We start from the raw sequence: 55,598 nt of genomic DNA, 5'->3' as shown, positions 1-55,598 counted from the left end.
GCCATCGCCGGGGACGGCATCGGCAAGGAGGTGATGCCGGAGGGGCTGCGCATCCTCGAGGCGGCCTCGAAGAAATACGGCTTCGAGCTGCGGCTGGACGAGTTCGATTTCTCCTCCTGCGACTACTACGCCAAGCATGGCAAGATGCTGCCCGACGACTGGAAGGACCAGATCGGCGGGCATGACGCGATCTTCTTCGGCGCTGTCGGCATGCCCGCCCAGGTGCCCGACCACATCTCGCTCTGGGGCTCGCTGCTGCTGTTCCGGCGCGAATTCGACCAGTACGTCAATCTGCGTCCTGTCAGGCTGATGCCGGGTGTGCCCGGCCCGCTCGTCGGCCGCAAGCCCGGCGACATCGACTTCTTCGTCGTCCGCGAGAACACCGAGGGCGAATACTCCTCCGTCGGCGGCCGCATGTATGCCGGCACCGAGCGCGAGATCGTCATGCAGGAGACGGTGATGAGCCGTGTCGGCGTCGACCGCGTGCTGAAATACGCCTTCGAACTCGCCATGCGCCGCCCGCGCCGGAAGCTGACCTCGGCGACCAAGTCGAACGGCATCGCCATCACCATGCCCTACTGGGACGAGCGGGTGAAGGAGATGGCGAAGAACTACCCCGACGTCGCCGTCGACCAGTACCATATCGACATCCTGACCGCGCATTTCGTGCTGAACCCGGACCGGTTCGACGTTGTCGTCGCCTCCAACCTGTTCGGCGACATCCTGTCCGACCTCGGCCCGGCCTGCACCGGCACGATCGGCATCGCGCCCTCGGGCAACATCAACCCGACCGGCGACTATCCCTCCCTGTTCGAGCCGGTGCATGGCTCGGCGCCCGACATCGCCGGCCAGGGCATCGCCAACCCGATCGGCCAGATCTGGTCGGCGGCGATGATGCTCGACCATCTCGGCGAGACCGAAGCCGCCAAGGGCATCGAGGCCGCCATCGAGCGGGCACTCGGCGATGCGCGCACCCGCACGCGCGATCTCGGCGGCGCGCTCGGTACGGAAGCCGCCGGCAAGGCGGTCGAGCAGGCGCTCGGCTGACGTACCGGAACCTGCGAGCCGCCGCGCCGTTACGCGCAGGGGGCTCGCAGATGATGCTTGTTTTCAGCGCTTGCCCCTTGCGTTGATCGGCTCTTTTGGGTCACAGGGGGCGCAACGCCCGAAGGCATGAGGAACTGACCGACCGATGGATTTTTCATCCTCCACATTCTGGGTCTCGCTGCTCCAGATCATCTGGATCGACCTGCTGTTGTCGGGCGACAACGCGGTCGTGATCGCGCTGGCCTGCCGCTCGCTGCCCGAGAAGCAGCGCAAGGTCGGCATCTGGCTCGGCGCCTCGGCGGCGATCGGTCTGCGCATCATCTTCGCGCTGGTCGTGACCTATCTGCTGCTGGTGCCGTATCTGAAGGTGATCGGCGGCCTGCTGCTGTTCTGGATCGCGGTCAAGCTCGCCATGGGCGAGGATGAATCCCATGCCGAGATCGATGGCGGCACCACGCTCTGGCAGGCGGTGCGCACCATCGCCATCGCCGATGCGGTGATGAGCCTCGACAACGTCATCGCGATCGCCGCCGCCTCGCGCGGACACCCTGAACTGTTCATCTTCGGCCTGCTGCTCTCGATTCCGCTGATCATCATGGGCGCGCAGTTCCTCACCACGATCATCACGCGCTATCCGATCCTGATCTGGATCGGCGCGGCCCTGCTCGGCTGGATCGCGGCAGAAATGATCCTGGGCGATATCGCCGTGCTGCAATGGCTGCAGGTCAACATGCCGACCTGGGTGAAGCCCGTGCCGCCGGAAGTCAGCGCCATCGGCATCGCGCCCGCCAACATGCCGCACTATGTCACCTCGGTGATCGGTGCCGCCCTGGTCTGCGCCGTGGCCTATGTCCTGAAGCAGAGGCACGCCGCCAGGGCGGGCTGACCGACGGGGTCTCAGTCGAGAACGATCATCGCGGCGGCCAGGATCTCCTGGCCGCCGTTTTCAATGGTGCGGCTGAAACCGCTCGCGGTCGCGGCCCCGTCACGCACCGTGAACGCGCCGTCCTGCGAGATCGCGACGGCGAAACTCTCCGGCGCCTGCGCGAAGCCCGTCCCCAGCGCCTTCACATAGGCTTCCTTCGCGCTCCAGAGGCGCGCGAAGGCCACCGCTCGGCTCTCCGGCGGCTGGGCGAGAAGCCAGGCCCGTTCGTCCGGATGTAGGACGTTCATGGGCGGGGAAGCAGTTTCGTCCACGGCCTCGACGTCGACGCCGACGGGCCGGTGGGCGAGCGCCACGGCGACAAGCCCGGCCCGGGTCGCGAGCGAGAGATGCAGCCCGCTCCCGCGCGGCTGCTCGACCAGGGGCCGTCCGCGCGCGTCATGGCTGATCGTGACCGCTTCACGCGGCAGGCCGAGCTGCCGCGCCAAGATGCGCGCTCCGATGCCCCGTCGCAGCGCGGATCGCTCGGGCAGCGTCGCGGGCCGCTCCGGCGTCGCCACGAGCCAGACGGCAGGGAGGCGGGCGGCGATGGCGTCGGGAGAAGAAAGCCAGTTCATCGCGGCAGGATAGGCCACTGCCGGGGCGCTCGCCATCGCCCTGGCGCCGCCCTGTGCCAGGCTCATGTGGCCAACCCGCCCGGCGGCGTTGACCTGCGGCCCACTTCGGCCTTGGAAGGGTCATCCGTCGCCCGCTCTCGGCGAGGCGGCGCAAGTACGGGCCGCGACAGGCCCGCGCACAGGGAGAGAACGGGTTCATGGAGGAAGCCCCGGCACAGACGAGCGCGGCCGGCATGCGCCTGGGCATGCGCAAGGTCTTGGTGCTGGTACCCGGCGTCGTGGTCTTCGCGGTCGCCTTCGGCGCGGCAGCCGCCGCCAAGGGCCTGAGCCTGGTCGAGACGCTGCTGATGAGCGCGCTGGTCTATGGCGGCATCTCCCAGCTCGTCGCGATGGAGCTCTGGCGGCCGGAGTGGAGCTGGGGCGCCATCATGGGCCTCGCCGTGGTCACGGCCACCGTCAATTCGCGGATGATCCTCCAGGGCGCGTCGCTGCAGCCCTGGTTTGCGGCTTATCCCAGGGCGCTGAACGCCTTCCATCTGTTCTTCTTCACCGACGCCAACTGGGTCATCGGCACGCGCTACCGGGCCGAGGGCGGGCGCGATCTCGGCGTGCTGATCGGCGCGGGGCTCCTGCTCTGGGTGGTCTGGATCCTGTTCACCGGGCTGGGCTATGGGCTGGGCGCGCTGGTCTCGGACCCGCGCGCCTTCGGCATCGATCTGGTCATGCCGATCTTCTTCGCCGCGATGATCGTGCCGTTGTGGCGCGGCCGGCGGGCGGCCGTGCCCTGGGTCGTCGCCGGGCTCGTGGCGCTGGTCACGGCCAAGCTGGTCGATGGCTATGCCTTCATCATCGTCGGGTCGCTGTCGGGCGCGATCGTGGGGGCCTTCAGCAATGACGCTGCCTGATCCCGGCGCCTGGGGGGCCCTTATCGCCATCCTCGCTATGGCGGTGGCGACCTATCTCTGCCGCATCGCCGGCGTGGTGCTGATGGGCTTCATCCCGCTGACGCCCCATGTCCGCCGCGGGCTGGCCGCCCTACCGGGCTCGATCATCGCCGCCACCGTCCTGCCCCTGATCGAGCGGCTCGGGCTGGCGGCCGGCATCGCGCTGCTGGCCGCGATGGGCAGCATGATCCTGCGTCGCAACGAACTGCTCGCGCTGGTCGTCGGCATGAGCGTCATCGCCGCCCTGCGCGCGTTGGGGTTTTGATCCATCACCCACACCGATCGCTTCCATCACATCCCGTCATCGGGTTGTGCGGGGCTGCATGTTGACGAAGGAAGGCCCGGGGCAGACGGTGCGCGCCACGTCGATTGTACAGCAGGAGCGCCTGATGGCCTGGTATTCGCAGACTTGGACATGGTTCGAGGGAGAGTGGCACGAGGGCAACCCGCCGATCATGGGGCCGCGCAGCCACGCGACCTGGCAGGGCTCCTCGGTCTTCGACGGCGCCCGCTATTTCGACGGCGTCGCGCCTGATCTCGCTTTGCACGCTGCCCGCGTAAACCGCTCCGCCACCGCGCTCGGCCTGAAGCCGACGGAAACCGCCGAGACGATCATCGCCAAGGCGCATGAGGGCATCAGGAAGTTCGGCGGCGGGACGGCCCTCTACATCAAGCCGATGTACTGGGCCGAGGCCGACGGCGTCTCGACCATCATCCCGGACGAGGATTCGACGCGCTTCTGCCTGTGCCTGTTCGAGGCGCCAATGGGCCTGCCCGCGAACGGTCTTTCGGTGACGCAAGGCGTTTTCCGCCGCCCGACGGTCGAGACGGCCCCGACGGACGCCAAGGCCGGCTGCCTCTACCCGAACAACGCCCGCACGCTGCGCGCCGCCAAGGCCGCCGGCTTCGACAACGCGCTGGTGCTCGACATGCTCGGCAACGTCGCGGAGACCGCGACCTCCAACATCTTCCTCGCCAAGGACGGCGTGGTGAAGACGCCCATCCCCAATGGCACTTTCCTGAACGGCATCACCCGCCAGCGCGTCATCGGTCTGCTGCGCCAGGATGGCGTCACGGTCGAGGAAGCCAGCCTGCGCTACAGCGATTTCGAACAGGCCGACGAGATCTTCTCCTCGGGCAACTACTCGAAGGTCGTGCCGGTGGGCCGCATCGACAGCCGCCAGCTCCAGCCCGGCCCGCTCTACACCAGGGCCCGCGAGCTCTACATGGACTTCGCCAAGAGCGCGAAGGTCTGAGGACCATGGCGCGCCTCGTCACCAGGTTGACGCGGCAACTGGGCATCGAGCACCCCGTCCTGTCGGCGCCGATGGCGCTGGCGGCGGGCGGGGCGCTCGCGGCGGCCGTGACGCGGGCCGGGGGGCTGGGCCTGATCGGCGGCGGCTATGGCGATGGGGCCTGGCTCGAACAGGAGTTCGGGCAGGCCGGCAACACCCGCATCGGCTGCGGCTTCATCACCTGGTCGCTGGCGAAACAGCCGGATCTGCTGACGGCGGCGCTCGCGCATCGTCCTGCGGCGCTGATGCTCTCCTTCGGCGATCCCGCCCCCTTCGCCGCCGAGATCGCGGCGGCTGACATCCCGCTGATCTGCCAGTGCCAGTCGCTCGACCATGTCCGCCAGGCGCTTGATGCGGGTGCCGCGATCATCGTCGCGCAGGGCGGCGAGGCGGGCGGCCATGGCCACCGCCGTGCGACGCTGCCCTTCGTGCCGGAGGTCGCCGATCTGCTGGCGCGCCAGAGCCCCGAGACGCTGCTGCTCGCGGCGGGCGGCATCGCCGATGGCCGCGGGCTCGCGGCCTCGCTGATGCTGGGCGCCGACGGCGTGCTGGTCGGCACCCGCTTCTGGGCGAGCCGCGAGGCGCTGGTCCATGCCAGGCAGCAGGAGGCGGCCCTGGCGGCCACCGGCGACGGCACGGTTCGGACCTCGCTGCCCGACATCGCCCGCCGGCTCGACTGGCCAAAACCCTTCGACATCCGTGTGGCCGCCAATGCCTTCACCGCACGCTGGGCCGGCCGCGACGAGGCGCTGAAGGCGGCGATCGAGCAGGAGGCACCGGCCTATCGCGACGCCTTCGCGGCCGGCGATCCCGACAACGCCGCCGTCATCGTCGGCGAGGCGGTGGGTCTGGTCGCCGACGTGCCGGGGGCCGGCGAGATCGTCGCGCGCATGGTCGACGAGGCGGCGGTGCTGCTGGGCAAGCGGGCGCGGGGCCTGCTGGGTTGATGATAACTTCACTCGGAAACACAGCCGTCATCCTGGGCGACCGCAGGTCGACCCGGGATCCATCACAGGGCTCGTCGGTGCCCTATGATGGATCTCGGAGCTGCGCCGCTTCGCGGCTTGTCCAGGATGACGCCGTGTTTTCGAGCGACATCATCGTGATCTGAGCCCTACCGCAACAGCCGCAGCGTCCCTGTGGCCTTGAGCCCAGCGGCCAGAACGACGCCGTAAAGCGTCGCAGCCCCCAGGCCGACCAGCCCGAGCGCGACCAGCCGCGGCTGGAACGCCAGACCGGAAAGCGCTGCCAGGAGCGCTGGGGCGGCATAACGGGCCGCAAACCCCGCAAGGATCGCGGCCAGCACCGCGACGGCGATCAGCGTGCCCAGTCGCGGATCCGGCCGCGCCCAGCCGCGCCGGATGCCGAGCACGAACAGCGTCGCGACATTGATCCAGGCGCCGGCTGCGGTCGCCAACGCCAGGCCCGGCGCGCCGAAATCGCGCCACAACAAGAGCTTGAGCGCGACATTGGCCCCGATGGCGGCCAGCGACACCAGCATCGGCGTGGTGGTATCGCCACGCGCCTGGAAGGTCGAGAGCTGCGTGCGGATGAGCACAATCGCCGGCAGGCCCACCGCATAGGCCAGCAGCACAGCGCCCGCCGCCTGGCTCGCGGCTGCATCGAAGCGCCCGCGCTCGAACAGGGCCGAGACGATCAGCTCGGGGATGGCGAGGAAGGCCGCCGCGAAGGGCGCTGCCGCCACCACCGTCAGCGCGATGGCCCGGTTCTGCGCGCGGTCGGAGGCCGCCTCGTCGCCGGACGCGATCAGGCGGCTCATCGTCGGCAGCAGCACGGTGCCGACGCCGATCGCGATCACGCCGATCGGGAGCTGGTACAGCCGCTCGGCATAATACAGCGCCGCATAGGCGCCCGCCGGCAGCAGCGAGGCGATGATGGTGTCGGCGAAGAGCGCGATCTGCACGCCAGCCGAGCCGATGACGGCGGGCCCGAACGCCTTGAAGAAGCTCTTCACATCGGCGTCCAGCCGCGGTCGTGTCAGGGCGGCCGCAACGCCGGCGCGTCGTGCGGCGAAAGCCAGCAGCAGCCATTCCAGCACGCCGGCCGCCGCCATACCCCAGGCGGCGGCATAGGCGGCGTTCGGAAACAGGAAGGCAACGGCGAGCGCCGCGACGAGGCAGAGATTCATCAGGATCGGCGCCGCGGCTGCCGCCGCATAGCGATCGACCGCGTTGAGATTGGCCGAGAGCAGCGTCACCAGCGTGATGAAGAGCAGATAGGGAAAGGTGATCCGCGTCAGCGAAACCGCGAGATCGAAACGCAGCGGATCATTCGCGAAGCCCGGCGCCAGCAGGCGCACGATCTCCGGCATGAAGGGCAGAGCGATCGCCACCAGCCCGAGCTGCACGATCAGGTTCAGGCTGAAGACGCGGTTGGAGAACAGCGCCGCCGCTGCCTCGCCGCCCTGTTCGCGGATGCGCGCATAGGCGGGGATATAGGCCTGGTTGACCGCGCCCTCGCCGAAGATCGCCCTGAAATGGTTGGGCAGCCGCAGCGCGACCGAAAACGCGTCCATCATCGCGCCCGCGCCGAGAACGGCGGCCAGCACGATGTCGCGCACGAAGCCCGAAAGCCGCGAGAGCAGGGTGAAGCCGCCGACGGAGAGGATTTTGCGAAGCATCAGGGCGTGACGACTTTTCTCACAACCACCGCGCGGCCATCCCGGGCGGAGCGAAGCGGAGACCCGGGATCCATTCCGGAACCTTTGCGATCAGCGTTCCGGAATTGATCCCGGATCAGCGCGGCTTTGCCGCTTGTCCGGGATGACGGTGGGTGTCGGCAGGGACCGGCAATCAACGATGCCGCCTACATCCCAGATCGGAGCGCCAGCGTCTACCGGATCAGCGGCGGCAGCGCGTCGCCGCGCGGGTGGTCGACGGTGCGGGCGTCGAAACCGACGCGCTCGCCGATGAGATAGAGCGGCCGGCGCTTCACCTCCGCGAAGATGCGCCCGACATACTCGCCGATCATCCCCAGCGAGACGAGCTGGATGCCCGAGAAGAACATGATCGAGACGATCAGCGAGGGGAAGCCCGGCAGGTCGGTGCCGAAGAAAAGCGTGCGCAGCACGAAGAACAGCGCCGTCAGCGCCGCCATCAGCGCGATCATGACGCCGGCCCATGTCGCGATCTTGAGCGGCACGGTCGAGAAGGACGACAGCCCGTCGAAGGCGAAGGAGAACAGCGTGCGGTAGCGGAATTTCGAGACGCCGTGTTCGCGCTCGGCGACGTCGAAGGAGACCCCGGTCGAGCGGAAGCCGACCCAGGCATACAAGCCCTTCGAGAAGCGCGCCCGCTCCGGCAACGCCCGCAGCGCATCGACGACCTTGCGGTCGAGCAGGCGGAAATCGCCGGCCCCCTCCGGCAGCTCGGTCTCGCCGAAGCGGGCGAAGAGCCGGTAGAAGACCTTGGCGAAATTGCGCTTCAGCCGGGTTTCGCCGTCGCGGTCCGAGCGCTGGCCATAGATGTTGAGGTAGCCCTCGCGCCATTTCTCCAGGAAGAGCAGGATTGTCTCCGGCGGATGCTGCAGGTCGGCATCCATGATCACCACCGCGTCGCCCGAAGCGTGGTCGAGCCCCGCGGCGATGGCGATCTCCTTGCCGAAATTGCGACTGAACGAGACGGCGCTGACGCGCCGGTCCTGCGCCGCCAGCAGCCTCAGCACGGCCAGGGAGCCGTCGCGGCTGCCGTCGTCGACGCAGACCAGCTCCCAGGAGGTCACCGCGCCGTCGAGGACCTGCTTCAGGCGCTCGACCAGCAACGGCAGATTGTCCGCCTCGTTGTGGACGGGCACCACGATCGACAGTTCGGGCCGGCTGGCGGGCGCGCGCGGCGCGGCGGGGGCTGGCGTCTCGGACACGGACACATCGACCTCTCGGCAGCGCCGCGTGCGACATCCGTCCGGAGACCGGGACGGCGCCGGGATGACGCGGCCTGCATAGAACCGTAAAGCTGTCGCGCTTTTAGCGCATGACGCCTGAACAGAGGACAACAAACCGGGATGGCGAGCGGATTTGTTTTATGCGCCGACGACTTCGCCCTGACCGCGGGCGTCAGCCGCTCGATCCTGGCGCTGCTGGAGGCCGGCAAGCTCTCGGCGGCCGGCGCGATGACCAACCGGCCGCATTGGCCGGCCTTTGCGAGGGATTTCGGAGCGCTCGCCGACAAGGCCGATCTCGGCCTGCATCTCAACCTGACCTGCGCTGCGCCGCTGGGCGGGATGCCGCGGCTTGCGCCGGGCGGGGAACTGCCCGCATTGCGCGATCTGGCGCGGGCGGGCGCGACCTCGCCGACGGCACGGCGCGAGATCGCCGACGAGATCGCCCGCCAGCTCGACGCCTTCGAGGACAGGTTGGGGCGGGCGCCCGATTTCATCGACGGCCACCAGCACGTCCATGTCCTGCCAGGCGTCCGCCGCAGCCTGCTCGATGCGGTGACGCGCCGCTACGCCGCCGGCCGCGTCTATCTGCGCGACCCCGCCGATTCGGCGGCCGCGATCCGGGCGCGCGGCATCGCAATCGGCAAGGCTTTAACGATCGCGGCGCTGGCCCTGGGCTTCCGGCAGGCGGCCCTGCGCCGGGGCATCCCGGTCAATCGCGGCTTTGCGGGCGTCGCGCCGTTCGATCCGGCTCGGGATTTCGGGGCCGATCTGCAGCGCTTCCTGCTGCGTCCGGGCAGGGCCCATCTCGTGATGTGCCATCCCGGTTTCGTCGATGACGAGCTCGCCGGGCTCGATCCCGTGATTGCGACGCGGCCGGTCGAGCATGCCGCGCTGATGGCCTTCGCGCCGGTCGGATTGCCGATGGTTCGGTTCTCGCAGCTGCGCTGAGCGGCGCGCCGCGCAATCGATTCTTTACCAAACTCTGGCAGCTTGCCCGTGGACTTTGTTCGCGGCGGCGCTTCCGCCGAGACGGTTTCGGGGATATCGCGTGCCATGAGCTGGATGAAGCGAGCGGACAGGACAGATTCCGCTGCGCAGGCACTCCCGAGGTCCCGGACATGGGGCCGCTCGCTCGGCAGCAAGATCGCCGCTGCGGCTGTCGCGACCGTCGCGCTCGCCATCATGCTCGTGGTGTTTGCGGCCGCGCGCTACAACGACGCCAAGACGCGCGACGACCTCCAGCAGAAGATGAACTCGCTCGTGCTGATGGTCGTCAATGCGGCGCCGTCCCTGATCCTGGCGCGCGACACCAACACGCTGGGCTACATTCTGGCCTCGCTGCAGCGCGACCCCGATTTCGAGGCCGGTTTCGTCGCCGACGACCTGTCGGCGCTGGCGAGTTCCGGTCGCACCGAGGACGCGCGGCTGGCCATGACGCCGCGCACCGTCACCGCCCTGTTCGGCCGCGAGCCCTGGGAGATCTTGAAGGACGTCGCCTCTGCCCAGGTCGAGGACGCCACCTACATCACCAAGCTGCATGTCGTCCGCGTGGGGGGGCACCAGAAGCAGATCGGTTATGTCGCGCTGCGCTTCGACAAGTCCCGGCTGCTGGCGCGCGCCGGCTTCGAGCAGGCCGCCACCATCGCCTTCGGTGTGCTGATCCTGATGATTCTGGGGCCGCTGCTCTGGTTCTCTCTGTCGCGGACGATGAAGCCGCTCAAGAGCATGACCCGGGCCATCGTCAGCATCTCCGACGGCCAGCTCGACACGCCGATCGACGCGCTGACCCGCCATGACGAGATTGGCGCGATCGCCCATGCGCTCGGCATCCTCAAGCTGCGCCTGGCCGAGCGCGCCGCGCTGCAGGAAAAACAACATGTCACCGAGGCTGAACGCAGCCTGCACCAGCAGCGCGTCGACGAGGCGATCGGCCTGTTTCGCGGCGAGGTCGGCGTCGCGCTCGAAGCCTTCAAGAGCAATGCCGATCGCATGAGCGAGGCCTCCGACGGTCTCGCCCGCGTCGCGGCCGAATCCTCCGGCCGCGCCGCGCGGGCTGCCCACAATGCCCACGGCGCCTCCGGCAATGTCGAGAGCGCAGCGCAGGCCGCCGAAGAGATGGGCGCCGCGATCCGCGAGGTCGAATTCCAGATCCGCCGCGTCCGCACCGAAATCGTCGAGGCGGCTTCGATCTCGCGCGAGACTGCGACCTCCGTGCGCGCGCTCGACGAGACGGCTCGCGCGATCGGCGAGGTCGTCAACCTGATCCGCGACATCGCCGCCCAGACCAACCTGCTGGCGCTCAACGCTACCATCGAGGCGGCCCGCGCCGGGGATGCCGGTCGCGGCTTCGCGGTCGTCGCCTCGGAGGTCAAGAGCCTGGCCTCGCAGACGGCCGATGCGACGGACCGGATCGTCGCGCAGGTCGGCGCGATCCAGAGTGCGACCGGGCAGGTCGTCGGCTCGATCCAGAACATCGCGGAGCGCATGAGCGCGATCGAGAACTTCGCCAATTCGGTCGCGGTCTCGATCGAGCAGCAGGCGATCGCCACCGGCGAGATCGCGTCGGGCGTGGCGATGGCGTCGTCCTCGGCGCTGTCGGTGTCGAGCGATCTCAGCGTGCTCGCCGATTCGGTCGAGGAGACCGGCCGCTCGGCGGCGGAGGTCCGCGGAGCGGCCGGCGAAGTCGCGGCCCAGGCGCTGCGGCTGCGCTCGACAGTCGACCAGTTCCTCCACAGCGTCGCGGCTTGAAGCCTCGCGCAGCGTCGCGAAAGACGGCCATCGCACCATAAGAAAACGGGGCCGCGAGGCCCCGTTCATGTGTCAGGCGTCGACTGCGAAGGCTCAGGCCTTGGCGGCGGCGTCGTACATCTCGGCCACATACTCCCAGTTCACCAGGCTCTCGAGGAAGGCCTTGAGATAGTCGGGGCGGCGGTTGCGGTAATCGATGTAGTAGGAGTGCTCCCAGACGTCGCAGCCGAGGATGGGGGAGGCGCCGTTGACCAGCGGGCTCTCGCCATTGGGGGTCTTGGAGACGGCGATCTTGCCGCCCTTGACCTCAAGCCAGGCCCAGCCCGAGCCGAACTGGCCGACGCCGGCGGCGACGAAATCTTCCTTCATCTTCTCGACCGAACCGAAGGAGTCGACGATCGCCTTTTCCAGCGCGCCCGGAATGGCGCCGCCGCCATTGGGCTTCATCCACTTCCAGAAGTGAAGGTGGTTGTAGTGCTGGCCCGCATTGTTGAACACGGGGGCGTTCTTGCCGTGCGAGGTCTTGACGATCTCCTCGAGCGACTTGCCCTCGAATTCCGTGCCCTTGATCGCGTTGTTGCCGTTGGTGACGTAGGCGAGATGGTGCTTGTCGTGGTGGAACTCCAGCGTTTCCTTCGACATGAAGGGCTGCAGCGCATCATGGGCGTAGGGCAGGTCGGGAAGGGTGAAGGTCATCGGGGCCTCTCCTTGGGCTGGCAAAATCGCATGAATCGAGAATGGCTTGCCGCCGGGCGGCCTGGGCCGGGTGGGCCCGCAGGGAGCGCCCGCCATTCGCCTCGTTAGTTAAGCCTCCACCGGCCCCCCGGCAACCGCCGCGCCGGCGGAAGACGCATGTTGCAGCAAAGAATGCGCCTCACTGCCGCCCAAATCCTCGCCTCTAGCGGAACCGAATTCGAAACTCTCTCTTATTCAATACGTTAGATGATGGCAGAAGGGGTCGGCCGCTTCAGGTCGGTCGGCGGATTGCCTGAAGGGCCTTCGAGCCGGTTGCCAAGGACACGTCATTGATCATCATTTTCATCGTGCTCGGGCTGGGCTTCCTCGGCGGCGGCGTTGCGGCCATCGTCGATGGCGCGCCCTATATGGTGCTCGAGCGGGGCTTCACGCAGGTCATCATCGGCACGGTGGTGGCGGTGGCGGGCGTGGTCATGCTGGCGCTCTCGCGGGTGCTGCTCGAGATCAGGCGGCTGAAGGCCACGCTGTCGGGCGCCGCCGTGGCGATCTCCATGGCCTCCATGGCGGGCGGCCCTGTGGCGGAGACGGCTGCGCCACGAAGCGAGACGGGCCCCGACGGCAGCGACGCAAGGCCGCCGGCCGGCCTGCCTGCCGCTGCGTCCCTCGCCGGTGTGGGGGCGGCGCTGGCTGCGTCGCAGGCTTCGGCGGCTCCGACGCCTGAAGCCCGCGCCGAGGGAGCACCCGAAGCCCCGTCTCTCGACATCAAGGCCGAGGCGCCCGATCTCTTCGACGCCTATCTCGAACGGTCCTTCGCCCCTGCCGCCGAGCCCGAGGTTGTCGCGCAACCGGATGCGCGCGCGGCCGCAGTCGATGCGCCCGAGGCGGCCGAGCCGGACCGGCCGGTGGATCCCCCGCAACTGTCCGATTCCGCGCTGATCGCCGATGTCGACAGGGCGTTTGACTGGCCGCCCCTGCGCATCGTCGAAGCCGAGATCGCGACGCCCCTCGAGGCCTCGCCGCAGCCGGAGCCCGTCGATGAGCCGTCGGCGGACGCGGCGACCGAGCTGCCGCCGGCGCTGCCGGGCCCCGCCGACATCGACGATCCCTTGTCGTTCGACCGCCCACCCCCGTCCCCGAGCGAGGACGACGAGTTCGGCCGGCTGCGCGAAAGCCTGGCCGGTCTGGGCCTCGGCCCCGCTGTGATCGAGGGGCGAGCCGAGCCGTCTCTTGCAACGCCCGAGACCCTGGACAGGGCCGTTGAGCCGTCCGCGGCCGAGCAGGCCGACGATCTGGCTGCGGCGGCGAGCTGGATGCAGACGCCTGAGACGCGCAAGGCCCCCTGGTTCGACGAATCGTCGGGCCGCCCGGACATGGCGCCGATGCCCCTTTCCCCGGAGCCGGAGCGGCCGTCCTCTCCGGCCTCTCCGTCCTGGCCGGTGCTCGACGCCGCCGATCGCAGCGTGCCGTCCTGGCTTTCCCAGCCGCGAGATCTGCGGGGGGGCGCCCCGGATTTGGGCGCGGTTCGGCCGGTGCCGGAGGTGGAGGCCCCCAGGCCGGACGAGCCGATATCCGAGCCGGCGGCGCCTGAGACGTTCGCGTTCGAGGCTCCCGCGCCCGAATCTGTCGCGCCCGACTCTCCCGCCATCGAGGCTCCCGCCATCGACGACGCCCCGGCCGCTTCCGACGAGGGCATCGTCGGCGCCTATCAGGTCGGTGAAGCGCATTTCACCATCTTCGCCGATGGCTCGATCCAGGCCCGCACGCCCGATGGCGATTACAGCTTCGGCTCTATGGACGAGCTCAAGATCTACCTCGCCAGCGAGAAGAGCCGGCTCGGCACCTGACCGCTCGGTTAGTCCTTGCCGGCCTCCGGCCAGCCTTCGCCGACCGCCTGGATGGCGAAGGCATAGGCGAGCGCCGTCTCCTTCAGCGAGTCGAAGCGGCCGGCCGCGCCGCCATGGCCGGCCCCCATATTGGTGTGCAGCAGCACCGGCCCGCCGCCGGTCATCGTGGCGCGCAGGCGCGCCACCCATTTCGCCGGTTCCCAATAGGTCACGCGCGGATCGGTCAGCCCGGCCATGGCCAGGATCGGCGGATAGGCCTGAGCCTTGATGTTGTCATAGGGCGAATAGCTGCGGATCGTCTCGAAGGCGTCGATGTCGCGGATCGGGTCGCCCCATTCCGGCCATTCCGGCGGCGTCAGCGGCAGGGTGTCGTCGAGGATCGTGTTGAGCACGTCGACGAAGGGCACCTCCGCGACGATGCCGGCGAAGAGGTGGGGGGCCATGTTGGCCACCGCCCCCATCAGCATGCCGCCGGCGCTGCCGCCCTCCGCGACGATGCGGCCGCGCGCGGTGAAGCCGGCCTCGGCCAGCGTCTCGGCCGCCGCGATGAAATCGGTGAAGGTGTTGGTCTTCTTGTCGCGCTTGCCGTCGAGATACCAGCGCCGGCCCTTGTCGGTGCCGCCGCGGACATGGGCGATGGCGTAGACGAAGCCGCGATCGACCAGGCTGAGCGGGCGCGTCCGGAACGAGGCCGACATCGCCGAGCCATAGGAGCCATAGCCATAGAGCAGGCAGGGCGCCGAGCCGTCGAGGGGCGTGTCGGCGCGGTGTAGGATCGAGATCGGAACCTGCTCGCCATCCCCAGCGGTGGCGAAGATGCGGCGGACCCGGTAGGAGTCCGGATCATGGCCCGAGGGCACCTCCTGCCGCTTCAGCAGCACGCGCTCGCCCGTCGCCATATTGTAATCATAGGTTTCGGCCGGGCGTGCCATCGAGGCGTAGATAAAGCGCAAGGTGTCGGTGTCGAACTCGTAGCCCGCATCCATCCCCAGCCCATAGGCTTCCTCGGCGAAGGCGATGCGGCTTTCTGCGCCCGTCGCCAGATCGCGGATGACGATGCGCGGCAGGCCGTCCTCGCGCTCCAGCCGGATCAGGCGTCCCTTCAGGCAGAGATGGCTCAGGATCAGCCGGCCGGGTTGATGCGCGATCAGGTCGCGCCAGTTGGCGGGCGACGGGTCGGCCACCGGCGCGGCGGCGATCTTGAAGTCCTCGGCGCCGTCGGCATTGGTCAGGATCAGCAGATCGTCGCCATGATGCTCGACCTCGTATTCGAGACCCACCGCGCGCGCCGCCACGATGACGGGGCGCGAATCAGGCGCTTCCAGATCGACGAGCCGGATCTCCGAGGTTTCATGGTCGTTGATCGAGATCAGCAGGAAGCGGCCCGACTGGGTCTCGTCGATATCGACGAACATGCCGGCGTCCGCCTCCTCGTGCAGCAGCGTGTCCTCGTCGGGGCGCTCGCCGAGACGATGGCGCAGCACCTTGGACGGCCGGTGGTCGGCGTCGACGCCGACATAAAAGAACGACTGGCTGTCGGCCGCCCAGACGATGTCGCCGGTCGTGTCGGGGATGGCGTCGGGCCCATCCGCGCCGGTCGCCAGATCGCGCACGCGGATCGTGTAGAGCTCGGAGCCGGCCTCGTCGGCGCTCCAGGCGAGAAGGCGATGGTCGGGGCTGTGGGCGGTGTCGCCGAGGTCGAAGAACTCCTTGCCGTCGGAGAGCGCGTCGGCGTCGAGCATCACCGTCTCGCGGGCCTTGCCCTTGCTCGTGTCCGCGCCCGGCGCCGTCGTCCCCGGTCGCGGCTTGCGGCAGATCAGCGGGTGTTCGCCGCCCCTGCGGTAGCGCGCATAATACAGGAACGGCCCGTCCGGCTGCGGCACGCTCGCATCGTCTTCCTTGATGCGGCCGCGCATCTCCTTGACGAGATCGCGCTGCAGGGCGCGCGTCGGGACCAGCAGCGCCTTCGCATAGGCGTTCTCGGCATCGAGATGGCGGCGGATGTCGGCGGGCAGCGCCGCAGGTTCGCGCAGCACCTCTTTCCAGTTCGCGGCCCGCAGCCAGTCATAATCGTCTTGCAGGGTGACGTTGTGAACATGGGTCGTCTTGGTGCGAATCTCGGCGCGCGGCGCGGTGGCCTTGCGCGGTGGCCGCGTCCTGGCGCCGGAAACGGAGTTTGAGCGCATCGACGACATCCCCACCAAGCTTGGACCCAGACAGGTAGAGAGCAGCCCTGCAACTGGCAAGACCGCGGCGCCCGGGCCGGAGGCAGCCAAGCGACGCAGCCTGTTGCCATGAACATCTGGAACAGACGGAAACAATCGCAGAGGATAATCGTATTCGCAGCATCTCCATCACTTGCAGCGATGTAGGCCTTCGATTACATCGTCTGCAATGGTTCGCAGTTGATGCGTCCGAGTCGGTAGTGTTCGGATGCCGTTGATCAGGGCCGCGTCAGGCATCTATGCAGATAGTGCCGGCTGTAATCGTCGATTCTCACGGACTATCTCAGGGAGTGATGCCAACATGGCTGACAATGACGAATCGGATTTCATCGAGCTGACGGCGGATATCGTGTCCGCTTATGTTTCGAACAACTCGGTTCCCGCGTCCGATTTGCCTGCGCTGATCAGTGATGTTCACGCCGCGCTGGGCCGTGTCGTCAGCGGCGCCGCTCCGGTGATGCCGGCCGAGGCGCCCAAGCCGGCGATTCCGGTCAAGAAGTCGATCACGGCCGACTATCTGATCTGCCTCGAGGACGGCAAGAAGTTCAAATCGCTGAAGCGCCATCTGCGCACGCAGTACAACATGTCGCCCGAGCAGTACCGCGAGAAGTGGGGTCTGCCGCCGGATTATCCGATGGTGGCGCCCAATTACGCCGAGGCGCGCTCGCAGCTCGCCAAGAAGATGGGCCTGGGCCAGCAGCGCCGCAAGCGCCGCTGAGATCCTTGCGATCACTCTGGATTTCACAAAGGCCGCCGGCATTCCGGCGGCCTTTTTCCATGGGCTGCCCGGTGCCGCGGCGGGGATAGATGCGGCGCCAGACGCTCGCACTTGATATAGGAATATTTTCATGATCACATAGCGCCACGACGCCGCGACCGGCGTAGCGCTGAAGGAACAAGACATGAACATACGTCATCTCGACGGCGCCGATCCGCTGGACTGTGCCGCCTTGGCGAGGCTCGCCGAAATCGCTGTAGCTGCGACCTCGCATGTGTCCATTGGCGCCTTGCGGGCACGCCACCGCGGCGGCGCACCGGCGGCCCGGGCGCGTCAGACGGCGATGTATCTCGCTCATGTCGCCTTCGGGCTGACCTTCACCCGCGTCGGCATCTGCTTCGGGCGCGACCGCACGACCGTCCGCCATGCCTGCGCGCTGATCGAGGATCGCCGCGATGATCCCCGGCAGGAATTTGCGCTGACGGCGCTGGAGGCCAGCCTGCTCGCGCTGACGGGTTCGCTCGCAGCCGTCACGCATGGGGAGTGCCGCTCATGAGCCGGGCAGGGGAGAAAGCCGCTCGCACGGACGCCGCAACGGCGTCGCTGCGGCGCCATCTGGCCCAGCCCGGGGCCTTCGGCTGCCTGTCGCCGCTGGGCTGCGGACGGCTTGCGCTCTACCGCAGCAAGGGCGGAACGAGCCTCGGTGCGGGCTATGCGCCGATCGAGGCGGCAGAGGCGCTCGTCGCATCCGGCGGGGCGCAGTGGACCGGCGAGGGCCGCACCCGGCGTCTGCTCCCGCGCGATCCCGTCGGCAGGGTCACACGGTCCGTGGTCGAGGCCACGGTCATGGTCGATGGACGCGCGCAGAGCGTGATGCTGGACGAGCGGGAGAGCCCACTGCTCTGGTTGCACCGGCGGCCCGGCAAGGACGGCCAGCCGCAGATCTCGGCGCAGGAATTCGCAGCCGGCGAGCGGTTCCGCGCCGATCTCACCTTGGCCCGGATGATGCCGCGCATGACGATGAACTGGGATGCGTCGCTGGCGCCCGACGGGCGCGGCGCCGGCAGCCGCGGCTCGGCCTCGGCCTCGGACGCAGCCCTTGCGGCGCGCCAGCGCGTCCGGTTGGCCTGCGACCGGCTCGGGCCCGATCTGTCGGGCCTGGCGATCGATGTCTGCGGCTTCCTGAAGGGGCTCGATTCCGTCGAGCGCGAGCGCGGCTGGCCGGCGCGGTCCGCCAAGGTGGTGCTGCGGCTCGCGCTCAAGAGCCTCGCGACCCATTATGGCCTCGTGACGCCCCCCGCGAGCCGACGCCGCGACCAGGTCTGGCTGGCGGACGACGCCCGGGCGACGATCATGGCTGCGTCGGCGGGCTGAGACGCGCTGTCAGCCGGCAGCGGCCTGGCGCGCGTCGGCCTTGATCCGCTCGATCATCGAGCGCACGCCATTGGAGCGCTGCGGCGTCAGATGCGCCGCGAGCCCGAGCTTTTCGTAGATCGCGAAGGCGTCGGTTTCCAGGATCTCGGACGCGGTGCGGCCGGAATAGGTCGCCAGCGCCAGCGCCACCAGCCCGCGCACGATATGGGCGTCGCTGTCGCCGCGGAAATGCAGGAGCGTCTGGGGCCCCGGCCCGGCCTCGCGGCGCGCGTCGAGCCAGACCTGGCTGGCGCAGCCGCGCACCTTGTTGGTCTCGTTATGGGCCTCTTCCGGCAAGGGCTCGAGGCTCTTGCCGAGTTCGATCAGATAACGATAGCGGTCGTCCCACTCGTCGAGCAGGTCGAAATTCGCGATGATCTCGTCGAGTTTGGCGCTCATGTTCCGTCCGTGCGGCCCGCCGCGGGGCATGCTGCAGGCCAGCGTCGCAAACCGGCAGCGACAGCGTCTTCGGCGCGCCGGGCGTCGGCGTCAAGCGCGGGGCCGCCTGGCGCCCTGTGGCGTGTCAGCGCGTCGGGGGGCCGGCCGCAGCTACGAGCCCCTCGCCACGACCAGCGGCGGTCGCGGCCGTCATCGCCATCAGGCGCTGTCGCGTTTCGGGGTCGAGGCCGGCGAGGATCTGCGCCGCCTCGCGCGCCGCAGTCAGGCCCGACATCGCGCCATGGGCGTCGATCGTCGCCGCGGCCCGGCCCAGATTGCGCGCCGTCGCGACCGGGCCATGCTCCTCGGCCCGCTCGCCATGCACGGGCGAGTACGCCGCGATCACGCCGATCACCGCCAGGCTCCGCAGGATATAGGCCATCGGGGTCCCCACATCGAAAGAGGCTCTCACAGCCCCGTCCCGAAGCGATACTAGCCCGGGATCCGACAAAATCGCGTCATTCGCGATCCTCAAAGGCAATGGCCGATCTTCAGCTTCCGTTCACCCTGCTTCCAACATCGGCGCGCGGCGGTCCCGGGCCGGTGTCGATTCCCAAGTCTCTGTCATGAAACGATAAAAGGGCGCCGGCGAAGCCGTTCTGGGCGGACCGCCGGGGGCAGCCTTAAGCCCCGCTTAAACCGCCATGGCGACAGTGGCATGAAGCGGGCGAACCGTCCGCAAAGGTTAGGCGTTGCGTTGCTCATGAAGATGCAGGCGGTCAGGACACAGGTGGCGGCGATGGTGCACGCATCCGTGCTGCCCAGTTCGCTGGAACGCATGCGCCATGAGCGCTTCATCCTGACGCGTCTGCTGGTCGGCGCGGTCGCGCTCGGCCTCGCCCCGGCCTACATCGCCTGGCGCGGCACGCTCGGGGCGCTCGAAGCGGCGGTGATCGTGGCGGCTGCCCTCCCGCTGCTGGCGGTGGTGACGCTGTCGCGCAGCGGCCGGCTCGACATCGCGCATGGCATCTCGGCCGCCGCGCTCGCTCTCTTCATCGGCGCGCTGGCCGGCCTGACCGGCGGCGCGGCCTCGCCGCTCCTGCTCTGGCTCGCCGCGATCCCCGCCGAAGCGATGTTCTTCGGGGCGCGGCCCTATGTCGTGCGGGCGGGCATCATCGCCGCGGTCGCGCTGTTGGCCGTCGTCGCGCTCGACCATGCCGGCCTCTTCGCCGGGCAGGTCGCCTGGTCCGGGGAGATGATGCCGACCCTGGTCATGGTCGCCGTCCTGCAGGTGATGCTGGTCGCCGTCGGCTTCCTGCATCGCCGTCGTGAGGAGTTGCGGGAGCACCGCGCCTCCGACCAGCGCGCCCAGCTCCTGCTCGACCATGTCGGCGACCTCGTCACCTGGCATGATGCCAGCGGCGCCGTCGTCTTCGCCAACGAGGCTGCGCGCTCGCTGGCGGGTGCCGAGCCGCGCGACCTGCTCGGCCGTGGCCTGTTCGAGCGCGTGCATGTCGCCGACCGCCCGCTGTTCCTGAAGGCCCTGAGCGATGCCGCGCATGGCGCGGGAGCCGCGACTGCCTGTTTCCGCACGCTCTTTCTGGCCAGCGGCGAGCGCGACCAGCCGCAGCCGGTCTCGCTCTGGCTGGAAATGCAGGCCCACCGCATCGAGACCGCCGTCCCCGGCGACAGCGCGGCGGTCGTCTGCGTCATGCGCGACATCACCGCCAGGCGCGCCGTCGAGGCCGAACAGGCGCGCGACCATGCCGAGGCGGTCAAGGCGAGCGACATCAAGGGCCGCTTCCTGGCGACCGTCAGCCATGAGCTGCGCACGCCGTTGAACGCCATCATCGGCTTCTCCGAACTGCTGACGAGCGAGGCCCAGCCCTGGCTCGATGCGGACAAGCGGCTCGAATACGCGCAGATCATCCACGCCTCGGGGCATCACCTGCTCGAGGTCGTCAACACGCTGCTCGACATCTCCAAGATCGAGAGCGGCACGATGACGATCGACCAGGAGCCGCTCGACGTCTCAGAGCTGACGCGCGACTGCGCGGCGCTGATGGCACTGCGGGCGCAGGCGGGCGACATCGATCTGGAGCGCGTCGTCGGACCCGACCTGCCCACCGTGCTGGGCGACCGCCGGGCGCTGAAGCAGGTCATCATCAACCTGCTCTCCAACGCCATCAAGTTCACGCCGCCGGGCGGACGCGTCGTCCTCGCCATCGTCCGCGACGGCGACATGATCGACCTCTCGGTTTCCGACACCGGCATCGGCATCGCCGCCCCGGACCTGCCGCGGCTCGGCGACCCGTTCTTCCAGGCCAAGGGCTCCTATGACCGCGCCTATGAGGGCACGGGCCTGGGACTTTCGGTGGTGCGCGGCCTCGTGGGCCTGCATGGCGGACGCCTCACCATCGAGAGCGCGCCGGGCGTGGGAACGCGCGTCGCCGTGCGCCTGCCGGTCGCCGGCGCGGCGGAGACGTCCCAGCCCGCCCGGATCGCGACCTTCGCCCGCGCCCCGCGCCGCGGCTTCGAAACCAAGATACCCTTTCGTCTGACCGCCTGAACACGAGCCCTTCGCATGTCAACGATCGCCGCCCGCTCCCATTCCAGCGTCTCGCTGTCTGCGCCGCTCAAGCGCGCCCAGCCCCATCCGCGTCGCGGCGCGAGCTGGCTCGGCCGCATGACGAAACTCGCCCTGCGCCGCCCCGGCCGGGCCTTCGTGCTGCTCGTCTTCGCGGGCATTTCGGCCGCCATCCTCGCCAATGCCCTGTTCCTGCAGAAGGCGCGCCACCCCGCGCCGATGGTCTCGGCGCCCTCGCAGACGCCGCCGGCTCGCCAGCCGGAACGCCAGGCCGAGCGCCGTGTCGAGCCGCCGGCTGCGGTGGCTCCCGCCGCCGCGATGACGAGCACGGCCGCGGCGCCGTTGCCGCCCTCGCGCCCCGTCGATCTGTCGCAGCAGGCGCGCGAGACCGTGGCCCGGCCGCCGGCTGCGGTCACGAATGTACCGCGCACCGCGGCTGCGCCGGCTCCGACGCCGGCTCCGGCCGCGCGCGCCGCCGCGCCGCGCGATCCGATCGCCGATCTGATCAACGGTGCCGATATGCGTCCGCCCGCCGACATCCGCGGCGTCGCCCAGGCGAAGCCGGCCGCGCCGCGCCGCAGCGCGGAAAACTGAGACGGCGAAGGAAGCGGCGCCGATGGCGCGTCTGACCAGCGATTTCTGGGTTTCGGCCTATCTGCGCCAGGCGGCGCATGACGGGCTCGTGGCCGTGCTGCGGCGCCGGGGCGCCGCCGAGGCCGGTGCGATCTTCGTCAAGCTCGATCGGCTCGACCGCACGGCGGCGCTGTATGGCCCGGCGCCCCAGTCGATGGCGCAGGATGACGGCGTACGCCGCTTCCAGCTCGTCCTCGACAGCGATCCCGGCAGCGTCGAGGAGCGCGTCGCGCGCGAACTGCGCTTCGATTCCGACCTCTGGCTGGTCGAGATCGAGAACCGCCAGGGCGACCCCAAACTCGACCTCTTCGCCGAATAGGCGCGTCGCTTCGTCCTGGACGATCAGCCCTGGTCGCGCTTCAGGCCGAGCTTGCGCAGGATGTCGCCGGCCGTGCCGACCGTCTCGCCGCGGGCGGTGCCGGTGCGGGCGGGCGTGCCGCTCGGGTCCATCGCCGGCTGATGCTGTCCCCTGCGCGCGGCTGCGGGCATCGGCGTGCCGCTGACCTGCATGACCAGCCGCAGCGCCACGCTCGGCCGGACGCTGCGCATCAGCGCAACGACGGCGAAGATCCGCTCGACCGAATGGGCCGCCTCGTCGCCGAGCCTGATCAGGAAGCGCGTCGCATCCTCGACGCTGGCGCCGGCCGCCGCCAGGCTGAGCGCGGCGAGATCGCGCGCATGGTCGGTGGCGATGGCCGCAGCCAGGGTGGGCCCGCCGCCGAGATGGGTCGCGAGCGCCAGGAACGCGCTGTCGCGATCCTGGGCCGCCAGGGCGAGCCAATCGGCAAACGCCTCGCGCGATACGGGCGGGCGGCGCTCGGCCGGGCCCAGCGAGTCCAGCGCCGCCAGCGAATCGAGCATCGCCATGCGCCGATCGGCCCCGGCGAACAGGAACAGGGGGGCGAGATCGCTGCTGGCGAGGTCGCGGCGCGCCAGCAGCGGCGGCGCATAGCCGGCATCGGCACGGGCGCGGGAGAGCAGCAGATCGAGCGAGGCCCGGGGCAGGGTGGCGGCCATGTTGGCCATCACCGCGAAGTCGATCGCGCGGTCGGCGCGTTCGATCAGAATGAGGATGGCGGTGGCGCTGAGGTCGGGCCGGCTGGCCAGCGCGGCCGCCAGCGCGATGTCCGAGTGTCCGGCGAAATCCTCCATCTCGGCGGGCGTCAGCGGCAGGCCGTGATGAATCAGGGCGGCGAGCGCCGCCCCGCCACGGGCCCGCAGCGCCATCAGGGCCTGCGCCGGCGCATGCCGCCAGCCGGCGATCTTGCGGGCGAGGATCACGGCCGTGGCCTCGTCGATGCTGGGCACCAGCGTCGCGGCCATCTCCCCGAAGGCGGCGAGATCGTCCGGCGCCGGGTGCGGCGTCGACATCAGCAGGTCGGCCTTCACCCGCAGCGAGACCTGGCTGAGATCGAGCCCGCCATCGCGTGCAAGGCGGGCCAGATGGGCGAGTTCGGCTGAAATCCGCGACGGCATGAGACACTCGGCTGTGATTCTAAGGCGCAGGCCAGCGTAATCCCCGAGGCTTTAAGAGGGCGTTAACCATGTGTGGGCCTGATGCGGGACGGAGAGCGATCTCCCGCGACCGAAACGCAGGCGCCAAGACATGGAGGCGCATTATGGCCGTCGTCATCCCGCTTGCGCCCCGCCGCAGGGCGCAACCCGCCGAAGCCTCCGCCCTTCCCAGGACGGAGCCGGCGACGATTCTGTTCTTCACCGGGGTTCGCTACGAGCGGCAGGGGGACCCGGGCGTCGTCGCCGAGGCCCCGTCGCCGCGCCGGCCGCGTGTGCAGCCCCCATCTGCGACGAGCCGCCCGAAACGCCCCAGGAAGGCGACGCACGCCAGGCAGCCGGCGTGATGTCGCGCCTGGCGGGTCTGGACCGCGCCGGGTTGCGGCGGGCGGCCGCAATGGTCGTCGCCCTCGCCGCGGGGGCCTGCACGGGCGATCTCGGCCGGCCGCGCCAGGATATCTTCAGCCAGGTCATCGCGCCGCAGGCCGGCTTCTGGTCGGCCACCTTCCGCGGCGAGGCCGCCTCGCATTTCCGCTTCACCGACGACGAGGAGCAACTGCGCGACCGCGCCTGGCGCTTCATCATGCCCAGCCATGAGCGCAGCGTCTTCCAGGCCCGCATCTCCGACCTCGCGCATGCCAGGGTCCTGCCGGCGCAGATGCAGCCAGGCTCGGTCTCCGACTATTTCAGCGCGCTGACGGCGGGCTCCTACGCTTCGCAGGCCTCGCGCTATGCGCGCCTGGCGGAGGACGCCAATGCCGACCGGCTGCTGATCGGCCCCTTCCGCGCCAATGCGATGCGCGTGGTCTCGGCCGACCGGGTGCGGATGCGGACGGCCGAAGGTTCGCCACAGGTCGCGCCGAGCCAGATCGAGCCGGCCTTCGCCCGCGTCGTCGAAAACGAGGGGCTCATCCTCTGGGTCTGCGAGCGCGTCGGTTTCCGGATCGAGAGCTATCGCTATGCGCTCGCCAATCTCGTCGTCCAGATGCCCTCGCGCGAGGCGATCCGCGCCGAACGCGCCATCATGGCGCTCGAGGCGGAAGCCGGGCCTCTGTGCAAGATGTCGCTGATCGGCGCCTTCGGCGGCGGCGCGCAGACGCCCGCTGACGGCGGGTCTCCCCAGCCACCGGCTGTCTACAAGGGCTGAAGTTCAGTCAAGGAGAGCTCAGTCGGCCAGGCCGCAGGCGACGCCGCCGGCCAGCGCCTCGGCATCGGCCCGGTCGGACGGGAGGCGCATCAGGACACGCACCACGATCAGCCCCTGGACGCTGTCGGAGACGATACGCAATTCGCGGGCGGCCTCGCCCTCTTCGTCGCCGGCGATGCGCTCGTCGCGCTGCTCGGCGGTCATCACCACAAATTCGATGACCCCGCGGACCGCGGCGCGATCGGTGATCGCATAGACCACGCCGCCGCCGCTCCGGTGAAGGGTCAGGCCCAGCGGCAGGCTCCCCGCCCGCGCGATGACCCGCATCGGCCCGGCCGTGAGATCATAGCTGCAAACGGCCGTCACCACCGCCGGGTCCGCCTCGCGGGGCAGGGGGAGGCCACGCTCGTCGGCCGCCGCGATCAATTCGGCGCGGCCGTCCTGGCCGAGCGCGCGATAGGCGTGGGCGGCGTCGCCGACGGACAGGGTCGGGATCAGCAGGATCGTCACGATATGGACGATGCCCGCGAGCACGAGCCCGGCCGCCGTCGCCAGCAGCAGGCGGCTCACCGCCGCGCCGAAGCGTGCGCCGCGCGGCAGCGCCCGTCTCGCCGTCGCGCTCGACGCGATGGTCCGCGCCCCGGAGGCGAGGTCCTGATCGGCGGCGCTCATGGGCAGTCCAGCCGCTCGATCCGCGGCAGGCTTTCCGGCCTGGTTTCGCCGGCCTGGGTGGCGATGGGCGTGTCGTAGAGCCGCAGGCGCAGCTGGAAGCGCCCGCTCGTCGGCAGCGGCAGCCAGTCGCCGGCCTGCGGCCAGGATGCGGCGGCGATGCGCAGTGTGCCGCTCTCGTCACGCAGGACCTCGGCATCGGTGAAGCCGCTGCGGTCGAGCGGCAGCCGGAAGGCGCGGCCATCGCCGTCGGTGACGCTGAGCGTCCAGCCACGGGTCGTCGGAACCAGCCCGCTCAGGAGATAGCGGCAGCGCCCGTCGAGGGCACGGCCCTGGTCGTCATGCTCGGCGATCAGTTCCAGGCCTTCGCCCGCGCCCAGCGGCAGATGCACGCCTCTGGCGAGATAGGCGCGCAGATAGGGGTCGATCTCGCGCCCGCCGCTGCGTGGCCAGGTCTTCCAGGCGCCGATCTCGACCATGCCGAGCAGGGGCCGTCCGGCGACGGCGTAATGCGCCGAGGTCAGCCCCAGCCCCGCACCGAGCGCGATCAGATAGGCGAGATGGAAAACGCGCACGATCCTGCTTTCGAAAGCGGCCCGTATCAGGCGGGCGGCGGCGCGAGTTGACCCAGCCCGCGGCAGCGCGTCAACCGAGCCCGGCCGATGGGCTTACCGGATGGCCCGCTCGGAGCCCGCGGCCGAGATGTCCTGAATGCCGACCTGGAGCCGCCGCCCGGCGGGGCGGGGCGCCTCGATCGTCTTGAACATCGCCCCCACGGCCGACAGCACCTCGAAGGACTGGCGCGGCATGTGGCCGGCCCCTGGCCCAGTGGCAGACGCCGCATTCGGGGTGGCCGGCGCCTGGGCCCGCGCGATCGTCGCCGCCTTCGGATCGGGGGGCGCGACGCCGGGAATCGGCTTGAGTTCGAGGCCCTGATGGGCGAACTGCATGATCTCCTTCCAGGTCATGGCCGGCAGCGAACCGCCGGTCATGTTGGCGGTCTCCGAGGAATCATCGTTGCCGTACCAGACCGCGCCGACCAGGTTGCCGGAATAGCCGACATACCAGGCGTCCTTGTAGCCGTTGGTGGTGCCGGTCTTGCCCGCCGTGACGACGCCCTCGAGCGCGGCGCGGCGGCCGGTGCCCTCGGTGGGAACCTTGGACAGCATGAAGTTGATGTCCTGCGCCACCTGCGTGCTCAGCACCTGCAATGGCGCGGGCTCGTCGCGGTCGTGGCGATAGATCGGCTCGCCATGGGAGTTGTGGATCTCGATCGCGGCATAGGGCCTGGCGCGCCTGCCGCCATTGGCGAACACGGCATAGCCGGCGGCCATGTCGATCACGGTCACCTCCGCCGCGCCGATCGGCAGCGAGACCGTGTCGGTCAGCGGCGAGTTCAGGCCCATCGCGCGGCTGGTCTCGATGATCTTCAGCCGGCCGATGCGGGCGGCGCGGGCGACATGGGTTTCGCCGGTGGCCTGGCCGAGCGCGATCGACATCTGCACCGGGATTGTATTGATCGACTTGGCCAGCGCCACCGTCAGCGGCATCGAACCGGCGAAGGACCGCCCGTAATTGTTGGGGCACCAGTTGCCGATGCAGACCGGCCGGTCGGTGACGATCGTCGCGGGCTTGTACAGCCCCGCCTGCATCGCGGCGGCATAGACGAAGGGTTTGAAGGAGGAGCCGGGCTGCCGCAGGCTTGCCGTCGCACGGTTGAACTGGCTGGCGCCATAGTCGCGCCCGCCGACCAGGGCGCGCACGGCACCGTCGGTCTCCATGATCGCGGTGGCAGCCTGCTTGGCGCGATAGCCGGGCCCGTGCTGACGCAGGATCGATTCGATCGCCGTGTCGGCCCGGTCCTGGATCGCGGGGTCATGCGGCGTCTTCACCGTCAGCACCCGGTCGGGGCCGATCTTGCCGTCATCGGCCAGGCGCCGGATCTCGTCGAAGGCCCAGTCGAGATAGTAGTCCGGGCTGGAATCGCGGCGTCGGTCGATCGGCGTCGCCGGGTTGCGCTTGGCGCTGTCGACCTGGCCCGCCGTCATGAAGCCGGCATCGACCATGGCGTTGAGCACGTCATTGGCGCGCGAGCGGGCGGCCGGCAGGTTGACATGGGGCGCGAATTTGGTCGGCGCCTTGAACAGGCCCGCCAGCATCGCGGCCTCGGCCAGCGAGACATCCCGCACCGATTTGCCGAAGTAGTAATCCGCCGCCGCCGCCACGCCGAAGGTGCCGCCGCCCATATAGGCCCGGTCGAGATAGAGCTTGAGAATCTCGTTCTTGGTCAGCCGCTGTTCCAGCCAGATCGCCAGGAAGGCTTCCTTGATCTTGCGGTCGAGCGAGCGCTCATTGGTCAGGAACAGGTTCTTGGCGAGTTGCTGCGTCAGCGACGAGCCGCCCTGCACCACGCCCGAAGCCCGCGCATTCACGCTCAAGGCGCGCATCGTGCCGATGATGTCGATGCCGAAATGGTCGTAGAAGCGTCGGTCCTCGGTGGCGAGAACGGCCTTCAGCAGATGGTCGGGCATTTCCTCGAGCGTCAGCGAATCGTCGTGGCGCGCGCCGCGATGGCCGAGCTCGGCACCATAGCGGTCGAGGAAGGTCACGGCGAAGACCTGGTGCTTGAGCGCCTCCTCGCGCCCCTCCTGGAAAGAGGGGATGGCCAGCGCCAGCAGGAGAAAAGAGCCTGCGATGCCGACATTCAGACCCTCGCTGGCGAATTCGGCGGCGAGCCTCTGTCCGCCGGTGACTGTGAGCCGGTCGGTGAAGCTGCGGATGCGTTCATAGGTGTCGCCAGCGCGCCGCGCCGCGCCCCACAGCCCGGCATCGACCCATGAATCGACGGCAAGCGCGAAGCGCTTCAGTCGGGTCGTCCAGCCTGTCTTCTTGAACTCCATCGCCGTCCTGGCATCCCGATTGAGAGCCGCCGCCCCGAAACATCGGCAACATCGTCCCGCCGCGCTCCGGTCGCGCGAGCACCATAATCGCGCCGGTGCGCGATTACATATCCCCTCTTCGTCCCAGCGTAAGAGGCGCCGGGATAATTTGATCGGCACAGCAGTTTCCGGGCCACGCCCCGCTGTCCCGTTTCGGCACGCCCCCTGCCTACGCAGGCGCGGGAGAAGCGGATGCGGCGGCCGTCTCGCTTCCATCGCCGCGCCGGGCGGCGCATAAGGCGCCATGGCCGATGAACGAACACCGCGCGATCCCTTCTGGCTGTCGACCTCGCTGGAGGCGATGAACCCGCAACAATGGGAATCGCTCTGCGACGGCTGCGGCCGTTGCTGCCTCGTCAAGCTACAGGACGAGGACACCGACGCCATCCTGGCGACCGATATCGGCTGCCGCCTGTTCGATGCGCAGACCTGCCGCTGCAAGGACTACGTCAACCGCTCGACCATCGTGCCCGACTGCGTGACGCTGACGCCCCATGACGTGCGCACGCTGCCCTGGCTGCCGCCGACCTGCGCCTATCGGCTGGTGGCCGAGGGGCGCGATCTGCCCTGGTGGCATCCGCTGGTCTCGGGTGACCCTGAGACGGTGGTCGAGGCGGGCGTCGCGGTCCGCGGCCGGGTTTTCGCCAGCGAGGATGATGTCCCCGACGAGGACGTGCCCGACCGGATCGTCAACTGGCCCCTGCGCTGGCCGAAGAAGGCGAGGCCGCGTTAGGCGGCAGGGGACGGCACGAACGCAGCGAGGCTTGGCATCAGGCGCCATCGTTCTTACATCGAAACGTAAGAAACGGAGTGAAGCCATGCGCATCACGTCGAAAGGCCAGGTCACCATCCCCGCCGAGATCCGCGAGCAGGCGGGCCTGCTCCCGCACACCGAAGTCGAGTTTGCTTTCGATGGCAAAGTCGTTCGGATCACGCCCGCGACATCGGGCAAGAAGGCCACCCGAGGCGCCAGGCTCGTCGCGCATCTGCGCGGCCGCGGCGATGTCGCGATGAGCACCGACGAGATCATGGCGTTGACACGGGAGGGCTGAGTGACGGCCCTCATGATCGACAGCAACGTGCTGCTGGACGTGATGACGGAAGACCCTCGCTGGTTCGCCTGGTCGGCACACGCGCTGGAGCAGGCGGCCGACCGTTTCCGGCTCGTCATCAACCCCGTTGTCTATGCCGAAGTCTCCGTCCGCTACACCCGCATTGAAGATGTCGACGCAGCGTTGCCGAGGGCTATGATCGACCGTGAGCCGATCCCGTTCGAGGCCGCGTTCCTGGCGGGCAAATGCTTCCTCACCTATCGGCGGCGGGGCGGCACCAAGCTATCGCCATTGTCGGATTTCTTCATCGGTGCCCATGCGGCTGTCGCGGGATATCAGTTGATGACGCGGGACGCGGCCCGCTATCGCACTTATTTTCCAAATCTGTCCTTGCTGGCGCCCGAAGAGCCGTGGCCCGGCGGCTGATGGGACGGCACGAGGGTTCGTTCGGCTCATTGATTGTTCATGCGCTTTTCGGCATGACCACGCGGTCTTTGGCCCGCGTTGCCCCTGCGCGATGGGCGGCGCTGCGCCGAAACATTTTGAACGCCGGGGCGTTGTTGGCCTGGGCTCAATCAAGAGGCGAAATCTGATGGCTGGCGGGAAATGGGTCTACACCTTCGGCGACGGCAAGGCCGAGGGTGAGGCGGGCATGAAGAACCTGCTCGGCGGCAAGGGTGCAAACCTCGCCGAAATGAGCAATCTGGGCCTGCCCGTGCCGCCCGGCTTCACCATCACCACCGAGGTCTGCACCTGGTATTACGACAACGGCAAGCAGTTCCCGCCGGAGCTGGAGGCGCAGGCGCAGGCGGCGCTCGCCGAGATGGGCCGCTTGACCGGCAAGACCTTCGGCGACCCTGCCAATCCGCTGCTCGTCTCCGTGCGCTCCGGCGCCCGGGCCTCGATGCCGGGCATGATGGACACCGTCCTCAATCTCGGTCTGAACGACGTCACCGTCGAGGCCGTCGCCCAGGCCTCGGGCGATGCCCGCTTCGCCTGGGACAGCTATCGCCGCTTCATCACGATGTATTCCAACGTCGTGCTCGACGTCGACCACGGCCATTTCGAGGAGGCGCTCGAGGACTACAAGGAGCGCAAGGGCCTCCATCTCGATACCGATCTCGGCGCCGATGACTGGAAGATCCTCGTCGGCAAGTACAAGGACATCGTCAGGAAGGCGCTCGGCAGCGAGTTCCCGCAGGAGCCCCACGCCCAGCTCTGGGGCGCGGTCGGCGCGGTCTTCTCATCATGGATGAATGCCCGCGCGATCAAGTATCGCGAGCTCAACAGCATCCCCGCCGCCTGGGGCACGGCCGTCAATGTCCAGTCGATGGTGTTCGGCAATATGGGCGACACCTCGGCCACCGGCGTCGCCTTCACCCGCAATCCCTCGACCGGCGAGAACGCGCTTTATGGCGAGTTCCTGGTCAATGCGCAGGGCGAGGACGTCGTCGCCGGCATCCGCACGCCGCAGGACATCACGGAGGTCGCGCGCAAGGAAGCCGGCTCCGACAAGCCCTCGATGGAGCGGGTGATGCCGGAGGCCTATGCCGAGCTGTGCCGTATCTACGGCATTCTCGAAAAGCACTACCGCGATATGCAGGACATGGAGTTCACCATCCAGGAGGGCAAGCTCTGGATGCTGCAGACCCGGTCGGGCAAGCGTACCGCCAAGGCGGCGCTGCGCATCGCGGTCGAACTCGCGCAGGAAGGGCTGATCTCGCAGGAGGAGGCGGTCGGCCGCGTCGAGCCGGGCGCACTCGATCAGCTTCTGCATCCGATGATCGACCCGAAGGCGCAGCGCTCGGTCCTGACCACCGGCCTGCCCGCCTCGCCCGGCGCGGCCGCCGGCGAGATCGTCTTCAACTCCAACGATGCCGAAGCGGCGAAGAAGGCCGGCCGAAAGGTCATCCTGGTGCGCGTCGAGACGAGCCCGGAGGACATCCACGGCATGCACGCCGCCGAGGGCATCCTGACCACGCGCGGCGGCATGACCTCGCATGCGGCCGTCGTCGCGCGCGGCATGGGCAAGCCCTGCGTCTCGGGCGCCGGCCAGATCCGCGTCGATTATGCCAAGGGCACGATGACCGTGGGCGCCACCACGCTCAAGGCCGGCGATATCCTGACCATCGACGGCGGTACCGGCCAGGTGCTGCTCGGCGAGGTCAAGATGCAGAAGCCGGAACTCTCCGGCGAATTCGCCACGCTGATGGGCTGGGCCGACAAGGTCCGCCGCCTCAAGGTGCGCGCCAATGCCGAGACGCCCGACGACGCCCGCACCGCGCGCGAATTTGGCGCCGAGGGCATCGGACTCTGCCGCACCGAGCACATGTTCTTCGAGGCGGACCGCATCCAGTCGGTGCGCGAGATGATCCTCGCCGCCGACGACAAGGGCCGCCGTGCGGCGCTCGCCAAGCTGCTGCCGATGCAGCGCCAGGATTTCGTCCAGCTCTTCACCATCATGAGCGGGCTGCCGGTCACCATCCGCCTGCTCGATCCGCCGCTGCACGAATTCCTGCCGCATGGCGAGGCCGAGATCGCCGCCGTCGCGACCGCGCTCGGCGTCACGCCCGAGGCGCTGAAGCATCGCGCCGCCGAACTCCACGAGTTCAACCCGATGCTCGGCTTCCGTGGCGTGCGGCTCGCCATCGCCTATCCCGAGATCGCCGAGATGCAGGCCCGCGCCATCTTCGAGGCGGCCGTCATCGCCGCCCGCGAGACCGGCAAGGCGGTGATCCCCGAGGTCATGGTCCCGCTCGTCATGGGGGTCGCCGAACTCGACCTCGTCAAGGCGCGCATCGACACCATGGCGAGGGAGGTCATCGCCGAGAGCAAGGTCGAGCTGACCTATCAGGTCGGCACCATGATCGAGCTGCCGCGCGCGGCGCTGATGGCGCAGGAGATCGCGGGAAGCGCCGAGTTCTTCTCCTTCGGCACCAACGACCTGACCCAGACGACGCTCGGCATCTCGCGCGACGATGCCGCCTCCTTCCTGGGAGCCTACACCGCCAAGGGCATCCTCGCGGCCGACCCCTTCGTCACCATCGACCAGGAGGGCGTCGGCGAACTGGTCAAGCTCGCGGCGGAACGCGGCCGCAAGGCCCGCCCCGACATCAAGCTCGGCATCTGCGGCGAGCATGGCGGCGACCCGGCCTCGATCGGCTTCTGCGAGAGCATCGGGCTGGACTATGTCTCCTGCTCGCCCTTCCGCGTGCCGATCGCGCGTCTGGCGGCGGCGCAGGCGGCGCTCGGCGCGGTGCGGGCGAAGGAAGGCTGAGGCGAGGCGGATATTCAGGCGGCGGTCAGCACCGGAATATGAGACACATCGATGTCGCGTTCCGCATGCCAGGCATCATAAGCCGCCTGCATGCGCAGCCAAGATGCCGTGCTGCCGCCGAAGGCCTTGGCAATCCGCGCCGCCATGGCCGGTGACAAGGGCTTTTTGCCGTCCAGCACCGCGTAAAGGTACTGGCGGGAGATGCCCAGCAGGCTGGCGATCTCGGTCTTGCTCTTTCCCACATCGGGAATGATATCGCCGAGAACGGCTCCGGGATGGAGCGGTGCGCGGAGCATCTCGGGACGATGATCATTGCTGTCAGTCATGTGTCAGCCTCCTGATCACTAGTGGTACTGCTCGAGATCAACACGGTAGGCGTCGGCGTCCAGGAATTCGAATGTCACGCACCACGGCCCGTTGATATGAACCGTGTAACGGGTGGGATCGAAACCGCGCAGCGCGTGGAAGTCGTAGCCGACCAGATTCATGTCTTCCGGTCTTGCCGCCGCATCCAGGCTCGTCAGCCGAGCCAGGATGCGCCTGTGCATCTTGACGTCGATCTTCGCCGTCGCGCCCGTTTCCCAAAGGGTCTTCAGAGCCTTGTTGCCGAAGCTCTTGATCATGCCCCATGATAATCCGCCCGGGCAAAACGTCAACCGATCGGATGACTACCGCTTCGTAACCGCCTGCGCCGCGAGCACCGCGATCTGGCGCAGCCTGGCTTCATAGGTTTCCAGCGAAGGCTGCGGCCCCATCTTCGCGCCAATCGCAGCATGTGCGATCGTTTCGACGATCTGTTTGGCCTTGAGCGCTCCCAGCGAGACCTCTCCTGAGGCGGCCGCTTGCGTCAGGAGCGCCGTCGCATGGCTGCAGAAGATGTGCTCGAAGGCCTGCGCTTCCCGCGTCGCGATGCTCGCCATCACCGTCTTGAGCTCGAGCAGATGTTCGCCATCGCCGAAAGCGGCATAGCCTGCGCCGAAATGCGCGAGCATCAGCGCTGAAAGCTTGTCGGGAAGGGGCAGGGGCTGCGCCATCACGGCTTCGCAGCGTGCGGCGACCTGCGCCAGAAACCGCGCCATCATCGCCCGGAAGACGTCGTCCTTGCCCTTGAAGTGCAGATAGATCGTCGCCTTGGCGAGGCCGGCCTCGCGCGCGATGTCGTCCATCGAACTGCGCTTGAATCCATAGCGCGCAAACCGGCGAAGCGCCGCGTCGGCAATCTGTTCGATCCGGGTCACCGCCTCGTCGTGCGGCGCCGGGGCACATTCTCGTGAGCCGTCCATTCTCACTCTTGACGGATTCCAGTCTTTGCGCGATCTACTGAATGGACTGAATTGATACAAACAGTCCAATTCGGCTGATCGCTACCGCGGTCGCCGTCGGACGCTATGCCGGATCGGGTTCTGACATAACCCCCCGCGACAGACCGACGTTCCGCTTCTTCACATCGTAGTTCATCCACGAGGCAGCCATGGCCCATACACTCACCGTCAATGGACGCACCCACAGCGTCGATGTCGACGACGACACGCCCCTGCTCTGGGCGATCCGGGACAATCTCGGCCTGACCGGCACCAAATTCGGCTGCGGCATCGCCCAATGCGGCGCCTGCACGGTCTGGATCGACGGACAGCCCGTGCGCTCCTGCGTCACGCCGGTTTCGGCGGTCGACGGCAAGGTGACGACGATCGAGGCGCTCGACAGCAAGGAGGCGAGGGCGGTCCAGACCGCCTGGGACAAAATCGACGTGCCCCAATGCGGCTATTGCCAGTCCGGCCAGGTGATGAGCGCGGTCGCGTTGCTGAAGGACAACCCCAAGCCCAGCGACAGCGACATCGACGCCGCCATGAACGGCAACATCTGCCGCTGCGCCACTTATGCCCGCATCCGGACGGCCATCCACGCCGCCGCCCGCACCTTGGAGGGTTGAGCATGACCGCCCACGATCTCACACTCTCGCGCCGCTCTCTGCTGGCCGGCGCCGGCGGCCTCGTCATCGCCCTCCAGCTGCCCAAGGCGGCGCGCGCCCAGCAGGCGCCCGGCGCCGCGACCTTCGCGCCCAACGCCTTCATCCGCGTTGCGGCTGACAGCAGCGTCACCGTCCTCGTCAAGCATATCGAGTTCGGGCAGGGGCCCTTCACCGGGCTCGCCACGCTCGTCGCCGAGGAGATGGACGCCGACTGGAGCCAGATGCGCGCCGAGCACGCGCCCGCCGACGTCAAGCTCTACGCCAACCTCGCCTTCGGCGTGCAGGGCACCGGCGGCTCCACCGCGATGGCCAACTCCTTCGACCAGATCCGCAAGGCCGCCGCGACCGCCCGAATCATGCTGGTGCAGGCCGCCGCCCAGGCCTGGAAGGTCCCGGCCGGGGAGATCACTATCGAGGCGGGCGTGCTCAAGCACGCATCGGGCAAGCAGGGCCGCTTCGGCGAGTTCGCCGAGGCCGCTGCGAAGCTGCCGGCTCCGACTGATGCGCCCTTGAAGTCACCCGCTCAGTACCGGCTGATTGGCAAGGAGGGGGCGGTCAAGCGCATCGACGGTGCCGACAAGGCCCGTGGCAAGGCACAGTTCACCATCGACATCAGCGCGCCCGGCATGCTGACTGTCGTCGTCGCCCGGCCGCCGCGCTTCGGCGGGAAGGTCGCCAGCTTCGATGCGACGGAGGCCCTCAAGATCAAGGGCGTCGTCGACGTCAAGCAGATCGGCTCTGGCGTCGCCGTCTACGGACAGGGCATGTGGCCGGCCATCAAGGGCCGCGAGGCGCTGAAGGTCGCCTGGGACGAGAGCGGAGCCGAGACACGCGGCAGCGCCGAACTCATCGCCGAGTACCGCGCTCTGGCCCGCACGCCGGGCACCGTCGCCGGAAACCATGGCGATGCGCAGGCCGTGCTCGCCAAGGCCGAGCGCGTGATCGAGGCGGAATACGTCTTTCCCTATCTGGCCCATGCGCCGATGGAGCCCCTCGACGGCTATCTCGAATGGAACGCGCAGGGCGCGCTCGCCCGCTTCGGCAGCCAGTTCCAGACCACCGAGCACATGACGATCGCGACCGTGCTGGGCTTGCCGCCCGAGACGGTCAGGCTCGAGACCATGCTGGCCGGCGGTTCCTTCGGGCGGCGCGCCCAGGTCAGCCAGCATCTGGCGGCGGAACTGGCCATGTGCGCCAAGGCGATCGGGCCCAACCGGCCGGTCAAGCTGGTCTGGACCCGTGAGGATGACCTGACCGGCGGCCATTACCGCCCGCTCTTCGTCCACCGCCTGCGCGGCGCGGTGAAGGACGGCAAGATCACCGCCTGGACCAACAGCATCGTCGGCCAGTCCTTCTTCCTGGGCACGCCCTTCGAGGCGATGACCGTGAAGAACGGCATCGACGCGACGATGGTCGAGGGCGCCAATGAGCTGCCCTACGAGGTCGCGGATTTCCGCTGCGAGGTCCACACGGCAAAGGTCGGAGTGCCCACCCTGTGGTGGCGCTCGGTCGGGCACACCCACACCGCCTATGCGGTCGAGTGCTTCATCGACGAACTGCTCCAGGCGGCGGGGCAGGACCCTGTGGCCGGGCGCCTCGCTCTGATGGGCAAGGAGCCGCGTCTCGCTGCCGTGCTGAAAGCGGTGGCCGAACTGGCGAAATGGACCGGCCCGGACGCCGGCAACGGCCGGGCGCGCGGCGTTGCCGTGGCGGAGAGCTTCGGCTCCTTCGTCGCCCAGATCGCCGAGGTCTCGATCGGAGCGGACGGCGAGCCCAAGGTCCACAAGGTCTGGTGCGCGATCGATTGCGGAATCGCGGTCAACCCCGACGTCATCCGCGCCCAGATGGAAGGCGGCATCGGCTTCGGCCTCGGCCATGCCCTCTATGGCGAGATCACGCTCGACAAGGGCAAGCCGGTGCAGACCAATTTCGACAGCTACCGCTCCCTGCGCTTCCAGGAGATGCCGGAGGTCGCGGTGGTCATCGTCGCCTCGACCGAGAAGCCGACCGGCGTCGGCGAACCCGGCGTCCCGCCGATCGGCCCGGCGGTCGCCAATGCGCTCGCCCGGCTCGGCAAGGGGCGCCCGCGCCAGCTTCCGATGGTCGGCGGGATGGTCTGACGTCTAAGCCGGCAACGGCTGTGATCAGGCGATAGAGAAGGTGGCGGGCCCCGGCGGGTCTGCCGCCTTCTCTGTTACTGCGCTTCGCTGGACCCGCGTTGCAATTTGTGCTAGCTCCACCCATGTAAGACGAGATGCGGCCGGGTTCTGGCCATCCTCCGCGCGGGTTGTCCCGGTCGGCGGGCACGATTCAGATCCACCACACATCGACTACAAGACCATGGCAGGCGTCCGCGCGCCGCGCCGTGTCTTCCCCACATACGCGGATCTGAAACGTAAGGACTACCTTCCATGGATAAGGGCACCGTCAAGTGGTTCAACGCCACCAAGGGCTACGGCTTCATCACCCCTGAGAACGGCGGGCAGGACATCTTCGTCCACATCTCCGCTGTCGAGCGGGCCGGCCTGCGCGAACTGGTCGAAGGCCAGGTCGTGTCCTACGAGCTGATCGCCGATCGCAAGACCGGCAAGTCTTCGGCCGGCAACCTCGCCATCGCCTGAGACGACGACGACCGGGCAGGCGCCACGCGCGCCCGCCCGGCATTCCACCAAGACCATAAGAAAGACACCTCCCGGCGCTGTGGCTTAGCGGTTCGCCGGCAGGACAGATCCAATATTCAAGGCCGGACGCAATCCGGCGGCACAGCCGATACCCACATGTGCCCCTTGCGTCACGGCGTCCGGAAAGACCTGTTTTGACTCAATTCACCGACCTCGGCCTGGCCGAGCAGCTTCTCAAGGCGCTCGCCTCCGAAGGTTACACCACGCCCACGCCGATCCAGGCCCAGGCGATCCCCCATATCCTCCAGGGCCGCGACCTTCTCGGCGCCGCCCAGACCGGCACCGGCAAGACCGCCGCCTTCTCCCTGCCGCTGATCCACCGGCTGCTCAGCCAGCCGCGCCGCATGGAAACCCGCCAGGTGCGCGCGCTGATCCTCTCGCCGACGCGTGAGCTTGCCGCCCAGATCGAGACCTCGATCCGCGCCTATGCCCAGTTCACCACGGTCAAGTCGGCCGTCGTCTTCGGCGGCGTGCCCGTCGGCAAGCAGATCCGCGCGCTCGGCCAGCATGTCGACATCCTCGTCGCCACCCCCGGCCGCCTGCTCGACCTCGTCGACCAGCGCGCCGTCTCGCTGCGCGAGATCGAATACCTCGTCCTCGACGAGGCCGACCAGATGCTCGATCTCGGCTTCGTCCATGCGCTGCGCCGGATCGCGACGCTGATCCCCAAGAAGCGCCAGACACTGCTGTTCTCGGCGACGATGCCCAAGCCGATCCGCGAGATCGCCGGCGCCTATCTGACCGATCCCGTCGAGGTTTCGGTCGCGCCCGTCGCGACCACCGCCGAGAAGATCGACCAGCGCGTAATCTTCACGCAGCCCGGCGAGAAGCCGGCGCTGCTGGCCAAGACCCTGAGCACGCCCGACATGGAGCGCGCCATCGTCTTCACCCGCACCAAGCATGGCGCCGACAAGGTCGTCCGCCAGCTCGAGATCTCCGGCATCAAGTCGGCTGCGATCCACGGCAACAAGAGCCAGGGCCAGCGCGAGCGGGCGCTCGGCGCCTTTCGTGACGGCGAACTGCGCATCCTCGTCGCTACCGACATCGCCGCCCGCGGCATCGATGTCGATGGCATCAGCCATGTCGTGCAGTTCGACCTGCCCAACGTCGCCGAGACCTATGTCCACCGCATCGGCCGCACCGCGCGCGCCGGCGCCTCGGGCATGGCGATCGCCTTCTGCACGCCCGAAGAGCGCGGCGATCTCGCCGCGATCGAGAAGCTGACCCGCATCGCCATCACGCCCATGGGCGAGGTGCCGTATTGGGACGGTCGCACCCCCAAGAAGCCCCCGCAGAACCAGGGCCGCGGCGGACGCGGCCAGCAGGGCGGCGGCGGTCGTGACCAGGGTCGCCCCCAGGGCGAGCGTTCCGGCCGGTCTGCCTCCTCAGCCAAGCCCGCCGGTGGCGGCGGTTCGCGCTCTGATGCGCCCCGCAACGACAGGCCGCAGCGCAGCGAAGCGCCGGCCCCGCGAAAAGACGCCGCTCCCGCCAAGGAAGGGCTTGGCGGCGTCGCGTTCTTGCAGCAAAGAACACAGCAACCACGCACCAACGGCGCCCGGCGGCGCGCGAACTGACGCGCAGGCCAGCCAGAACCGGAGCGAGACGGCCGCCAGGCCGTCTCCTCTTGCGCCAACGGGCACACGAAGGACGACAGAATGGCTAAAGAAGAACTGCTTGAATTCGACGGAACGGTGGTCGAAGTGCTGCCGGACGGCAATTACCGGGTCAAGCTCGACAATGACCATGTGATTCTGGCCTATGCGGCCGGCAAGATGAAGAAGAACCGCATCCGCACCATCGCCGGCGACCGGGTTGTCGTCGAGATGTCGCCCTACGATCTCGATCGCGGCCGCATCAACTTCCGCCAGAAGACCGCCGGCCCCGCTCCGGGTGGTCCGCCGCGCAACCAGAACTTCCGTCGGCGCTGACGCCGGCATGCGGTTTTCCCGCGTCGAGCTGGTGTTCGTCGCGTTCGGCGCCAGCCTCGGCGCGCTCGTCGCCGCCGTGACCGGGGCGGGCTGGATCGCGCCCTCGGCCAGCTTTCCGCCTTTCCTCCTCGTGCTGCTGGGGCTGGGCCTTTCCGAAATCCTCGCCGGCTTCGCGCTGGGCCGCCCGCCGGGCGCGCTGGTGCGCATGCCGGCCCGCATGCTCGCCTTCGGGGCCGGCATCGGCGTGCTGGCGCTGCTGATGGGCGGGCTGGGGTAGGACGCCGCAAAGCCAAGCTCGCATTGCTGCGTCGGGCTCTCCGTCGACACATATCAAGACCGTCATCCTCGACCAGCGGCGAAGCCGCGCAGGCCGGGATCCATCATCGGGCGCCATCCCTTGCCGGACGGAGCGCCCGATGATGGATCCCGGTCTTTTCGCTGCGCGAAGCCCAGGATGACGCGGTGTGTCGAGCTCTCGGGGCCGACTCATGAAAAAAACCCCGGCGCGAGCCGGGGTTTGAGTGGTCTTTTCCGTAGTTCAGGGTCTCAAGTCAAAAACTCAGTAGCCGGCCTTCTGCCAGTGCTGCGAGCCATGGCTCACCAGCACCTTGCGATGGCGGGTTTCGTAGACGGCCGGCACGGTCTCGTGCAGGACCTGCGTCGGCTGCACCATCACCTTGCGCTGGCGCTGCGTGTAGACGGCGGGGATCGTCTCGTATTCGGTGCGGGCCGGCGAGACCTCGACGGTGCGCTGGCGGAATCCGTATTGCGGCTTGTCGTAGACCCAGCAGCCGGTGGTGCGGCCATGTGCGTCGGTGGTGACCTCCCAGCGCTTGCCGCCGGGCGAGATCAAAACCTTCTCCTGGATCGACGAATACTGCGCCGGGACATGATGCGGGATCTGCCGCGCCGGCTGGATCATCACCTTCTCGGTGACGTAGTCATACTGCGCCGGCACGATGCGGCGATGCGTCTGCGCCTTCCGCACCAGCTGCGTCTCGGCGATGGTGCCATAGACCGGCGGTGTCTGGACGAGGTTGTAGCAGGCCGAGCCGCGGCAGGGTGCCGGGCGGCAGGAGGAGCCGTAGCAACCGCCGGCCTGGGCCGCCGTCGAGCCCAGCAGCAGGACAGCCGAAAAGGCCGAGGCCGTGAAAGCCGAAATGCCGAGAACCTTGTGCGTCATGTCAGGCAACCTGTCCCGCCCATCTCCGCGACGCCTTGCGCCGCTCGTTGGCCGGAGAAAGCCGGGAAACAGTGATGAACGCAAGGTAAACGCCGAAACAAGGTAAAATTAACCACGTCGGACAGGCGGCATGCGTTCACGCAGTTTGCGGTTGCGTGAACCCAAAGCGCTACATTTGAGCAGGTTTTCGCCGGCAATCGCCGGCAGCCGGGGCACTCAGGCGCCTCACCCCCGCGCGAAGGCGATGATCAGATAGAGCCCGGTCCAGACCGTGGCATAGGCGCCCAGCCACAGCCCGCGCTCGCGGCCGGCCCGGCGCAGGTCGCCGGCGCCCTCGGCGCGCAGGACCGCGGAGGCGATCAGGAGTGCCAGCAGGGGCCAGAAGCCGAACAGCAGCATCACCGCGTTGAGCGAGAAATCCAGCAGCGACATCCCGCCGCCCCAGAGCGAAAACAGCGGCATCGCCGAGAGGAACGGCCAGGCGCCGAGCACGGGCAGGAACAGCGCCCAGGCCAGGATGCGGCTGATGTCGGTCTTGAGCGGCGAAGTCGCATCTGTCATTGGCCAGGGTCCATCCGTTTCTGCTGACGCAGCGTAGGTGGGGCGGCGGGCAAACACCACGCGGTGGACCGCGACATTTTGGCGGGTGGGGGAGGGCTGCTGTAGCGTCGATGGATCACCACCGACGGCCAGCACGCTTCGATAACACCCGCCTCGTCCTGCTCCCGGAGGCCGTCCACGAGCGCCTTTCCGGCGCCTGGATCGACTGCCTGGGCTGGCAGGCGTTCATCCAGCGCTGGGACCGGCCGAAACGCTGTTCTACCTCGACCCGCCCTATTGGGGCACCGAGCACTACTATGGCCGGGGATTATTCGAGCGATCAGAGTTCGAACGCCTCAGCGCCGCTTTACAGCGCCTTCAAGGCCGCTGCATCCTGTCCTTGAACGACGTGCCCGAGGTGCGCGAGCTGTTCGCCTGGGCCTCGATCGAGACGGTCGAGCTGAGCTAGCAGGCCGGCGGCGCGGATCACACCAAGAGGGCGCGGTAGGTGGTGATCAGTGGCTAACCGAAAAGATTGAAGCTCTCGCTAGGGTTGGCTACAAAGTATCAAGGTGGACGGTCGCGCTGACCTGCTAGACGCCTTGATAGAACGCTCCCGCGCTGGGCCAGCAGTTCTCCCCAAAACATCAGCCCAGTCGGTTACCGACTATCGGGCCCGTCGAGGAGAAAACTGCTATGCGCGAACTAGTTCGCATTCCCGTTGTCCCGGTGCTCAAGCGGGCAGAGTTCGTGGGCCTCTTCAAGGCGAACGAACATAAAAGTTGGGCAGCCTGGGAGGAGACGTTCAAGGCTTGGGCAGAGGACCGAGGGGAGCAGGGGTACGTCGCTGAACGGCGCGAACTCGATCTGCAGGAATTTCAGCGGTATGTTCGGGTGCGCACAGGCGGCCCCATGTACCCCACGCTGCGGCTCTTATTGGATTTTCTGCATCAGATCCCCTGATACGATGATGCCGCCGTTCGAGCGAATCCGCCGCGGACGGCGGCATGCACCAGAACTCCGCAGTTTGAAATGCGATCTGTTGCCATTTGATCCTTCGCTCGTTGCCATTTGAAATTTCGCGCTACACCCGCTCACGTCTGCCCAGGCCGCAGCTTGTAGAAAACGTGCTGGCCGATCGTGTCCATCTTCTTGAGCTTCTTCGCCCAGTACGGCCGCACATACTGTGCGTGGTAATGCGTGGAGGCGCCGACTTCGGGCAGGTAGGTCGTGCCCTCATAGACCTCGCGGGCGATGCGGACCGCGTCGCGCCAGGGGGCGGGCTCGGTGATGCGCAGCGATTTGCCCTCGCAGGTGAAGGTGAACTGGCAGGCGAGGTAGCGGTGGCTGTTCTGGTAGACCACGCCGCAGACGCTGTCGGGATAGAGCGTGCTCTTGACCCGGTTGAGCACGACCTGCGCCACGGCGGCGCGGCCCTCGTCGGATTCCGAGCGCGCCTCGAAATACACAGCTTCAGCCAGGCAGCGCTGCTGGCGCGCCATGTCGGCGCTGGCGATGAGCCCGGTATAGATCTCGCGGGCGCCGGGCGCCGCGCTGGCGGCGGGGCGCCGGGGCGAGGTCGGCGCGCGCGCGGTCAGGCCTGGCATGTCGGGCGCGGCGGGCGTGACGAGGGCGGGCACCAGCGTGGTGACACTGTAGGACACTGACGGCGTCGCGGAGGCCTGCGCGTTCGCGGCGGCGACGCCGGGCGTCGCGCCGTCGATCGTGCGCGGCACATTGCCGAAGGGGTTGGCGCGGTGGCCGCCCGGCGTCAGCGCGTCCGGCGAGGCATCCGACAGCGCCGGGTCGGTCAGGCCCTGCTCGTCGGAATGCGGCTCAAAGCCGACCGGCGGGCCGATGATGCCCTCCGCCTCGCGCATCGCCTCCAGCGAGAAGCCGCCCGAGATCAGCCCGGGCTGGGTATCGCCGAACACGACGCGCTCCAGCTCGCGCGGCGCGCTCGCCGAAAGCCCCGGCCTCAAGCGCGGCAGCGGGTCGCCCTTGGCGGTGCGGTCGACCTCCGGGAAGCCGCTGGCGCTGCGCTTCATCTCCTCGCGCGGCTGGCGCGGATCGATCGCGACGCGGCGCTCGGGGTCCTCGAAGGAGAGATGCGCCTGGCGGATCGCCGAGGACAGCGACAGGCCCGGCAGCCGGAAGGCGCTGGCGGCGATCAGCAGCGAGGGGCCTTCGGCAAGCTCCGAGGCCGGGCCGGGCTGCGTACGCAGGAGCGCGGTGGTAGGCAGGCCGTCGAGGCTGAAATCCTGCCCCGCCGAGGCGGTGAAGGAGACCAGGAGCCCCGCCGACAATGCCCAGGGCGCGACCGTCGCCACGGCCCATTTGAGCCCGACCGAACCGATCCGCCTTGTCCGCCGACGCAAACGCAAATGACTCAAGGCAACACACCCACCCGAACACACGAGGGCCGCGACGGCGCGCCACCGGCACGCTTTCGCATGCTGTCGTTATCACCCCGGTAGGGTTGAGCGCGGGTTAACGCGGGCGGGGGCTGAGCGTCGTTAGCAAGGAGCTGCAGCAAGGAGCTGCGTCATCCCGGGCGAAGCGAAGCGCAGACCCGGGATCCATGCCTGAACCGTTCCGGAATGGATCCTGGGTTTCCCTTCGGTCGCCCGGGATGACCCGCCATGAGGAGCAGGCCGTGACAGCCCCCTCCCATGCGCGCCCGTGATGCGCCCTGCCACGAAATCGCGTTATCGGACGGTGCGAGGCGGCGCTATCGTGCGGCGAAAGCCAAGCCAGATTCCCGGAGTGTCGAAGCCCATGAGCGTCGTGTCCAAGGCCGCCCCGGGGCGCAGCCATGCGCCGGAGATCATCGTCGCGGCGGGCTGCCTGATCGCGCTGATCACCTTCGGGCCGCGCGCCAGCGCCGGCCTGTTCCAGATCCCGATGACCGTGGAGTTCGGCTGGGGGCGCGACACCTTCGGGCTGGCGCTCGCGATCCAGAACCTGCTCTGGGGGCTGGGCGCGCCGTTTGCCGGCGCTATTGCCGACCGCTTCGGCATCGTCAAGGTGTTCTGCGCCGGCGCGCTGCTCTATGCTGCGGGCCTCGTCGTGATGGCGCTGGCCACCACGCCGCTGCAGCTGCATTTCGGCGCCGGCGTGCTGATCGGCTTCGGCCTCTCGGCCTGTTCCTTCAACCTCGTGCTCGCCGCCTTCGGCAAGCTCCTGCCCGAATCCTGGCGGCCGATGGCGTTCGGCGCCGGCACGGCGGCGGGCTCCTTCGGTCAGTTCCTCTATCCGCCGATCGGCAACATCCTGATCGAGCAGATCGGCTGGAACCAGGCGCTGATGGTCTTCGCGCTGACGCTGCTGCCGATCCTGCCGATCTCGATCTTCCTGTCGACGCGCAAGCTCGGCGGCGCGGTCCAGGCGTCGGCCGCCAACCTGCCCAACCAGTCGATCGCCCAGGCGCTGGCGGAGGCCTTCAAGCACCGCAGCTATGTCCTGCTCGTGCTCGGCTTCTTCACCTGCGGCTTCCAGCTCGCCTTCATCACCGTCCACATGCCGGCCTATCTCAAGGATATGGGCCTGGCGGCCTGGGTCGGCGGCTGGACGCTGGCGGTGATCGGGCTCGCGAACGCCGTCGGCTCGCTCTCCTCGGGCTGGCTCTCGACGCGGATGCCCAAGCGCCATCTGCTGGCCTGGATCTATCTCGGTCGTTCGCTGGCGATCGCCGTCTTCATCCTGCTGCCGCCGAGCCCGGCGACGGCGATCTGCTTCGGCATCGTCATCGGCCTGTTCTGGCTCTCGACCGTGCCGCCGACCTCCTCGCTGGTCATGCTGATGTTCGGCACCAAGTACATGGCGATGCTCTATGGCTTCGCCTTCTTCTCGCACCAGGTCGGCGGGTTTCTCGGCGTCTGGCTCGGCGGCCTGCTCTACGAGGCCTTCGGCTCCTACATCGTCGTCTGGTGGCTCTCGGTCGCGCTCGGCATTGCGTCTGCGCTGATCAACCTGCCGATCGTCGAGAAGCCGGTCGAGCGCGCGGTGCCGCAGCCGGCCTGACGAAAGGCGCAGGGCGAGCGGGCTTGCCCCGCGGCCTGCGCTGCGTATCTGCTGCCGGAAACGACATTCTGGAGGATGCGCCCATGACCAGCTTCAAGGCCCTCGTCGCCACCAAGGGCGAAACCGGCCCGAACCTCGCCTTCACGGAGTTCGCCGAGAGCGACCTGATGGACGGCGACGTCACCGTCCGCGTCACGCATTCGACGGTGAACTACAAGGACGGGCTGGCGCTCACCGGCCGCGCGCCGGTGATCCGGCGCTGGCCGATGATCCCCGGCATCGATTTCGCCGGACGGGTCGAGATCTCCGAGCATCCCGATTTCAAGCCCGGCGACCTCGTCATCCTCAATGGCTGGGGCACGGGCGAGACCCATCTGGGCGCCTATGCCCAGAAGAGCCGCGTCAAGGGCGACTGGCTGGTGCCGCTGCCTGAAGGCCTCAACCCCGACGAGGCGATGGCGATCGGCACCGCCGGCTATACTGCCATGCTCTGCGTGCTGGCGCTGGAGAAGCATGGGCTCAAACCCTCGGACGGCCCGGTGGTCGTCACGGGCGCGGCCGGCGGTGTCGGCTCGGTGGCGGTCGCGCTGCTGGCGAAAGCCGGCTGGCATGTCATCGCCTCGACCGGGCGCCCCGAGGAGGCGGAGTATCTCAAGGGCCTCGGCGCCGCCGAGATCATCGATCGCGCGGAATTGTCGGCGCCCGGCCGCCCGCTCGGCAAGGAGCGCTGGATCGCCGGCGTCGACGCGGTGGGCTCGCACACGCTGGCGAACCTCCTCTCGATGACGAAATATGGCGGCGCCATCGCCGCCTGCGGCCTCGCCCAGGGCATGGACCTGCCGGCCTCCGTCGCGCCCTTCATCCTGCGCGGCGTCGCCCTGCTCGGCATCGATTCGGTGATGTGCCCCAAGCCGCGCCGGCTCAAGGCCTGGGCGAGGCTGGCGGCTGACCTCGACCGCGAGCGCCTCGCCCTGATGACGACGCGCATCCCGCTAAGCGAGGTGATCGAGACCGGCCGCGCGATCGTCGACGGGAAGGTGCGCGGGCGGGTCGTGGTGGAAATCGGCTAGCGCCTATACGATCGTCCCCTCGATCAGCGCCCGCTTCTTCGCCAGTTCGCCGCCGACGAAATCCATGAAGGCGCGCACGCGCGGGGCGTTGCGGATGTCGGGATGGGTCAGGATCCACAGCCCCGCCGCGAAATCCGGATCGGGCGGGAGCAGCCGCACCAGCCCCGGCCGCTGGTCGGCGATGAAGCAGGGCAGGGGGCCGATGCCGAGCCCCTGCTCGACCGCCTCGGCCAGCCCCAGCACCGCCGAACTCTTCAGGGCGATGCGCTCGGGCGCGACCTTGTCGCGGACGAAGCGCGCAGCCTTCACATGGCCGAGCGCGTCGCCGAGCCCGACCCAGTCGCGCGCGAACAGGTCGGCGGGGTCCGCCCGGGCGGCGGCGTTGCCGTAGATCGCCCAGTTCAGCGTCGCCAGCCGCCGCCCGACCAGCGTTTCGCCGGGCGCATCGCTGGCGCGAATGGCGATGTCGGCGTCGCGCTTGGACAGGTTCAGCGCCTGGTTGCCGATCACGATGTCGAGCCGGATCGCCGGATGGGCGACCCGGAAACTCGCGAAGATCGGCAGCAGCAGGTTGAGATAGAGCGTGTCGGTGGTGGTGATGCGCAATTCGCCGGAGGGGGCGAGGTCGCGCCCGGCGAGCCTTCGGCTGAAGGCGGCGACATCGTCCTCGACGCGTCCCGCCAGCGCCGCCATCTCGACGCCGGCCACCGTCGCGACATAGCCGGTCTTGCGACGCTCGAAGAGTTGGAGCCCGACCTGCTCCTCGATCTGCCCGAGCCGGCGAAACACGGTCGAATGGTTGACGCCGAGCGCGGCGGCCGCTCCCGTCAGCCCGTCATGGTCGGCGATGGCCTTGATCAGCCGGAAATCGTCCCAGGCGAGATTGAGGTTCATGGGTGGCCCTGTCGTCGAGGGCGGACAGGCAAGCGGAAATCTTGCGGGAGTGCAAGGAGTTGCCCTGAGGAAGGTTCAGGTCGGGCCTGGAAACTCCGGCCCTCATCCCGAGGAGCGCGTCTCGAAGGATGCTCCAGATGGTTCCGGAGCCTCCTCGAGCATCCTTCGAGACGCCGCTGCGCGGCTCCTCAGGATGAGGGCTCATGTCGTAGCCGATGCTGAGATCACCGCGGCGCAGCGGCTCTCCGGAGCCGGTCGTTGATGGCCTCGCCGAGGCCGTGATCGGGGATTGGCGCTACGGCGATCACGGCGGGGCCGGCGGCATCGAGCGCCCGCAGATGCCCGAACAGATTCGCCGCCGCCTCGGTGAGATCGCCGCCGGGGCTGAGATCGAGCCCGGGCGCGGCGCTCGCCAGCAGGGCCGGGTCGCTGCCGAAGCCGAGCCAGGCCTCGCCGGGGCGCGGGGCGTCAGCCTCGAGCCGGATCCGCGCCGCGGGCGCATAATGCGAGGCGAGCAGGCCCGGCGAGATCGGCGCCATGCCGGCCTCGCCCGCGAGCATGAGGGAGCGCCCGATCACGCCCTCGATCGCGCTGCGCGGCACGCCGCCCGGACGCAGCAGGCGCGGCGCGCCGTCGAGACAGGCGACGATGGTCGATTCGACCCCGACCTCCGTCACGCCCCCGTCCAGCACCGCGTCGATCCGGCCGTCGAGATCTTCAAGCACATGCGCTGCGCTCGTCGCGCTGACTCGGCCCGAGCGGTTGGCGGAAGGCGCAGCGATGGGCCGCCCCGCCGCTTGCAGGATCGCATGGGCGACGGGATGCGACGGCACCCGCAGCGCGACCGAGCCGAGCCCCGCGCGTGCCAGTTCGCTGACCTCGCAACCGGCCGAGACCGGCACCACCAGCGTCAGCGGCCCGGGCCAGAAGGCCCGCGCCAGCGCCAGCGCGTTGGCGTCGAACAGCCCCTGCCGGCGGGCAGCGGCGAGATCGGGCAGATGCGCGATCAGCGGGTTGAAGCTCGGCCGCTCCTTGGCGCCGTAGATGCCGGCGACCGCCGCGCCGGAGGTCGCGTCGGCCGCGAGCCCGTAGACCGTCTCGGTCGGCAGCGCAACGAGGCGGCCCTCACGCAGCAGGGCGGCGGCACGCGCGATGCCGTCGGCATCGGGGCGCAGCCGCTCGGTCACGCGGGGGGAGGGGACATCCTGCGTCACGGGAATCTGCGTCACCATGGCTCCATCGCCGGGCGGTCGCGCCCGATTGACCCAAGACGGTTTACATCTAAACTATATCAACGCCGCAGCGGAGCCGTTCGCGCAGCGCATGGCATCGGGGATAGTTCCTCGCTACCATCGCGGCAACGCCAAAAGCGGCTGGCCGGGGCATGGCGCATGGCCAGCCGACGTCACGAAAACAGAGATGGCCGGCTGCGACAGTGGCAAGGCTGGCGTCCAGGGAGAAGACATCATGAGCTATCGCGCCCCCGTCGAGGACATCCTCGCCACGATGCGCCATGTCGCGGGCCTCGACAGGCTGATCGCGGATGGTCTGGCGCCGGAGCTCGATGGCGACATGGCCCAGGCCGTGCTCGACGAAGCCGCGAAATTCGCCGGCGACGTGCTCGCGCCCCTGAATCGCGTCGGCGACAAGCATGGCTGTCTGCTGAAGGACGGCGCCGTCACCACCCCGCCGGGCTGGAAGGACGCCTACACCGCCTGGGCCGGCGCGGGCTGGAACGCGCTGCCGGCCCCGCCCGAGCATGGCGGGCAGGGCCTGCCGGCGCTGCTGCAATCGGCCTGCATCGAGATGTGGAACTCGGCGGCGTTTGCCTTCGCGCTCGGGCCGCTGCTGACGGTCGGCGCCATCGAGGCGCTGCACGCCCATGGCTCGGAGCACCTCAAGGAAACCTATCTCCCCAAGCTCGTCTCCGGCGAGTGGATGGGCACGATGAACCTGACCGAGCCTCAGGCCGGCTCCGATCTCAACGCGCTGCGTGCCAAGGCCGAGCCCGTCGGCGACGGCACCTACAAGATCACCGGCCAGAAGATCTACATCACCTATGGCGAGCACGACCTGACCGAGAACATTGTGCATCTCGTGCTGGCGCGCCTGCCGGATGCGCCGGCGGGCACGCGCGGCATCTCGCTCTTCCTGGTGCCGAAATACCTCGTCAACGGCGATGGTTCGCTCGGCGCGCATAACGATCTGCGCTGCTCCGGCATCGAGCACAAGCTGGGCATCCACGCCTCGCCGACCTGCTCGATGGCCTATGGCGACAAGGGCGGGGCGATCGGCTGGCTGATCGGCGAGGAGAATCGCGGGCTGGCCTGCATGTTCACGATGATGAACAACGCCCGCCTCAACGTTGCGCTCCAGGGTGTCGCCATCGCCGAGCGGGCCTATCAGCAGGCGCTGCATTTCGCGAGGGAGCGCCGGCAGGGCACGGCGCTCGATGCGCCCAAGGGGGCGCCGATGAGCCCGATCCTCGTCCACCCCGATGTCCGGCGGATGCTGATGGAGATGCGGGCGAAGACGCAAGCCGCCCGCGCCATCGCCTATCAGGTGGCCGAGGCGCTCGACCGTTCACACCGCGCCGGTGACGCGGCCGCACGCAAGGCCGCCGCCGAACGCGCCGCGATCCTCACCCCCGTCGCCAAGGCCTATGCCACCGATATCGGCGTCGAGGTTGCCTCCACCGGCATCCAGATCCATGGCGGCATGGGCTATGTCGAGGAGACCGGCGCCGCCCAGCATCTGCGCGATGCCCGCATCGCCACGATCTACGAGGGCACCAACGGGATTCAGGCGATCGACCTCGTGCTGCGCAAGCTGCCCCTCTCGGGCGGGCAGGCTGTCGCGGACCTGATCGCTGAGATGCGTGGCGTCGTGTCGGAGGTGAAGGCGGCCAACACCCCGGGCTTCGGCCACAGTGCGGTGCGCCTCGGCGCCGCCGTCGATGCGCTCGAGCGCGCGACACAGTGGATGCTGGCGACCATGGGCAGCGATCAGGGGGCCGTGCTGGCCGGCGCGACGCCCTATCTCAAGCTCTTCGCTTTGGCGCAGGGCGGTACCGGCCTCGCCCGCAAGGCGCTCGCCACCCGCACCGAGGCGCAAGGGACGGACGATCTCGCCACAGCCCGCTTCTTCGCCGAGATCCTGGTGACCGAGGCGCCGTCTCTCGAACTGGCGGTGACGGAAGGGGCGGGGGCCATCGCGGACGCGGCATCGGTCTTCGCGGCGTGAGCGAGCCGGAGCGTCCGCTCGCCAACCGCATCTGCCTCGTCGCCGGCGCCTCGCGTGGGCTCGGGCGTGGCATTGCCCGGGCGCTGGGGGAAGCCGGCGCGACCGTCATCGTCACCGGCCGCTCCAGCGAGGCCGGCCCGCGCACCGATCAGCGCCTGGAGACCTTCGAGGACGCGGCGCGCGAGGTCGAGGCTGCCGGGGGGCGCGGCCATCCCTATCGCTGCGACCACACCCAGGAACGCGAGGTCGACCAGCTCGTCTCCTGGTGCCTGCGTCGCTTCGGCCGGCTGGACGGCGTCGTCGATGCCGTCTGGGGCGGCAATGAGGGCTATGACGGTCAACGCTATCCGGACGGCTCGGCCTTCGGCGCGCCGTTCTGGCGAAGGCCGGTGGCGCGGCTGGGCCAGAGCTTCGAGAGCGGCGTCTATGCGCAGTTGCTGCTGGCGCGCGCGGTCGCGCCTGCCATGGTGCAGGCGCGCAAGGGGCTGATCGTCACGGTCAGCTTCGACACGGAAGGCGGCTATCTCGGCGACGTCGTCTACGATCTCGCGCAAGCGGTGATGAACCGGCTGACGCTGGCGATGGGCCATGAACTCAAACCCTTTGGCGTTACCGCGCTCGGCCTCTCGCCGGGCCGTGTCGCGACCGAGCGTGTCCGGGACGCCGGACTGGCGACCGAGGCGCTTGAAACGCCCGCCTATGCCGGCCGCGCGGTTGCAGCCCTGCTCGCCGATCCGCACGTGGCGCGCCATGCCGGGCAGGTGCTCAACGTCGCCGATCTGGCCCGCGCCCATGGCTTCACCGACCGCGACGGCAGCATGCCGGAGCGCTTCGTGCCGCAGGCCTGACCCGCCCGTTATCGGTTTGACACGGCCTGCGGGTTGGGGTTCCTGCGCTGCTCAACGCCGCCGCGACCAACCCGGATTGCCCGCCATGCTGATGATCAACACCATCTGCCCCGAGCATGGCGACCGGCTCGTGCGCCGGGTCCTGCCGGACGAGGAGGCGATTCCCCAGGGCGCGATCTGGGTCGATCTGCTCAACCCCACCGCCGCCGAAGACAAGAAGATCGAAACCTATCTCGGCATCTCGATCCCGACCCGGGAGGAGATGCACGATCTCGAGCCCTCCGAGATCATCTACACCGAGAACGGCGCGCATTACATGACCGCGCGCATCATCTGCCAGTCGGAAACCGATGTGCCCAAGCTGGCCGACGTCACCTTCATTCTGACGGACACGGCGCTGATCACGGTGCGCTATGACGAGCCGGGCGCCTTCACCATCTTCCTCAACCGCGCCAACAAGCCCGGCGGCTGCGGCCTCGAGCCCGCCGCCGTGATCGAAGGGCTGTTCGAGGCGATCGTCGACCGCGCCGCCGAGGTTTTGCGCGGCGTCGGCGACCGCGTCGACCTGCGCTCGCGGCGCATCTTCGAGGGGCGGGGTTCCCAGGTCGAGCAGGGTGGCGCCTATCAGGCGGTGATCCGCAAGATCGGGCAGTACGAGCACATCATCTCGAATGTCCGCGAGAGCATGGTGTCGGTCGAGCGCGTGCTGCTGTTCCTCTCGGCCAACTTCAAGCGCTCGAAGAAATCCGCCAGCGCGATCGTGCCCGAATGGCGCAGCGCCATCCGCGACGTCCAGGCGATCGAGGAGCACGCGACCTTCCTGACCAGCAAGCTCCAGTTCATGCTCGACGCGACGCTGGGCCTCGTCGGGCTCGAGCAGAACAAGATCATCAAGCTGTTCTCGGTGGTCTCCGTGGTGCTGATGCCGCCGACTTTGATCGCCTCGATCTACGGAATGAACTTCAAGGCGATGCCGGAGTTGGAATGGGCCCACGGCTATCCGATGGCGCTGGCGATGATGGTGATCTTCGCGGTGCTGCCATACCTGTTCTTCAGGTGGAAGAAGTGGCTCTGACCACGCGAGCCTGAGATCTCGCGCAAATGCGGGATCGATGCGATGACCACCCCTCAGCTTCTCTCCGTCTCGCTCGTGGCGGTGATGATGGCGGCCTTCCTGTGGGGCCGGCTTCGCTATGACATCGTCGCCATGCTGTCGCTGCTGGTCGGCGTCGCCATCGGCATCGTGCCGGCCGCTGAGGCGTTCAAGGGCTTTTCCGACGACATCGTCATCATCGTGGGAAGCGCGCTCGTGCTCAGCGCCGCGGTGGCGCGCTCGCGGGTGATCGAGCGCGTTCTGGCGCGGGTCACGCCGGTTCTCGGCTCGGTCCAGTCTCAGGTCGTGCTGCTGGTCGTGGTGGTGGCCGTCATGTCGGCGATCATCAAGAACATCGGCGCGCTGGCGATGATGCTGCCGATCGCCTATCAGCTCGCCCGCAAGGGCGGCCACTCGCCCTCCGTCTTCCTGATGCCGATGGCCTTCGCCTCGCTGCTCGGCGGCGTCGTCACGCTGGTCGGGACCTCGCCCAACGTCATCGTCTCCCGCGTGCGGGCCGAACTCGGCGGCGAGCCATTCTCGATGTTCGACTTCACGCCCGTCGGCATCGTGGTTGCGCTCGCCGGCTGCGCCTTCCTGATGGTCGGCTACCGCCTGCTGCCCCAGGACCGGCGCGGCGCTGTCTCGCTCGACCAGGCCATCGACATCAAGGACTACGTCACCGAGGCCAAGATCGGCGCAACGTCGGTCCTGGCCGGCCAGACGGTGGCCGACCTCAAGGCGATCGGCGACGGCGAATTGCAGATCGTGGCGATCCTGCGCGACGAGCGCCGCACGCAGGCGCCCTTGCCCGATGCGACCCTCAAGGCCGGCGATACGCTGCTGCTGCGTGGCGATGCGGCGGTTCTGGAGCGTGTCGTCGCGGAGGGCGGACTGGATCTCGACGGCCAGAACCGGCCGATGGAGAAGGAGGACGCGCTCGACCCCGACCAGGTGAGCGAGGCGATCATCGGCCCCGACTCGGTGCTGATCGGGCAATCGGCCGGGGATATGGGGCTTCATGCCCGCTTCGGCGTGAACATGATCGCGATCAGCCGGGCCGGCGAGCGTTCGACGGAGCGCCTGCGCGACATCCGCCTGAGGGCCGGCGACGTCGTCGTCATCCAGGGCGACGAGAAGCAGCTGCCTGAAAAGCTGCTGGAACTCGGCCTGCTGCCGCTCGCCGACCGCGTCGTCTCGCTGGGCTCGACCCGCAAGGCGGTGCTGACCGTGTCGATCGTGCTCGCCGCCGTGGTGACGCTGGCTTTTGGCCTTGCACCGGTCCCGATGACCTTCTTCGCCGCCGCCGTGCTGCTGATCACGCTGCGCTGCCTGCCTTTGCGCGAGGCCTATAGCAGCATCGACGCGCCGATCCTGCTGATGCTGGCGGCGCTGATCCCGGTCAGCGACACGCTGCGCTCGACCGGCGCCACCGACCTCTTCGCCGGCTGGCTGGCGCAGGTTGGCTCGGGGATGCCGGGCTGGGCTTCCGTCGCGCTGATCCTGGCGGCGGCGATGGCGGTGACGCCGTTCCTCAACAACGCCGCGACCGTGCTGGTGATGGCGCCGATCGGCGCGGGCTTCGCCGCCAAGCTCGGCTACAACCCCGACGCCTTCCTGATGGCGGTGGCGATCGGCGCGGCCTGCGACTTCCTCACCCCGATCGGGCACCAGTGCAACACGCTGGTGATGGGCCCGGGCGGCTACAAATTCAGCGATTACCCGAAACTGGGCGCGCCTTTGTCGCTGATCGTGCTGCTCGTGGCCGTGCCGATGATCCTGCTCGTCTGGCCGTTGCAGGCGGGATAGCGGCGCGCGCGACCGCTCACGCGACGAGGCGTCCCATCAGCTGCTCGACCTCGTTCGCCAGCCTCTGGCTCTGGCTGTTCAACTGACGGGCCGAGGCGCTGACCTGTCCGGCCGCCTCCGTCGTCAGCCTTGCGCCGCTGTTCACATCGTCGATGGTGTGCGCGACCTCGGCCGTCAGATGCGCCGTGCGCTGGGCGTTGCTGGAGATATCGCCGATGATCGCGGTCTGCTCGACGAAGGCGGAGGCCATCGCGATCGCGATTTGCGACATGCGCTCGATGGTTTCGCTGACCTCCTCGATCGACGTCACCGAGCTGCGTGTCGCGTTCTGCATGTCGCTGACCAGCCTGCCGATGTCGTGCGTCGCCGTGGCGGTCTGCGCCGCGAGCGCCTTGACCTCGGCGGCGACGACGGCGAAGCCGCGCCCGGCATCACCCGCGCGCGCGGCCTCGATGGTCGCGTTGAGCGCCAGCAGATTGGTCTGCTGGGCGATGTTCGAGATCACGCCGAGCACCGCTCCGATGCGGCTTGCCGCCGTCGAGAGCGACACCATCCGCTCATTGGTCAACCGCGTGTGCTCGACGGCGTTGCTGGCGATGCGGCTCGATTCGTCGAGCTGTCGACTGATTTCCTGGACAGCGACGGCGATCTCCTCCGCCGCCACGGCCATGGCGGTGACATGGCCGGAGGCCTGCCGCGCGGCGCCGCCGACCAGTTCGGAACGTGTCTGCGCCTGGCCCGCCGTTGCCGACATGTCGCTGGCGGCGACTTCGAGCTGCTGGGACGCAGCCGCCACGCTTGCGACGATGTCGCCGGCCGCTGCCTGGAATCGGTTGGCGACCTCGTGCAGCAGGCGGCTGCGTTCATCCGCATTGCGCCGCTCGATGTCCTCGAGGTCGCGCCTCGCCGCATCGGCGACGATGAGCTGGCGACGAAAATCGTCGATCGCCCGCGCGATGTCGCCGATTTCGTCCGAGCGGTCGCGCCCGCTGATCACGGTTTCGCGCTGCCCACCCGAGATCCGGGCCACCTGAGCCGACAAGGCCATCAGAGGCCTGGCCAGACTGCGGCCGGCCGCCAGCGTCACCAGCACGATCGCCAGAAAGAACGCCAGCTGCAGCCCGAGCTTGATCGTCATCTCGGTGCGATGATCATCGACCCGGTCCGACAACAGTTGCGCCAGGCCTGCTTCCGCCCCGCCCATCATCGCGACCGTCATGGTCAGCTGGTGCGCGATCGCCATGTCCGCCTTCGTGACCAGATCCGGCGCCTCGGTCTCGGCGACGATCCTGTCGATGGTCGCGGAGACGGCATGGATCGCCTGCAACAGGGTGGAGGGCGCCTCGCCGAGTTCGCGGCGCAGGCTGCCATCGGCATTGCCTTCGAATGCGGAGGCGAGCGCGTTTTGAACCGCGTCGCGCCCGCGGTCGAACCGGCTGGCGGCCGAAACCAGCGCCGCGAGATCGCTCCTTGTCCCGAAGCCTGCATGATAGGGGATCAGGGCCTGCCGCAGGGCGAGCCCCGAGACCATCATCTCGGGCAGCAGCACCGTGACCAGGCTCATCAGATAATAGCTGTCGAGCTTCGGATCGAGCGTCAGATAGGACCCGTCGGCGATCTTCACCAGGGCGGGCTGGGCCTGCGTCAGCGCCAGCAGCGGGTCGGGCTGGGCGGCGGCCCGCAGGAACGCCGATATCGCCTCCGCCGAGCCGAACGCCGTGTCGTAGCGCGCGCGCGTCGGGCCGAGCGCCTCGATGGTCGCGGGCGCGACACCCGTCGTCGTCTTGGTCAGC

At 68.7% G+C, this 55,598-nt stretch carries 53 protein-coding genes (2 of these 53 only partly in view); 33 read left to right on the top strand and 20 right to left on the bottom strand.

The features are described from left to right. A protein-coding gene (locus tag Q8S38_RS11745; protein ID WP_305680615.1) for a tartrate dehydrogenase crosses the window boundary here: on the top strand, positions 1-1,047 show its 3' portion. It extends 33 nt beyond the left edge of the window; 1,047 of the gene's 1,080 nt are visible here — the last part of the coding sequence; its start codon lies beyond the left edge, outside the window; the stop codon is at positions 1,045-1,047. A 145-nt stretch (positions 1,048-1,192) separates the two neighbouring features. Beyond that, positions 1,193-1,933, top strand: coding sequence for a TerC family protein (locus tag Q8S38_RS11740; RefSeq protein ID WP_305680614.1), 741 nt, complete (start codon positions 1,193-1,195; stop codon positions 1,931-1,933). A gap of 11 nt (positions 1,934-1,944) precedes the next feature. Here the strand turns inward: Q8S38_RS11740 and Q8S38_RS11735 are convergent, their stop codons facing one another. Continuing rightward, complete coding sequence (locus tag Q8S38_RS11735) at positions 1,945-2,613, bottom strand: 4'-phosphopantetheinyl transferase family protein (protein ID WP_305680613.1); 669 nt, start codon at positions 2,611-2,613, stop codon at positions 1,945-1,947. Between the two features lie 131 nt (positions 2,614-2,744). Between Q8S38_RS11735 and Q8S38_RS11730 the strand changes: the two genes are divergently transcribed. The 4 genes from Q8S38_RS11730 to Q8S38_RS11715 all read left to right on the top strand — a co-directional run bounded on the left by Q8S38_RS11730 (position 2,745) and on the right by Q8S38_RS11715 (position 5,733). Continuing rightward, complete coding sequence (locus Q8S38_RS11730; RefSeq protein WP_305680612.1) at positions 2,745-3,452, top strand: AzlC family ABC transporter permease; 708 nt, start codon at positions 2,745-2,747, stop codon at positions 3,450-3,452. Then, on the top strand, positions 3,439-3,756 hold the full coding sequence (locus Q8S38_RS11725) for an AzlD family protein (RefSeq protein ID WP_305680611.1): 318 nt from the start codon (positions 3,439-3,441) through the stop codon (positions 3,754-3,756). The genes Q8S38_RS11730 and Q8S38_RS11725 overlap by 14 nt, the downstream gene beginning before the upstream one ends. Before the next feature lie 124 nt (positions 3,757-3,880). Next, positions 3,881-4,747 (top strand): branched-chain amino acid aminotransferase, encoded by an 867-nt coding sequence (locus tag Q8S38_RS11720; protein WP_305680610.1) that lies wholly within the window; start codon positions 3,881-3,883, stop codon positions 4,745-4,747. 5 nt (positions 4,748-4,752) lie between these two features. Then, positions 4,753-5,733, top strand: a complete 981-nt coding sequence (locus tag Q8S38_RS11715; RefSeq protein ID WP_305680609.1) for an NAD(P)H-dependent flavin oxidoreductase — start codon at positions 4,753-4,755, stop codon at positions 5,731-5,733. Positions 5,734-5,900: 167 nt separating this feature from the next. Here Q8S38_RS11715 and murJ read toward each other — a convergent pair whose 3' ends face one another. Both murJ and Q8S38_RS11705 read right to left on the bottom strand, forming a co-directional pair. Further along, complete coding sequence (gene murJ / locus Q8S38_RS11710; RefSeq protein ID WP_305680608.1) at positions 5,901-7,427, bottom strand: murein biosynthesis integral membrane protein MurJ; 1,527 nt, start codon at positions 7,425-7,427, stop codon at positions 5,901-5,903. A 212-nt stretch (positions 7,428-7,639) separates the two neighbouring features. Next, positions 7,640-8,665, bottom strand: a complete 1,026-nt coding sequence (locus Q8S38_RS11705) for a glycosyltransferase family 2 protein (protein ID WP_305680607.1) — start codon at positions 8,663-8,665, stop codon at positions 7,640-7,642. Positions 8,666-8,806: 141 nt separating this feature from the next. Between Q8S38_RS11705 and Q8S38_RS11700 the strand changes: the two genes are divergently transcribed. After that, positions 8,807-9,634 (top strand): ChbG/HpnK family deacetylase, encoded by an 828-nt coding sequence (locus Q8S38_RS11700; protein WP_305680606.1) that lies wholly within the window; start codon positions 8,807-8,809, stop codon positions 9,632-9,634. A gap of 105 nt (positions 9,635-9,739) precedes the next feature. After that, complete coding sequence (locus Q8S38_RS11695) at positions 9,740-11,434, top strand: methyl-accepting chemotaxis protein (RefSeq protein ID WP_305680605.1); 1,695 nt, start codon at positions 9,740-9,742, stop codon at positions 11,432-11,434. A 93-nt stretch (positions 11,435-11,527) separates the two neighbouring features. Here Q8S38_RS11695 and Q8S38_RS11690 read toward each other — a convergent pair whose 3' ends face one another. Continuing rightward, on the bottom strand, positions 11,528-12,130 hold the full coding sequence (locus Q8S38_RS11690; RefSeq protein ID WP_305680604.1) for a superoxide dismutase: 603 nt from the start codon (positions 12,128-12,130) through the stop codon (positions 11,528-11,530). 329 nt (positions 12,131-12,459) lie between these two features. Between Q8S38_RS11690 and Q8S38_RS11685 the strand changes: the two genes are divergently transcribed. Beyond that, on the top strand, positions 12,460-13,974 hold the full coding sequence (locus tag Q8S38_RS11685) for a hypothetical protein (RefSeq protein ID WP_305680603.1): 1,515 nt from the start codon (positions 12,460-12,462) through the stop codon (positions 13,972-13,974). An 8-nt stretch (positions 13,975-13,982) separates the two neighbouring features. Here Q8S38_RS11685 and Q8S38_RS11680 read toward each other — a convergent pair whose 3' ends face one another. Then, positions 13,983-16,160, bottom strand: a complete 2,178-nt coding sequence (locus Q8S38_RS11680) for a S9 family peptidase (protein ID WP_305680602.1) — start codon at positions 16,158-16,160, stop codon at positions 13,983-13,985. Positions 16,161-16,500: 340 nt separating this feature from the next. Between Q8S38_RS11680 and Q8S38_RS11675 the strand changes: the two genes are divergently transcribed. The 3 genes from Q8S38_RS11675 to Q8S38_RS11665 all read left to right on the top strand — a co-directional run bounded on the left by Q8S38_RS11675 (position 16,501) and on the right by Q8S38_RS11665 (position 18,291). Further along, positions 16,501-16,917: a Ros/MucR family transcriptional regulator gene (locus tag Q8S38_RS11675; RefSeq protein ID WP_305680601.1), complete on the top strand. Its 417-nt coding sequence runs from the start codon at positions 16,501-16,503 to the stop codon at positions 16,915-16,917. A 184-nt stretch (positions 16,918-17,101) separates the two neighbouring features. Then, positions 17,102-17,473 (top strand): helix-turn-helix domain-containing protein, encoded by a 372-nt coding sequence (locus Q8S38_RS11670; RefSeq protein ID WP_305680600.1) that lies wholly within the window; start codon positions 17,102-17,104, stop codon positions 17,471-17,473. Next, on the top strand, positions 17,470-18,291 hold the full coding sequence (locus tag Q8S38_RS11665; RefSeq protein ID WP_305680599.1) for a DUF6456 domain-containing protein: 822 nt from the start codon (positions 17,470-17,472) through the stop codon (positions 18,289-18,291). Before Q8S38_RS11670 ends, Q8S38_RS11665 begins: the two co-directional genes overlap by 4 nt. A gap of 9 nt (positions 18,292-18,300) precedes the next feature. Here Q8S38_RS11665 and Q8S38_RS11660 read toward each other — a convergent pair whose 3' ends face one another. Beyond that, positions 18,301-18,729, bottom strand: a complete 429-nt coding sequence (locus tag Q8S38_RS11660; RefSeq protein ID WP_305680598.1) for a SufE family protein — start codon at positions 18,727-18,729, stop codon at positions 18,301-18,303. A 124-nt stretch (positions 18,730-18,853) separates the two neighbouring features. After that, on the bottom strand, positions 18,854-19,150 hold the full coding sequence (locus tag Q8S38_RS11655) for a hypothetical protein (protein ID WP_305680597.1): 297 nt from the start codon (positions 19,148-19,150) through the stop codon (positions 18,854-18,856). 357 nt (positions 19,151-19,507) lie between these two features. Between Q8S38_RS11655 and Q8S38_RS11650 the strand changes: the two genes are divergently transcribed. Genes Q8S38_RS11650 through Q8S38_RS11640 form a run of 3 tightly spaced genes read left to right on the top strand, consistent with a single transcriptional unit; the run spans position 19,508 to position 22,247 of the window. Next, positions 19,508-21,277: a sensor histidine kinase gene (locus tag Q8S38_RS11650; RefSeq protein ID WP_305680596.1), complete on the top strand. Its 1,770-nt coding sequence runs from the start codon at positions 19,508-19,510 to the stop codon at positions 21,275-21,277. Positions 21,278-21,292: 15 nt separating this feature from the next. Next, a complete protein-coding gene (locus Q8S38_RS11645) occupies positions 21,293-21,889 on the top strand; it encodes a hypothetical protein (RefSeq protein WP_305680595.1) in 597 nt (198 codons plus the stop codon). 22 nt (positions 21,890-21,911) lie between these two features. Then, positions 21,912-22,247: a DUF1491 family protein gene (locus Q8S38_RS11640; protein ID WP_305680594.1), complete on the top strand. Its 336-nt coding sequence runs from the start codon at positions 21,912-21,914 to the stop codon at positions 22,245-22,247. A 23-nt stretch (positions 22,248-22,270) separates the two neighbouring features. Here the strand turns inward: Q8S38_RS11640 and Q8S38_RS11635 are convergent, their stop codons facing one another. Continuing rightward, the gene (locus tag Q8S38_RS11635; RefSeq protein ID WP_305680593.1) at positions 22,271-23,404 is read right to left on the bottom strand and encodes a hypothetical protein; all 1,134 of its coding nucleotides are present in this window, start codon (positions 23,402-23,404) and stop codon (positions 22,271-22,273) included. 379 nt (positions 23,405-23,783) lie between these two features. On the opposite strand from Q8S38_RS11635, the gene Q8S38_RS11630 reads away from it, so the two are divergent. Then, positions 23,784-24,587, top strand: a complete 804-nt coding sequence (locus Q8S38_RS11630) for a hypothetical protein (RefSeq protein ID WP_305680592.1) — start codon at positions 23,784-23,786, stop codon at positions 24,585-24,587. Between the two features lie 18 nt (positions 24,588-24,605). Here Q8S38_RS11630 and Q8S38_RS11625 read toward each other — a convergent pair whose 3' ends face one another. The 3 genes from Q8S38_RS11625 to Q8S38_RS11615 form a co-directional block, all read right to left on the bottom strand. Then, positions 24,606-25,259, bottom strand: a complete 654-nt coding sequence (locus tag Q8S38_RS11625; RefSeq protein ID WP_305680591.1) for a DUF1254 domain-containing protein — start codon at positions 25,257-25,259, stop codon at positions 24,606-24,608. Then, positions 25,256-25,831, bottom strand: coding sequence for a DUF1214 domain-containing protein (locus Q8S38_RS11620; protein WP_305680590.1), 576 nt, complete (start codon positions 25,829-25,831; stop codon positions 25,256-25,258). The genes Q8S38_RS11625 and Q8S38_RS11620 overlap by 4 nt, the downstream gene beginning before the upstream one ends. A gap of 93 nt (positions 25,832-25,924) precedes the next feature. Further along, positions 25,925-28,156 (bottom strand): transglycosylase domain-containing protein, encoded by a 2,232-nt coding sequence (locus tag Q8S38_RS11615; RefSeq protein WP_305680589.1) that lies wholly within the window; start codon positions 28,154-28,156, stop codon positions 25,925-25,927. Positions 28,157-28,439: 283 nt separating this feature from the next. Here Q8S38_RS11615 and Q8S38_RS11610 point away from each other — a divergent pair, with 283 nt between their 5' ends. The 4 genes from Q8S38_RS11610 (at position 28,440) to ppdK (ending at position 32,524) form a co-directional block, all read left to right on the top strand. Beyond that, complete coding sequence (locus Q8S38_RS11610; protein WP_305680588.1) at positions 28,440-28,928, top strand: YcgN family cysteine cluster protein; 489 nt, start codon at positions 28,440-28,442, stop codon at positions 28,926-28,928. 85 nt (positions 28,929-29,013) lie between these two features. Continuing rightward, positions 29,014-29,247 (top strand): AbrB/MazE/SpoVT family DNA-binding domain-containing protein, encoded by a 234-nt coding sequence (locus Q8S38_RS11605; protein ID WP_305680587.1) that lies wholly within the window; start codon positions 29,014-29,016, stop codon positions 29,245-29,247. Between the two features lie 12 nt (positions 29,248-29,259). After that, positions 29,260-29,673 carry a type II toxin-antitoxin system VapC family toxin gene (locus Q8S38_RS11600; protein WP_305680586.1) on the top strand — a complete coding sequence of 138 codons (414 nt, stop codon included), beginning with the start codon at positions 29,260-29,262 and terminating at the stop codon, positions 29,671-29,673. Between the two features lie 166 nt (positions 29,674-29,839). Further along, entirely contained in the window at positions 29,840-32,524 is a 2,685-nt protein-coding gene (gene ppdK, locus Q8S38_RS11595; RefSeq protein ID WP_305680585.1) for a pyruvate, phosphate dikinase, read from the top strand. Between the two features lie 14 nt (positions 32,525-32,538). Here ppdK and Q8S38_RS11590 read toward each other — a convergent pair whose 3' ends face one another. Genes Q8S38_RS11590 through Q8S38_RS11580 form a run of 3 tightly spaced genes read right to left on the bottom strand, consistent with a single transcriptional unit; the run spans position 32,539 to position 33,762 of the window. Next, complete coding sequence (locus tag Q8S38_RS11590) at positions 32,539-32,850, bottom strand: HigA family addiction module antitoxin (protein WP_305680584.1); 312 nt, start codon at positions 32,848-32,850, stop codon at positions 32,539-32,541. An 18-nt stretch (positions 32,851-32,868) separates the two neighbouring features. After that, the gene (locus Q8S38_RS11585; protein WP_305680583.1) at positions 32,869-33,147 is read right to left on the bottom strand and encodes a type II toxin-antitoxin system RelE/ParE family toxin; all 279 of its coding nucleotides are present in this window, start codon (positions 33,145-33,147) and stop codon (positions 32,869-32,871) included. A gap of 45 nt (positions 33,148-33,192) precedes the next feature. Then, positions 33,193-33,762 carry a TetR/AcrR family transcriptional regulator gene (locus tag Q8S38_RS11580; RefSeq protein WP_305680582.1) on the bottom strand — a complete coding sequence of 190 codons (570 nt, stop codon included), beginning with the start codon at positions 33,760-33,762 and terminating at the stop codon, positions 33,193-33,195. 233 nt (positions 33,763-33,995) lie between these two features. Between Q8S38_RS11580 and Q8S38_RS11575 the strand changes: the two genes are divergently transcribed. The 6 genes from Q8S38_RS11575 (at position 33,996) to Q8S38_RS11550 (ending at position 39,379) form a co-directional block, all read left to right on the top strand. Further along, positions 33,996-34,454 carry a (2Fe-2S)-binding protein gene (locus tag Q8S38_RS11575; RefSeq protein ID WP_305680581.1) on the top strand — a complete coding sequence of 153 codons (459 nt, stop codon included), beginning with the start codon at positions 33,996-33,998 and terminating at the stop codon, positions 34,452-34,454. Positions 34,455-34,456: 2 nt separating this feature from the next. Further along, complete coding sequence (locus Q8S38_RS11570; protein ID WP_305680580.1) at positions 34,457-36,613, top strand: xanthine dehydrogenase family protein molybdopterin-binding subunit; 2,157 nt, start codon at positions 34,457-34,459, stop codon at positions 36,611-36,613. Between the two features lie 291 nt (positions 36,614-36,904). After that, complete coding sequence (locus Q8S38_RS11565) at positions 36,905-37,114, top strand: cold-shock protein (RefSeq protein ID WP_054143992.1); 210 nt, start codon at positions 36,905-36,907, stop codon at positions 37,112-37,114. Positions 37,115-37,308: 194 nt separating this feature from the next. Further along, positions 37,309-38,748: a DEAD/DEAH box helicase gene (locus Q8S38_RS11560; RefSeq protein WP_305680579.1), complete on the top strand. Its 1,440-nt coding sequence runs from the start codon at positions 37,309-37,311 to the stop codon at positions 38,746-38,748. An 81-nt stretch (positions 38,749-38,829) separates the two neighbouring features. Further along, complete coding sequence (gene infA, locus Q8S38_RS11555) at positions 38,830-39,102, top strand: translation initiation factor IF-1 (RefSeq protein ID WP_054207590.1); 273 nt, start codon at positions 38,830-38,832, stop codon at positions 39,100-39,102. A 7-nt stretch (positions 39,103-39,109) separates the two neighbouring features. After that, a complete protein-coding gene (locus Q8S38_RS11550; protein ID WP_305680578.1) occupies positions 39,110-39,379 on the top strand; it encodes a hypothetical protein in 270 nt (89 codons plus the stop codon). Positions 39,380-39,661: 282 nt separating this feature from the next. On the opposite strand, the gene Q8S38_RS11545 is transcribed toward Q8S38_RS11550, so the two are convergent. Together Q8S38_RS11545 and Q8S38_RS11540 are read right to left on the bottom strand one after the other, a co-directional pair. Further along, the gene (locus Q8S38_RS11545; RefSeq protein ID WP_305680577.1) at positions 39,662-40,285 is read right to left on the bottom strand and encodes a hypothetical protein; all 624 of its coding nucleotides are present in this window, start codon (positions 40,283-40,285) and stop codon (positions 39,662-39,664) included. Positions 40,286-40,510: 225 nt separating this feature from the next. After that, a complete protein-coding gene (locus tag Q8S38_RS11540; RefSeq protein ID WP_305680576.1) occupies positions 40,511-40,846 on the bottom strand; it encodes a hypothetical protein in 336 nt (111 codons plus the stop codon). 675 nt (positions 40,847-41,521) lie between these two features. Between Q8S38_RS11540 and Q8S38_RS11535 the strand changes: the two genes are divergently transcribed. Further along, entirely contained in the window at positions 41,522-41,788 is a 267-nt protein-coding gene (locus tag Q8S38_RS11535) for a hypothetical protein (RefSeq protein WP_305680575.1), read from the top strand. A 131-nt stretch (positions 41,789-41,919) separates the two neighbouring features. On the opposite strand, the gene Q8S38_RS11530 is transcribed toward Q8S38_RS11535, so the two are convergent. Further along, entirely contained in the window at positions 41,920-43,209 is a 1,290-nt protein-coding gene (locus Q8S38_RS11530) for a cell wall hydrolase (RefSeq protein ID WP_465247596.1), read from the bottom strand. A 394-nt stretch (positions 43,210-43,603) separates the two neighbouring features. Here Q8S38_RS11530 and Q8S38_RS11525 point away from each other — a divergent pair, with 394 nt between their 5' ends. After that, entirely contained in the window at positions 43,604-44,848 is a 1,245-nt protein-coding gene (locus Q8S38_RS11525; RefSeq protein ID WP_305680573.1) for an MFS transporter, read from the top strand. An 83-nt stretch (positions 44,849-44,931) separates the two neighbouring features. After that, positions 44,932-45,918 (top strand): acrylyl-CoA reductase (NADPH), encoded by a 987-nt coding sequence (acuI, locus tag Q8S38_RS11520; RefSeq protein ID WP_305680572.1) that lies wholly within the window; start codon positions 44,932-44,934, stop codon positions 45,916-45,918. Positions 45,919-45,921: 3 nt separating this feature from the next. Here acuI and Q8S38_RS11515 read toward each other — a convergent pair whose 3' ends face one another. Together Q8S38_RS11515 and Q8S38_RS11510 are read right to left on the bottom strand one after the other, a co-directional pair. Continuing rightward, a complete protein-coding gene (locus Q8S38_RS11515; protein WP_305680571.1) occupies positions 45,922-46,812 on the bottom strand; it encodes a LysR family transcriptional regulator in 891 nt (296 codons plus the stop codon). A gap of 224 nt (positions 46,813-47,036) precedes the next feature. After that, entirely contained in the window at positions 47,037-48,044 is a 1,008-nt protein-coding gene (locus Q8S38_RS11510; RefSeq protein ID WP_305680570.1) for an L-threonylcarbamoyladenylate synthase, read from the bottom strand. A 235-nt stretch (positions 48,045-48,279) separates the two neighbouring features. Between Q8S38_RS11510 and Q8S38_RS11505 the strand changes: the two genes are divergently transcribed. From Q8S38_RS11505 to Q8S38_RS11490, 4 genes are all read left to right on the top strand, one after another. Continuing rightward, positions 48,280-50,055 carry an acyl-CoA dehydrogenase family protein gene (locus tag Q8S38_RS11505; RefSeq protein WP_305680569.1) on the top strand — a complete coding sequence of 592 codons (1,776 nt, stop codon included), beginning with the start codon at positions 48,280-48,282 and terminating at the stop codon, positions 50,053-50,055. Further along, positions 50,052-50,903, top strand: a complete 852-nt coding sequence (locus tag Q8S38_RS11500; RefSeq protein ID WP_305680568.1) for an SDR family NAD(P)-dependent oxidoreductase — start codon at positions 50,052-50,054, stop codon at positions 50,901-50,903. Before Q8S38_RS11505 ends, Q8S38_RS11500 begins: the two co-directional genes overlap by 4 nt. An 85-nt stretch (positions 50,904-50,988) precedes the next feature. Beyond that, positions 50,989-51,978, top strand: coding sequence for a magnesium transporter CorA family protein (locus Q8S38_RS11495; protein ID WP_305680567.1), 990 nt, complete (start codon positions 50,989-50,991; stop codon positions 51,976-51,978). Positions 51,979-52,020: 42 nt separating this feature from the next. Then, complete coding sequence (locus Q8S38_RS11490) at positions 52,021-53,805, top strand: SLC13 family permease (protein WP_305680566.1); 1,785 nt, start codon at positions 52,021-52,023, stop codon at positions 53,803-53,805. Positions 53,806-53,821: 16 nt separating this feature from the next. Here the strand turns inward: Q8S38_RS11490 and Q8S38_RS11485 are convergent, their stop codons facing one another. Beyond that, on the bottom strand, positions 53,822-55,598 hold the 3' portion of the coding sequence (locus Q8S38_RS11485; RefSeq protein ID WP_305680565.1) for a methyl-accepting chemotaxis protein. It continues 188 nt past the right edge of the window; only the last 1,777 of its 1,965 coding nucleotides appear in the window; its start codon lies off the right edge, out of view; the stop codon is at positions 53,822-53,824.

Origin of the sequence: Allobosea sp. (assembly GCF_030695125.1) — a bacterium.
Classification (GTDB): domain Bacteria; phylum Pseudomonadota; class Alphaproteobacteria; order Rhizobiales; family Beijerinckiaceae; genus Allobosea.
The sequence above is the reverse complement of the archived record's forward strand: the minus strand, read 5'-3'. Positions and strand labels throughout refer to the sequence as shown.

Coding starts and splice junctions, on each gene's coding strand:
- Q8S38_RS11740 (WP_305680614.1), top strand. CDS start 1,193: ATGGATTTTTCATCCTCCACATTCTGGGTCTCGCTGCTCCAGATCATC.
- Q8S38_RS11735 (WP_305680613.1), bottom strand. CDS start 2,613: ATGAGCCTGGCACAGGGCGGCGCCAGGGCGATGGCGAGCGCCCCGGCA.
- Q8S38_RS11730 (WP_305680612.1), top strand. CDS start 2,745: ATGGAGGAAGCCCCGGCACAGACGAGCGCGGCCGGCATGCGCCTGGGC.
- Q8S38_RS11725 (WP_305680611.1), top strand. CDS start 3,439: ATGACGCTGCCTGATCCCGGCGCCTGGGGGGCCCTTATCGCCATCCTC.
- Q8S38_RS11720 (WP_305680610.1), top strand. CDS start 3,881: ATGGCCTGGTATTCGCAGACTTGGACATGGTTCGAGGGAGAGTGGCAC.
- Q8S38_RS11715 (WP_305680609.1), top strand. CDS start 4,753: ATGGCGCGCCTCGTCACCAGGTTGACGCGGCAACTGGGCATCGAGCAC.
- murJ (WP_305680608.1), bottom strand. CDS start 7,427: ATGCTTCGCAAAATCCTCTCCGTCGGCGGCTTCACCCTGCTCTCGCGG.
- Q8S38_RS11700 (WP_305680606.1), top strand. CDS start 8,807: ATGGCGAGCGGATTTGTTTTATGCGCCGACGACTTCGCCCTGACCGCG.
- Q8S38_RS11695 (WP_305680605.1), top strand. CDS start 9,740: ATGAGCTGGATGAAGCGAGCGGACAGGACAGATTCCGCTGCGCAGGCA.
- Q8S38_RS11690 (WP_305680604.1), bottom strand. CDS start 12,130: ATGACCTTCACCCTTCCCGACCTGCCCTACGCCCATGATGCGCTGCAG.
- Q8S38_RS11680 (WP_305680602.1), bottom strand. CDS start 16,160: ATGCGCTCAAACTCCGTTTCCGGCGCCAGGACGCGGCCACCGCGCAAG.
- Q8S38_RS11675 (WP_305680601.1), top strand. CDS start 16,501: ATGGCTGACAATGACGAATCGGATTTCATCGAGCTGACGGCGGATATC.
- Q8S38_RS11670 (WP_305680600.1), top strand. CDS start 17,102: ATGAACATACGTCATCTCGACGGCGCCGATCCGCTGGACTGTGCCGCC.
- Q8S38_RS11665 (WP_305680599.1), top strand. CDS start 17,470: ATGAGCCGGGCAGGGGAGAAAGCCGCTCGCACGGACGCCGCAACGGCG.
- Q8S38_RS11660 (WP_305680598.1), bottom strand. CDS start 18,729: ATGAGCGCCAAACTCGACGAGATCATCGCGAATTTCGACCTGCTCGAC.
- Q8S38_RS11655 (WP_305680597.1), bottom strand. CDS start 19,150: ATGGCCTATATCCTGCGGAGCCTGGCGGTGATCGGCGTGATCGCGGCG.
- Q8S38_RS11650 (WP_305680596.1), top strand. CDS start 19,508: ATGGTGCACGCATCCGTGCTGCCCAGTTCGCTGGAACGCATGCGCCAT.
- Q8S38_RS11645 (WP_305680595.1), top strand. CDS start 21,293: ATGTCAACGATCGCCGCCCGCTCCCATTCCAGCGTCTCGCTGTCTGCG.
- Q8S38_RS11640 (WP_305680594.1), top strand. CDS start 21,912: ATGGCGCGTCTGACCAGCGATTTCTGGGTTTCGGCCTATCTGCGCCAG.
- Q8S38_RS11635 (WP_305680593.1), bottom strand. CDS start 23,404: ATGCCGTCGCGGATTTCAGCCGAACTCGCCCATCTGGCCCGCCTTGCA.
- Q8S38_RS11625 (WP_305680591.1), bottom strand. CDS start 25,259: ATGAGCGCCGCCGATCAGGACCTCGCCTCCGGGGCGCGGACCATCGCG.
- Q8S38_RS11615 (WP_305680589.1), bottom strand. CDS start 28,156: ATGGAGTTCAAGAAGACAGGCTGGACGACCCGACTGAAGCGCTTCGCG.
- Q8S38_RS11610 (WP_305680588.1), top strand. CDS start 28,440: ATGGCCGATGAACGAACACCGCGCGATCCCTTCTGGCTGTCGACCTCG.
- Q8S38_RS11605 (WP_305680587.1), top strand. CDS start 29,014: ATGCGCATCACGTCGAAAGGCCAGGTCACCATCCCCGCCGAGATCCGC.
- Q8S38_RS11600 (WP_305680586.1), top strand. CDS start 29,260: ATGATCGACAGCAACGTGCTGCTGGACGTGATGACGGAAGACCCTCGC.
- ppdK (WP_305680585.1), top strand. CDS start 29,840: ATGGCTGGCGGGAAATGGGTCTACACCTTCGGCGACGGCAAGGCCGAG.
- Q8S38_RS11590 (WP_305680584.1), bottom strand. CDS start 32,850: ATGACTGACAGCAATGATCATCGTCCCGAGATGCTCCGCGCACCGCTC.
- Q8S38_RS11585 (WP_305680583.1), bottom strand. CDS start 33,147: ATGATCAAGAGCTTCGGCAACAAGGCTCTGAAGACCCTTTGGGAAACG.
- Q8S38_RS11575 (WP_305680581.1), top strand. CDS start 33,996: ATGGCCCATACACTCACCGTCAATGGACGCACCCACAGCGTCGATGTC.
- Q8S38_RS11570 (WP_305680580.1), top strand. CDS start 34,457: ATGACCGCCCACGATCTCACACTCTCGCGCCGCTCTCTGCTGGCCGGC.
- Q8S38_RS11565 (WP_054143992.1), top strand. CDS start 36,905: ATGGATAAGGGCACCGTCAAGTGGTTCAACGCCACCAAGGGCTACGGC.
- infA (WP_054207590.1), top strand. CDS start 38,830: ATGGCTAAAGAAGAACTGCTTGAATTCGACGGAACGGTGGTCGAAGTG.
- Q8S38_RS11550 (WP_305680578.1), top strand. CDS start 39,110: ATGCGGTTTTCCCGCGTCGAGCTGGTGTTCGTCGCGTTCGGCGCCAGC.
- Q8S38_RS11545 (WP_305680577.1), bottom strand. CDS start 40,285: ATGACGCACAAGGTTCTCGGCATTTCGGCTTTCACGGCCTCGGCCTTT.
- Q8S38_RS11540 (WP_305680576.1), bottom strand. CDS start 40,846: ATGACAGATGCGACTTCGCCGCTCAAGACCGACATCAGCCGCATCCTG.
- Q8S38_RS11535 (WP_305680575.1), top strand. CDS start 41,522: ATGCGCGAACTAGTTCGCATTCCCGTTGTCCCGGTGCTCAAGCGGGCA.
- Q8S38_RS11525 (WP_305680573.1), top strand. CDS start 43,604: ATGAGCGTCGTGTCCAAGGCCGCCCCGGGGCGCAGCCATGCGCCGGAG.
- acuI (WP_305680572.1), top strand. CDS start 44,932: ATGACCAGCTTCAAGGCCCTCGTCGCCACCAAGGGCGAAACCGGCCCG.
- Q8S38_RS11515 (WP_305680571.1), bottom strand. CDS start 46,812: ATGAACCTCAATCTCGCCTGGGACGATTTCCGGCTGATCAAGGCCATC.
- Q8S38_RS11510 (WP_305680570.1), bottom strand. CDS start 48,044: ATGGTGACGCAGATTCCCGTGACGCAGGATGTCCCCTCCCCCCGCGTG.
- Q8S38_RS11505 (WP_305680569.1), top strand. CDS start 48,280: ATGAGCTATCGCGCCCCCGTCGAGGACATCCTCGCCACGATGCGCCAT.
- Q8S38_RS11495 (WP_305680567.1), top strand. CDS start 50,989: ATGCTGATGATCAACACCATCTGCCCCGAGCATGGCGACCGGCTCGTG.
- Q8S38_RS11490 (WP_305680566.1), top strand. CDS start 52,021: ATGACCACCCCTCAGCTTCTCTCCGTCTCGCTCGTGGCGGTGATGATG.